The sequence below is a fragment of the Alteromonas halophila genome, assembly GCF_014651815.1.
GTDB lineage: Bacteria > Pseudomonadota > Gammaproteobacteria > Enterobacterales > Alteromonadaceae > Alteromonas > Alteromonas halophila.
The window spans coordinates 173,015-230,685 of record NZ_BMXP01000003.1; the positions used below are offsets into that span (position 1 = coordinate 173,015).

The 57,671-nt window shown below is 51.1% G+C and carries 57 protein-coding genes and 1 tRNA gene (2 of these 58 running past the window's edge); 22 read left to right on the forward strand and 36 right to left on the reverse strand.

From position 1 onward, the window contains the following. Both IE054_RS07875 and IE054_RS07880 read right to left on the reverse strand, forming a co-directional pair. Nucleotides 1-425, reverse strand: partial view of a carbon starvation CstA family protein gene (locus tag IE054_RS07875; RefSeq protein WP_189405085.1) — the start only. 1,240 nt of this gene lie to the left of the window's left edge; 425 of the gene's 1,665 nt are visible here — the first part of the coding sequence; it begins with the start codon at nucleotides 423-425; its stop codon lies off the left edge, out of view. Nucleotides 426-737: 312 nt separating this feature from the next. Next, a complete protein-coding gene (locus IE054_RS07880; protein ID WP_189405087.1) occupies nucleotides 738-1,169 on the reverse strand; it encodes an Rrf2 family transcriptional regulator in 432 nt (143 codons plus the stop codon). 124 nt (nucleotides 1,170-1,293) lie between these two features. Between IE054_RS07880 and IE054_RS07885 the strand changes: the two genes are divergently transcribed. The 11 genes from IE054_RS07885 to IE054_RS07935 all read left to right on the forward strand — a co-directional run bounded on the left by IE054_RS07885 (nucleotide 1,294) and on the right by IE054_RS07935 (nucleotide 8,347). Continuing rightward, nucleotides 1,294-1,515: a hypothetical protein gene (locus tag IE054_RS07885; RefSeq protein ID WP_189405089.1), complete on the forward strand. Its 222-nt coding sequence runs from the start codon at nucleotides 1,294-1,296 to the stop codon at nucleotides 1,513-1,515. A gap of 1 nt (nucleotide 1,516) precedes the next feature. Beyond that, on the forward strand, nucleotides 1,517-2,716 hold the full coding sequence (locus tag IE054_RS07890; protein WP_189405091.1) for an NnrS family protein: 1,200 nt from the start codon (nucleotides 1,517-1,519) through the stop codon (nucleotides 2,714-2,716). A gap of 82 nt (nucleotides 2,717-2,798) precedes the next feature. Next, nucleotides 2,799-3,707: an HPP family protein gene (locus IE054_RS07895; protein ID WP_189405093.1), complete on the forward strand. Its 909-nt coding sequence runs from the start codon at nucleotides 2,799-2,801 to the stop codon at nucleotides 3,705-3,707. Nucleotides 3,708-3,884: 177 nt separating this feature from the next. Then, nucleotides 3,885-4,076: a hypothetical protein gene (locus IE054_RS07900; RefSeq protein WP_189405095.1), complete on the forward strand. Its 192-nt coding sequence runs from the start codon at nucleotides 3,885-3,887 to the stop codon at nucleotides 4,074-4,076. Next, nucleotides 4,063-4,266: a hypothetical protein gene (locus IE054_RS07905; protein ID WP_189405097.1), complete on the forward strand. Its 204-nt coding sequence runs from the start codon at nucleotides 4,063-4,065 to the stop codon at nucleotides 4,264-4,266. Before IE054_RS07900 ends, IE054_RS07905 begins: the two co-directional genes overlap by 14 nt. 38 nt (nucleotides 4,267-4,304) lie before the next feature. Further along, nucleotides 4,305-4,670: a hypothetical protein gene (locus IE054_RS07910; RefSeq protein ID WP_189405099.1), complete on the forward strand. Its 366-nt coding sequence runs from the start codon at nucleotides 4,305-4,307 to the stop codon at nucleotides 4,668-4,670. Nucleotides 4,671-4,785: 115 nt separating this feature from the next. After that, complete coding sequence (locus IE054_RS07915; protein ID WP_189405101.1) at nucleotides 4,786-5,112, forward strand: metalloregulator ArsR/SmtB family transcription factor; 327 nt, start codon at nucleotides 4,786-4,788, stop codon at nucleotides 5,110-5,112. Nucleotides 5,113-5,125: 13 nt separating this feature from the next. Further along, nucleotides 5,126-5,602, forward strand: a complete 477-nt coding sequence (locus IE054_RS07920; RefSeq protein WP_189405103.1) for an arsenate reductase ArsC — start codon at nucleotides 5,126-5,128, stop codon at nucleotides 5,600-5,602. Beyond that, entirely contained in the window at nucleotides 5,599-6,315 is a 717-nt protein-coding gene (gene arsH, locus IE054_RS07925) for an arsenical resistance protein ArsH (RefSeq protein WP_189405105.1), read from the forward strand. The genes IE054_RS07920 and arsH overlap by 4 nt, the downstream gene beginning before the upstream one ends. A 9-nt stretch (nucleotides 6,316-6,324) precedes the next feature. Next, the gene (gene arsB, locus IE054_RS07930; RefSeq protein WP_189405107.1) at nucleotides 6,325-7,341 is read left to right on the forward strand and encodes an ACR3 family arsenite efflux transporter; all 1,017 of its coding nucleotides are present in this window, start codon (nucleotides 6,325-6,327) and stop codon (nucleotides 7,339-7,341) included. 169 nt (nucleotides 7,342-7,510) lie between these two features. After that, nucleotides 7,511-8,347, forward strand: coding sequence for a DUF4198 domain-containing protein (locus IE054_RS07935; RefSeq protein ID WP_189405108.1), 837 nt, complete (start codon nucleotides 7,511-7,513; stop codon nucleotides 8,345-8,347). A 48-nt stretch (nucleotides 8,348-8,395) separates the two neighbouring features. Here IE054_RS07935 and IE054_RS07940 read toward each other — a convergent pair whose 3' ends face one another. From IE054_RS07940 to IE054_RS08040, 21 genes are all read right to left on the reverse strand, one after another. Then, nucleotides 8,396-8,782 (reverse strand): Na+/H+ antiporter subunit G, encoded by a 387-nt coding sequence (locus IE054_RS07940; RefSeq protein ID WP_189405110.1) that lies wholly within the window; start codon nucleotides 8,780-8,782, stop codon nucleotides 8,396-8,398. 8 nt (nucleotides 8,783-8,790) lie between these two features. Next, nucleotides 8,791-9,060, reverse strand: coding sequence for a K+/H+ antiporter subunit F (locus IE054_RS07945; RefSeq protein ID WP_189405112.1), 270 nt, complete (start codon nucleotides 9,058-9,060; stop codon nucleotides 8,791-8,793). Beyond that, nucleotides 9,054-9,554, reverse strand: coding sequence for a Na+/H+ antiporter subunit E (locus IE054_RS07950; RefSeq protein ID WP_189405114.1), 501 nt, complete (start codon nucleotides 9,552-9,554; stop codon nucleotides 9,054-9,056). The genes IE054_RS07945 and IE054_RS07950 overlap by 7 nt, the downstream gene beginning before the upstream one ends. Then, nucleotides 9,551-11,077 (reverse strand): monovalent cation/H+ antiporter subunit D, encoded by a 1,527-nt coding sequence (locus IE054_RS07955; RefSeq protein ID WP_189405116.1) that lies wholly within the window; start codon nucleotides 11,075-11,077, stop codon nucleotides 9,551-9,553. The genes IE054_RS07950 and IE054_RS07955 overlap by 4 nt, the downstream gene beginning before the upstream one ends. Beyond that, nucleotides 11,074-11,442 (reverse strand): Na+/H+ antiporter subunit C, encoded by a 369-nt coding sequence (locus tag IE054_RS07960; protein WP_189405118.1) that lies wholly within the window; start codon nucleotides 11,440-11,442, stop codon nucleotides 11,074-11,076. Before IE054_RS07960 ends, IE054_RS07955 begins: the two co-directional genes overlap by 4 nt. Continuing rightward, nucleotides 11,442-14,237 (reverse strand): monovalent cation/H+ antiporter subunit A, encoded by a 2,796-nt coding sequence (locus IE054_RS07965; protein ID WP_189405120.1) that lies wholly within the window; start codon nucleotides 14,235-14,237, stop codon nucleotides 11,442-11,444. Before IE054_RS07965 ends, IE054_RS07960 begins: the two co-directional genes overlap by 1 nt. Nucleotides 14,238-14,723: 486 nt before the next feature. Further along, complete coding sequence (locus tag IE054_RS07970; RefSeq protein WP_189405122.1) at nucleotides 14,724-17,303, reverse strand: DUF2339 domain-containing protein; 2,580 nt, start codon at nucleotides 17,301-17,303, stop codon at nucleotides 14,724-14,726. Nucleotides 17,304-17,467: 164 nt separating this feature from the next. Then, nucleotides 17,468-18,652, reverse strand: coding sequence for an elongation factor Tu (gene tuf, locus IE054_RS07975; RefSeq protein WP_189405124.1), 1,185 nt, complete (start codon nucleotides 18,650-18,652; stop codon nucleotides 17,468-17,470). 62 nt (nucleotides 18,653-18,714) lie between these two features. Then, on the reverse strand, nucleotides 18,715-20,817 hold the full coding sequence (gene fusA, locus IE054_RS07980) for an elongation factor G (protein WP_189405126.1): 2,103 nt from the start codon (nucleotides 20,815-20,817) through the stop codon (nucleotides 18,715-18,717). Nucleotides 20,818-20,844: 27 nt separating this feature from the next. Then, entirely contained in the window at nucleotides 20,845-21,315 is a 471-nt protein-coding gene (gene rpsG, locus IE054_RS07985) for a 30S ribosomal protein S7 (protein WP_189405134.1), read from the reverse strand. 76 nt (nucleotides 21,316-21,391) lie between these two features. Continuing rightward, on the reverse strand, nucleotides 21,392-21,580 hold the full coding sequence (locus tag IE054_RS07990) for an uS12 family ribosomal protein (RefSeq protein WP_189405769.1): 189 nt from the start codon (nucleotides 21,578-21,580) through the stop codon (nucleotides 21,392-21,394). Between the two features lie 263 nt (nucleotides 21,581-21,843). Next, a complete protein-coding gene (gene rpoC, locus IE054_RS07995; RefSeq protein ID WP_189405136.1) occupies nucleotides 21,844-26,022 on the reverse strand; it encodes a DNA-directed RNA polymerase subunit beta' in 4,179 nt (1,392 codons plus the stop codon). Between the two features lie 82 nt (nucleotides 26,023-26,104). Continuing rightward, nucleotides 26,105-30,136, reverse strand: a complete 4,032-nt coding sequence (gene rpoB, locus IE054_RS08000) for a DNA-directed RNA polymerase subunit beta (RefSeq protein ID WP_189405138.1) — start codon at nucleotides 30,134-30,136, stop codon at nucleotides 26,105-26,107. Between the two features lie 292 nt (nucleotides 30,137-30,428). Beyond that, nucleotides 30,429-30,806 (reverse strand): 50S ribosomal protein L7/L12, encoded by a 378-nt coding sequence (gene rplL, locus IE054_RS08005; RefSeq protein WP_189405140.1) that lies wholly within the window; start codon nucleotides 30,804-30,806, stop codon nucleotides 30,429-30,431. A gap of 56 nt (nucleotides 30,807-30,862) precedes the next feature. Continuing rightward, on the reverse strand, nucleotides 30,863-31,381 hold the full coding sequence (gene rplJ / locus IE054_RS08010; protein ID WP_189405142.1) for a 50S ribosomal protein L10: 519 nt from the start codon (nucleotides 31,379-31,381) through the stop codon (nucleotides 30,863-30,865). A 294-nt stretch (nucleotides 31,382-31,675) separates the two neighbouring features. Further along, nucleotides 31,676-32,371: a 50S ribosomal protein L1 gene (gene rplA / locus IE054_RS08015; protein ID WP_189405144.1), complete on the reverse strand. Its 696-nt coding sequence runs from the start codon at nucleotides 32,369-32,371 to the stop codon at nucleotides 31,676-31,678. A gap of 4 nt (nucleotides 32,372-32,375) precedes the next feature. Next, a complete protein-coding gene (gene rplK, locus IE054_RS08020; protein WP_189405146.1) occupies nucleotides 32,376-32,804 on the reverse strand; it encodes a 50S ribosomal protein L11 in 429 nt (142 codons plus the stop codon). Between the two features lie 222 nt (nucleotides 32,805-33,026). After that, nucleotides 33,027-33,572: a transcription termination/antitermination protein NusG gene (nusG, locus tag IE054_RS08025; protein WP_189405148.1), complete on the reverse strand. Its 546-nt coding sequence runs from the start codon at nucleotides 33,570-33,572 to the stop codon at nucleotides 33,027-33,029. A 3-nt stretch (nucleotides 33,573-33,575) separates the two neighbouring features. Continuing rightward, the gene (gene secE, locus IE054_RS08030; protein WP_189405150.1) at nucleotides 33,576-33,953 is read right to left on the reverse strand and encodes a preprotein translocase subunit SecE; all 378 of its coding nucleotides are present in this window, start codon (nucleotides 33,951-33,953) and stop codon (nucleotides 33,576-33,578) included. A 65-nt stretch (nucleotides 33,954-34,018) separates the two neighbouring features. Next, nucleotides 34,019-34,095, reverse strand: a tRNA-Trp gene (locus IE054_RS08035). A gap of 291 nt (nucleotides 34,096-34,386) precedes the next feature. Next, entirely contained in the window at nucleotides 34,387-34,545 is a 159-nt protein-coding gene (locus tag IE054_RS08040) for a hypothetical protein (protein WP_189405152.1), read from the reverse strand. A gap of 482 nt (nucleotides 34,546-35,027) precedes the next feature. Here IE054_RS08040 and IE054_RS08045 point away from each other — a divergent pair, with 482 nt between their 5' ends. Together IE054_RS08045 and IE054_RS08050 are read left to right on the forward strand one after the other, a co-directional pair. Then, nucleotides 35,028-35,234, forward strand: coding sequence for a Blp family class II bacteriocin (locus IE054_RS08045; protein ID WP_189405154.1), 207 nt, complete (start codon nucleotides 35,028-35,030; stop codon nucleotides 35,232-35,234). Nucleotides 35,235-35,270: 36 nt separating this feature from the next. Further along, nucleotides 35,271-35,444, forward strand: coding sequence for a hypothetical protein (locus IE054_RS08050; RefSeq protein WP_189405155.1), 174 nt, complete (start codon nucleotides 35,271-35,273; stop codon nucleotides 35,442-35,444). Nucleotides 35,445-35,632: 188 nt separating this feature from the next. Here the strand turns inward: IE054_RS08050 and IE054_RS08055 are convergent, their stop codons facing one another. The 4 genes from IE054_RS08055 to IE054_RS08070 form a co-directional block, all read right to left on the reverse strand. Continuing rightward, a complete protein-coding gene (locus IE054_RS08055; RefSeq protein ID WP_189405156.1) occupies nucleotides 35,633-36,799 on the reverse strand; it encodes a tetratricopeptide repeat protein in 1,167 nt (388 codons plus the stop codon). 48 nt (nucleotides 36,800-36,847) lie between these two features. After that, nucleotides 36,848-38,689, reverse strand: a complete 1,842-nt coding sequence (locus IE054_RS08060; protein WP_189405157.1) for an ABC transporter ATP-binding protein — start codon at nucleotides 38,687-38,689, stop codon at nucleotides 36,848-36,850. Between the two features lie 108 nt (nucleotides 38,690-38,797). Continuing rightward, on the reverse strand, nucleotides 38,798-39,412 hold the full coding sequence (locus IE054_RS08065; RefSeq protein WP_189405158.1) for an RraA family protein: 615 nt from the start codon (nucleotides 39,410-39,412) through the stop codon (nucleotides 38,798-38,800). A gap of 57 nt (nucleotides 39,413-39,469) precedes the next feature. Next, nucleotides 39,470-39,877: an MAPEG family protein gene (locus IE054_RS08070; RefSeq protein WP_189405159.1), complete on the reverse strand. Its 408-nt coding sequence runs from the start codon at nucleotides 39,875-39,877 to the stop codon at nucleotides 39,470-39,472. Nucleotides 39,878-40,153: 276 nt separating this feature from the next. Between IE054_RS08070 and IE054_RS08075 the strand changes: the two genes are divergently transcribed. Beyond that, entirely contained in the window at nucleotides 40,154-42,232 is a 2,079-nt protein-coding gene (locus IE054_RS08075; protein ID WP_189405160.1) for a M13 family metallopeptidase, read from the forward strand. Here the strand turns inward: IE054_RS08075 and IE054_RS08080 are convergent, their stop codons facing one another. The 6 genes from IE054_RS08080 to IE054_RS08105 form a co-directional block, all read right to left on the reverse strand. Beyond that, a complete protein-coding gene (locus tag IE054_RS08080) occupies nucleotides 42,233-42,634 on the reverse strand; it encodes an ACT domain-containing protein (protein WP_189405161.1) in 402 nt (133 codons plus the stop codon). Nucleotides 42,635-42,696: 62 nt separating this feature from the next. Further along, on the reverse strand, nucleotides 42,697-44,073 hold the full coding sequence (gene dbpA, locus IE054_RS08085; RefSeq protein WP_229805041.1) for an ATP-dependent RNA helicase DbpA: 1,377 nt from the start codon (nucleotides 44,071-44,073) through the stop codon (nucleotides 42,697-42,699). A 2-nt stretch (nucleotides 44,074-44,075) separates the two neighbouring features. After that, nucleotides 44,076-45,641, reverse strand: a complete 1,566-nt coding sequence (locus IE054_RS08090; RefSeq protein ID WP_189405163.1) for a substrate-binding periplasmic protein — start codon at nucleotides 45,639-45,641, stop codon at nucleotides 44,076-44,078. Then, entirely contained in the window at nucleotides 45,608-46,657 is a 1,050-nt protein-coding gene (gene pyrC, locus IE054_RS08095) for a dihydroorotase (protein ID WP_189405165.1), read from the reverse strand. Before pyrC ends, IE054_RS08090 begins: the two co-directional genes overlap by 34 nt. 86 nt (nucleotides 46,658-46,743) lie before the next feature. Next, the gene (locus tag IE054_RS08100) at nucleotides 46,744-47,307 is read right to left on the reverse strand and encodes a PhnA domain-containing protein (RefSeq protein WP_189405167.1); all 564 of its coding nucleotides are present in this window, start codon (nucleotides 47,305-47,307) and stop codon (nucleotides 46,744-46,746) included. Between the two features lie 71 nt (nucleotides 47,308-47,378). Further along, the gene (locus IE054_RS08105) at nucleotides 47,379-47,915 is read right to left on the reverse strand and encodes a lipocalin family protein (RefSeq protein WP_189405169.1); all 537 of its coding nucleotides are present in this window, start codon (nucleotides 47,913-47,915) and stop codon (nucleotides 47,379-47,381) included. 215 nt (nucleotides 47,916-48,130) lie between these two features. Between IE054_RS08105 and IE054_RS08110 the strand changes: the two genes are divergently transcribed. Beyond that, on the forward strand, nucleotides 48,131-49,081 hold the full coding sequence (locus IE054_RS08110) for an aldo/keto reductase (RefSeq protein WP_189405171.1): 951 nt from the start codon (nucleotides 48,131-48,133) through the stop codon (nucleotides 49,079-49,081). Then, entirely contained in the window at nucleotides 49,082-49,474 is a 393-nt protein-coding gene (gene gloA2, locus IE054_RS08115) for an SMU1112c/YaeR family gloxylase I-like metalloprotein (RefSeq protein ID WP_189405173.1), read from the forward strand. Nucleotides 49,475-49,509: 35 nt separating this feature from the next. Here gloA2 and IE054_RS08120 read toward each other — a convergent pair whose 3' ends face one another. Next, nucleotides 49,510-50,730: an MFS transporter gene (locus IE054_RS08120; RefSeq protein ID WP_189405773.1), complete on the reverse strand. Its 1,221-nt coding sequence runs from the start codon at nucleotides 50,728-50,730 to the stop codon at nucleotides 49,510-49,512. A 276-nt stretch (nucleotides 50,731-51,006) separates the two neighbouring features. On the opposite strand from IE054_RS08120, the gene IE054_RS08125 reads away from it, so the two are divergent. Continuing rightward, the gene (locus tag IE054_RS08125; RefSeq protein WP_189405175.1) at nucleotides 51,007-52,962 is read left to right on the forward strand and encodes an amylosucrase; all 1,956 of its coding nucleotides are present in this window, start codon (nucleotides 51,007-51,009) and stop codon (nucleotides 52,960-52,962) included. A 206-nt stretch (nucleotides 52,963-53,168) separates the two neighbouring features. Then, complete coding sequence (locus tag IE054_RS08130) at nucleotides 53,169-53,369, forward strand: hypothetical protein (protein WP_189405177.1); 201 nt, start codon at nucleotides 53,169-53,171, stop codon at nucleotides 53,367-53,369. Nucleotides 53,370-53,389: 20 nt separating this feature from the next. On the opposite strand, the gene folE is transcribed toward IE054_RS08130, so the two are convergent. Next, complete coding sequence (gene folE, locus IE054_RS08135) at nucleotides 53,390-54,085, reverse strand: GTP cyclohydrolase I FolE (protein WP_189405179.1); 696 nt, start codon at nucleotides 54,083-54,085, stop codon at nucleotides 53,390-53,392. A 163-nt stretch (nucleotides 54,086-54,248) separates the two neighbouring features. On the opposite strand from folE, the gene folM reads away from it, so the two are divergent. The 3 genes from folM to IE054_RS08150 all read left to right on the forward strand — a co-directional run bounded on the left by folM (nucleotide 54,249) and on the right by IE054_RS08150 (nucleotide 57,001). After that, nucleotides 54,249-54,962 (forward strand): dihydromonapterin reductase, encoded by a 714-nt coding sequence (gene folM / locus IE054_RS08140; protein WP_189405181.1) that lies wholly within the window; start codon nucleotides 54,249-54,251, stop codon nucleotides 54,960-54,962. 85 nt (nucleotides 54,963-55,047) lie between these two features. Continuing rightward, a complete protein-coding gene (locus IE054_RS08145) occupies nucleotides 55,048-56,127 on the forward strand; it encodes an agmatine deiminase family protein (RefSeq protein WP_189405183.1) in 1,080 nt (359 codons plus the stop codon). Continuing rightward, the gene (locus tag IE054_RS08150; protein WP_189405185.1) at nucleotides 56,108-57,001 is read left to right on the forward strand and encodes a carbon-nitrogen hydrolase; all 894 of its coding nucleotides are present in this window, start codon (nucleotides 56,108-56,110) and stop codon (nucleotides 56,999-57,001) included. Before IE054_RS08145 ends, IE054_RS08150 begins: the two co-directional genes overlap by 20 nt. A 54-nt stretch (nucleotides 57,002-57,055) precedes the next feature. Here the strand turns inward: IE054_RS08150 and IE054_RS08155 are convergent, their stop codons facing one another. Beyond that, nucleotides 57,056-57,391: a hypothetical protein gene (locus IE054_RS08155; RefSeq protein WP_189405187.1), complete on the reverse strand. Its 336-nt coding sequence runs from the start codon at nucleotides 57,389-57,391 to the stop codon at nucleotides 57,056-57,058. Nucleotides 57,392-57,492: 101 nt separating this feature from the next. On the opposite strand from IE054_RS08155, the gene IE054_RS08160 reads away from it, so the two are divergent. Then, nucleotides 57,493-57,671: the start of a hypothetical protein gene (locus IE054_RS08160; RefSeq protein ID WP_189405189.1), read on the forward strand. The gene runs 457 nt beyond the window's last position; 179 of the gene's 636 nt are visible here — the first part of the coding sequence; its start codon is at nucleotides 57,493-57,495; its stop codon lies beyond the right edge, outside the window.

A 57,671-nucleotide genomic window follows, 5' to 3' on the forward strand; every position in this document is an offset into this window, starting at 1 on the left:
ATCAGTAGTACCAGAAATACCACGATCATAAACAGCGCACGGGAACGCTTACCAATCACGCTTTCTGACAGTGCCCCCATGGATTTCCCTTTGTGCCGGGCACTGGCCCACAGCGCCCCCATGTCGTGCACCCCGGCAAACAGAATGGTACCAAACACCACCCATAACACGGCTGGCACCCAGCCCCAATAGACAGCAATCGCTGGCCCGACAATGGGCGCCGCGCCGGCTACTGAAGTAAAGTGATGTCCCCACAAAACTACCTTGTTAGTCGGTACAAAATCTTTGCCGTCGTTCAGTTCATGGGCAGGCGTTTCGAAGTTTTCATCAAGCTTAAAAATGTGGTTTGCAATAAACTTTGAATAAACAAACCAGCCGATAAGCATTCCGACAATGCCCATCAGCACAATAGCAATTGACTGCATAGTAATAATCCAACAGTAAGTGTCCAGACACAGCTTGCGCTACCCAAGCCAATAAAAATTATACCCTAAATCGCAGACTTTGGGCTCGCTGAGTGATGATAGACCTATTCGCATCGTCCTTAAAAAGAAAAACGTTACTTTCTGGCACGTTAGTACAACGTATCGCACTGATAATGCAGGGACGCATCATCAAGTAAAAGGTGTCAGTCAGTTTTGGAGGAGTTATCTCTTTTCTGCCCATGGATACAGCTTTTTAAGGCATCCCAACATCGATTGCCAGCTTGTTACAACGTTGCCGATACACAAACCGCGCTAACTAATGTCCAGTATTTGTCTCAGAGGGGCTGCGTTCTCTCCAAGCAAATCGTTCAGGGTATATTTCGACAATTCATTCAAAAAAGCTTCTGTGGCCTGCACAAAAATTCCTTTGAGCCGGCATGCCGGCAAGATCAGACAAGCGGGTGACTGACAATCAATGATATTAAGGTTTTTTTCGAGCAACTTCACCATGTCACCAAGGTTTAGTTCATCAGGTTTTCGCGATAGCCGGATCCCCCCGTTTTTCCCGCGCACAGTTTCAATCACTCCCGCTCTTCCAAGATGATGTACGAGCTTGTTTACGTTATTTCTTGATAAGCCGTACATGTCAGATACCTCATCAATGCTAGCTCGCTTGTCGTGGGGTAAAAGCGCAAGATAGATGAGTACGCGAAGGCCATAATCTGTATATCTGGTTAGTTGCAAGATAACACTCCTCAAGTCCATTGTGCGCATTGACGGTTCATGCGCGACACATATTCATATGTTGACTGCATTAAAACATACATCTAATATGCACTTATTGAAAGATGCAAATAGGATGTATGTTATGAGTCACGGCTTTTTACTTCGCGCGTCAAATTTCTCTATGCTGCTGACACTTCTGGCTTTCGCTATCTGTACGACGCTCGCCTACGGCTTTGAATCTAAATTTCCCCTGTTTATCATCGCGATGTTGCATATCGCACAAATCCTTCTTGCAGGTCTGTTTAAGGTGTCCTACGTGACGAGGCTGGTGTCTTTGAAACAGTTGGGACGGCAGGTAAATTAACATGAGTAACACCCCGTCTGAGTTGCAAACACATGCACCAATCTGGAGACAGGCCTTTCGTCCTTTGTTCCTGCTTGGAGCTATTTTCAGCGCAAGCGCGATTATTATTTGGGTACTTCAGCGCTATTTACTGGTGAGTGTCCTGCCGCAGGACAATGCTTTATTCTGGCATATGCATGAAATGCTGTTCGGCTTCGCCGGAGCCATTGTCGTAGGCTTTTTGCTTACGGCTGTACAAAACTGGACGGGACTACGGGCCATGCATGGCAAAGTACTGCAGGTGCTGGTGTGTCTTTGGTTAGCAGCCAGGTTCGGAATGGCGTTTGGCAGTCCTGCGCTTGCTTTTCCTGTCATGATAATGAACGTAGGGTTTTACAGTTTGGCCGCTTTTTTCTTTGCCAGGCTGCTGATAAAAGCCCGCAATAAAAGAAATTATTTTTTTATACCGGCCCTGCTTTTTCTCGGAGCGCTGAGTGGCTTAACGCAGTATGGCGTGGAGGTAGAAAATCTATTCATTCAAATGAGTGCCATGTATGGCGCAGTTCTGCTTATTAGCCAAATGATAATAATTGTAGGCGGGCGTATTATCCCCCTTTTCACAGCGAGCGGAACGCAAACTGAATGCGTCTCACCGGTCAGGTGGCTTAACGTTTGTATCTACCTGGTCTCATGGCTTTCTATTCCACTGCTATTGCTAGGTAACCATGACGAAGCATTCAGACTAGTCGCTGGTCTGACCCTGCTGATTGCCGCCGGCGCTAATGCAGTTCGGGTTGTACACTGGTATCAACATCAAATATGGGCTTTGCCGCTAGTCTGGTCTTTGCATATAGGCTACGGATTTATTCCCGTGGGCCAGGGGCTACTGGCACTTCACTTCTTAGGCTTTGGGGTGACAATGAGCGCCGGCATTCATGCCCTGGCCGGTGGCGCAATGGGGACCATGATCCTGGCAATGATATCGCGTGTAAGCCTGGGGCATACAGGACGCCCCCTATTAGCAAACCGGTTTACTACCGTGTCGCTGGCGTGCATTGCTATCGCCGGTCTGCTGCGGGTATTAACGGCGATTTTTCCTGCCTTTTTTGGTTCTCAGACGCTAATTCTTGTCGCTGCTCTATGGTCATTAGCGTTCCTTCTGTTCATCATAAACTACTGGAAGGTCTTAATCTCGCCGAGAGTCGACAGAAAAATAGGTTAGCCTCTGCAACTTCGATAATAGTGTGTCGCAATGGATGATATGCTTCTTTTTTCAAGATCTGCATACAGGCTTTGTCGACGCCATGTTTCAAGTTGTACTTCGTTTTATTGGCATTCAGAGTAAGGTTGTCGCATCGGAAAAGGCGGTCGCGACGCTAGGTGGCATGATAGCCATTTTCTCTTGCTTCACCATCACCGCTTTATTTACCGATTCAACCGGCGCTGTCGCTATTCTGCCTTCGATGGGCGCTGCTACGGTGTTGCTGTTCGCAGTGCCACACGGCCAGCTCTCCACGCCCTGGGCACTGTTTGCTGGCAACCTGTTCTCTGCCGCTATCGGTGTCACCTGTGCTTATTATGTCGAAGGCATCTACCTGGCTGCGCCACTGGCCGTCTCGGTGTCCATACTGGTTATGCACTTAACACGCTCATTGCATCCTCCGGGTGGCGCAACAGCGCTGGCCGCTGTGATAGGCGGAGACGCAATCGCAGATCTTGGCTACTGGTATATCGTGACACCCACTCTGTTTAACTGCTTTATCCTTTTCGCCATTGCACTTATTTTTAATAACCTGTTTGTATGGAGAAGATATCCACAGAGTCTTATGCAATACCACGAAGCCGGATATCACCCCGATACCCGACGGATAAAAATGCGGCATATTCATGCGGCTATAGCGCGCTCAGAGCTGGTTATTGACGCGAGTGATGAACAAATCAAGCATATCATTGACTTGGCCGACGAAATCTTACATCAAGAACTGATTGCCGGGTCCGAGCTTGAGCTCGGCGCTTATTATACAAACAATAAGCCAGGCCCACGTTGGTCTGTACGCCAGGTAACAGATCAGCGTAAAGACTACGACACAGATCAGTACGTTTTAACCTATCGCGTGATCGAAGGTGAAGGCAAAGGCCAATCACAGACTTGCTCATTTACAGAGTTTGCTAAGTGGGCAAGTTCCAGAATTCATCCAAGAAACCCGGGGTAGCAAGCTTCCAATAAACGCCCACCCAGCAGTTAGGTCAGCACTGTGGCTTGAAACGAGTAAGTAAGCAGACTCTTAAACAGCCGTTAGAATTGCACCTATGGCCAGTATCCGAATAGCTTAGCTTCGTTTACTCTGTGATGGCCTTTACATGAAGGCGTCACTTTCTAAGGACAGAAAATGAAAGAGCTAAATGAAGTTGATGATGTGAGCGGTGGTGATGCATGCACCAACGCGTTTGAGTTAAGTTATGGCGTAATTGGTGGGTCGCTGGGGCTGATTTTCGGTCCCGCCGGTGGTGTTGCGGGATTTAGTGCTGGCTATTCCTTCGGCGCAATCCTGGCAGAGGGCATTTGCTATGACGCAAATTAATGATGTGTTAAGCGATTCAGACATTGGTCAGGTAAGCGGTGCTGGCTGGTGCGAAGCCGGTTTTATGGTAGCCGGTGGATTATTAGGTGGTGGTATCGGCGGCTATCTCAGTGGCGGCTTTGGCGCGGCGGGTGGATTTACGCTGGGTGTAGCGCTGGGACAGGATGTCGGCGATATGATCTGTTCGTAACTCAGAGCCTTCGGGCTCTTTTAATGGAGGACAGCCTGATGGCCAGAGCATACCCGATTTCATCACTTATTGTTCTGCTGACACTTATTGTCATAATCACATTAGAAGTAAACTCGCCGCTCTCATTATTTGACCTTGGTAAAGTAGTAATAGGACTGCTGTTTCTGAAGCTATTGTACGGTGCAAAACTGTGCGTAAGCGAACAGTCAGTTTGCCTGTCGCCTGTTTTTTCAAAATCGGTATGGCTTCGGTTAGCTGATATTTCGTTTGTCAGGCAACGTGGAAAATTCGCTATCGAAATAGGAACAATGTCGGGCGCAATAAACATACTTCACTGTGAGCGGTTTCAGGCAGACAAGTTCATCACGTTGGTTGAAAGTAAACGGGCGGAACAATACGACTAAGAGAAAAGTGGCAGCGCCCCCCTGACCTGAACAGGGCGTTTGTTGCCGATATTGCACTTGTGTTATGCCTCTTCACATGCAAAAATATACATATGTAAAATAAAGCATATGAATTATGACACCTGTTACTTTGTTTAAATGTCTTTCAGATCAACACCGGCTGCAATTGCTCATGCTTATTCATGAAATCGGTGAAGCATGTGTGTGTGATCTGATGGCGGCACTTAATATCGATCAACCCAAAACCTCACGCTGCCTCGCCGATTTGCGTAAATGCGGGCTGGTTAACACCGAGCGTCGTGGCAAATGGGTATTCTATCGTCTTGCCGACGACCTTCCTGACTGGGCCAAATCGATCATCATAACGAGTACCGGCGCCAGTTCGGACCTTATCAAGCCTGCACTGGCGCGCTTACCCGCTGACTTAACCCAATGCTGTTAAAGAGAATGAGCAAATGAAAATTTTATATATCTGCACCCACAACCGCTGCCGCAGTATTTTATCTGAGGCGATAACCAATCATCTTGCACCAGATTTGATTGTCGCCAAAAGTGCGGGCAGCCAGCCTGCCGGTGCCGTGCATCCACTGTCGCTGCATTATCTGGACGAAGCGGGCATTGCAACTGACTCGCTGCACAGTCAGTCCTGGGATGAGCTTGAAGACTTTGCTCCTGACCTGGTTATTACGGTCTGTGATTCAGCGGCCAATGAAGCTTGTCCGGTATGGTTCGGCAATGCTGTGCAAGTACACTGGGGGCTGAGCGATCCGTCGAAAGTACAAGGTAGCGATGAAGAAACCGAACACGCATTTCGCGAGTGCATCAATACCATCAGACAGCGGGTAAAGACGCTCATTCCCCTTGCCGAGCAACAGCTACGGGGACAGCCTTTGCGCGATGCACTCAATGAAAGAGGAATAAGTAAGCTATGATTCAGGACACTGATCTGCCCAATATAGAGTCGGCGCTGCTCGATATCCCTGATCAGAACAAGATTCAGGGTAGCGCTGTGGAACACGCGCCCCGAATTCTTCTGCTATACGGTTCGTTGCGAGAGCGCTCCTTCAGCCGCTTAGTGATTGAAGAGTGTGCGCGTCTGCTTACGCGCTTTGGTGCTGAGGTGGCGATTTTTGACCCTAACGGCCTGCCTCAAACGGATACCGTCAGTGCCGACCATCCCAAAGTCAGTGAACTTCGTGAGCTAATGATGTGGTCGGAAGGCCAGGTATGGTGTTCACCTGAACGCCATGGGTCGATGACCAGTATTTTTAAAAGTCAGATAGACTGGGTACCACTTAACCTGGGTGGCGTACGCCCAACGCAGGGCAAAACACTGGCGGTCATGCAGGTATGCGGTGGCTCCCAGTCGTTTAATGTGGTGAATCAGCTACGAACGCTGGGACGCTGGATGCGTATGGTCACGATTCCCAACCAGTCATCTGTGCCGAAAGCCTTTCTGGAATTTGATGATAACAACCGAATGAAACCCTCATCCTACTACAACCGCATTGTTGATGTGATGGAGGAACTGGTGAAATTCACGTTGCTGCTGCGCGGCAATAAAGATTACTTTGTCGACCGCTACTCTGAGCGTTGTGAAAGCGCAGATGAGGTCAGTGCCCGGGTCAATCAGCGTTCTTTATAGGAGTTAAACATGGGATTATTTGAACGGTATTTATCGGTCTGGGTGGCTCTGGCTATTTTAGCTGGTATGGCCGCCGGCATGCTGGTGCCTGGCGTATTTGAAACCATCGCGGCTTTTGAGTACGCACATGTGAATCTGGTGATTGCAGTACTCATCTGGCTGATGATTTATCCTATCATGGTACAGGTTGATTTCTCTTCCATTAAAGATGTGGGCAAAAAGCCAAAAGGCCTGATCCTCACGCTCGTGATTAACTGGCTGATCAAGCCGTTTTCTATGGCGCTGCTGGGCTGGCTGTTCTTTAAAGGCCTGTTTGCCGACTGGGTCGATCCACAAACGGCATCAGAATATATTGCTGGCATGATCCTGCTTGGCGTCGCGCCCTGCACAGCAATGGTATTTATCTGGAGTCAGCTGACCAAAGGTGATGCGAATTACACGCTGGTACAGGTGTCCATCAATGATGTCATAATGATTTTTGCGTTTGCACCTATCGCAGGACTGCTGCTGGGTGTCACAGATATTACCGTGCCATGGGACACGCTGTTGCTGTCGGTGGTGCTGTATGTGGTTATCCCGCTGGTTGCCGGAGCCCTTACCCGCAACAAGCTCGATAAGGCTGACGATCATTCCAGACTCAACCACTTTTTAGCCGCAATGAAACCCTGGTCCATTGTCGGGTTGCTGGCCACTGTTTTCCTGCTGTTTGGCTTTCAGTCAGAAACCATTATAGAGAAGCCGCAGGCGATCGTGCTCATTGCCATTCCACTGCTCATTCAGACATACGGTATTTTTGCTATCGCTTACCTGCTGGCCAGACAGCTGAAACTGCCGCATAACGTCGCGGCGCCAGCGTGCATGATTGGCACATCGAACTTCTTTGAGCTGGCGGTCGCGGTGGCCATTTCCGTATTCGGGTTGCACTCCGGCGCGGCTCTGGCAACGGTAGTGGGCGTACTGGTAGAGGTGCCGGTAATGTTATCGTTGGTGTGGTTTGCCAATCGTACCCGACACTGGTTTGCTTAGCATGCAACCCTGTCGTTGTTCGACGCGCCCTTAACATGATTAATTAACGACTAAACGCGCCGTGCAGTGCCTCTGAACGGCGCGCTTTGTCAGAGAAGGCGCAACTGCATCCAATTTCACCGGTCAAACGTATCTTTTCCATCGATACGTATGTTTGAAGGAAACAATAATGACGAACAGGGTGAAATTGAAATTTATCGGTCTGTGCTGCCTGCTAACGGCCTTTACCCCGCATTTACACGCACATGACTTCTGGCTGGAGCCCGGTCAGTTCTATTATGAGTCGGCTACGTCTGTGCCGATTCAGTTTAAAGTGGGTCACAATAAGGATGCCGACAACTGGAATCTTACCTGGGATAAAGTTGTTGCCCTACGCAGTTATTCATCAACAGGCGTGACCGATATGGCCGCCAGCATTATTCCAAGATCAGGATTTATGCCCGGCGTTGCTAAACTACAGAAGCGTAAGCCCGGCTCCTATGTAATTGGGTTTGAAAGCTACCATAGCGTAAGTACGCTTGACGCGGAAAAATTTAATGGTTATTTAGAAGAGGAAGGCCTTAAGCAAATTCAGACCCACAGACGTGAAAATGACTTAAGTAATACTCCGGGTACGGAAATATACTCCCGCAAAGCCAAAAGCATTGTACAAATAGGCAATACGCTGTCCGACACCGTTACCCGCCCCATCGGCCACACACTTGAAATTATTCCTCTTCAGCATCCTGCCAGTTTGAAGGAAGACGGCGCGTTACCGGTGCAGGTATTATTTCGCGGTGAGCCCCTGCACAATGCAATGATTGATGCCATGCCACTGGGTGAGGCCAGTCATCAGATACAGACATTGACCACTGACAAAAACGGCAATGCGACCTTTCACTTTACTGAAAGCGGTCCGGTCAAGCTTAACGTGGTCTGGGGGGTTCCAGTAGAAAATAACGACCGCGCCGACTATGAAACGTACTTTTCCAGTCTGACATTTACGGTGAGCCGCACCAGTAGCTGATAACCGGCGAACCTGCCCGTGACACCTAAGTGGCGGCCTGTCGTGCCGCTATTTAGTGTCGTCAGCCTCGTTCTCTGTTTCTGGCGGGCGCTGCGCCCTGGCTGTTATCACCATGTGCTGATTGCGGGTTTTATCCATCATTTTTGCCCGGTGGTGCATGGCCACTTTCGCAAGGATCATAGCTGTAACGGGCGCTGTTATTACTAAAAACAAAGTGATCAGCAATTCATGCAGCGTCAGGTATCCATGAAGGTGCGACATATATATAACCGAGCCGATTAAAATACCGCCAAGCCCTACCGTTGTCGCCTTGGTCGGGCCATGCAGACGGCAATAAATATCCTTCAGACGCAGCAAGCCTATCGAGCCTACCAGCACAAAGGTGCCGCCTATAAGCAGTAACACCGACACTGTCACTTCAACCCAGAAACTCATACCTTACCCTATTCGATTATGTCGCCGCGCAGCATATACTTGCCAAACGCAACGCTGCTGACAAACCCCAGCATGGCAATCAACAACGCAGCCTCGAAATACAGCGAAGTGCCCTGATACATACCGTACAGCATAATTAGCGCAATACTGTTTATATACATGGTGTCCAGCGCCAGGATCCGGTCGACCAGATCCGGACCGATAAGCAGCCGCCACAGATTCAGTACCAGGGCAACGCTTATCATACCGCCAACAATAATCACGACATGCTCTAACATTTGAATATCTCCCTGATCGCTAACTCATACCGCTGTTTAATTAACGATATTATTTCCTGCTCATCGTCCGGCATGCTCAGCACATGCACATACAACCAGTTTTTGTCTTTCGACAATTCGGCACTGAGTGTGCCGGGTGTCATGGTGACGGTGTTGGCCAGTATCGTAATAGGAAAGTCTTCTTCCAGATCCAGCGGTACAGCAATAAAGCCGGGCTTAATACGCCGCATGGGACCGATGACAAGAATAGCAACCTGGACATTGGCCACAATAATATCGCCGGCGACCATCAGTACATACCGAACTGCCCTGAAAGGCCGTTTAACCTTCGGCTGAGGGATTTGAAGTGGTGCGCACAGTAACGGAATAATTATAGCGAACACGGCACCCAGAAGAATATGACCCGGACTGACGCTGACGTTAAGCATTAGCCACACCACCAGCAGCAAAAAGCTGGTTACTGGTTTTGGAATGATGCGTGAAAGCATACTCATGGCTGAGCCCCCGGCAATTGCAGTACACGCACGGCCGTGCTCAAATCATGGAGTTGCTGCGCAGCTTGCCCGGTATAGTCGGTGACAGTGGCACCGAATACCACAATGACTGGTGAGGCCAGCAACAATAACAGGACACCGCTGATCTGCCAGTACGACACCACTGATTCATCGGCTTTGTCACGCTCGCCAGCGTGGCGCCAGAACAGCGTTGTGCCGGCACGTGACAGTGCGACAATGCTAAGCAAACTCGACACTAATATAACCGGCCACACCCAGAATTTATCACTGCCGGTTGCGGCCGACTGCAAGATAACCAGCTTACCAATAAAGCCGGAAAAGGGCGGCAGCCCGGCAATGGCCATTGCCGCGACAAAGAAGAGAAGACCAAGCAGCGCTGGCTGTTCAACTTTTCTGGCAATTACAAACCGGTCTTCCGCTTTCCCCCGCTGCCGGCCAATCATATCGGCAATTAAAAACAAGGCCGCGGATATCAGTGTGCTGTGGATAAGGTAATAAAAGCCGGCGGCGCTGGCTTCGGGCGTACGAATAGCAAACGCCATCAGCAATGTCCCCACAGATATAATAACCAGGTTTGCTGCCAGCCCTCTTAAGTGTGGGCTGGCCAGTGCCCCCACGGTGCCAATAAACACAGTAGCAATGGACAGGGGCCAGATCCATGGCTGGATCACGTCGCTCAGATTTCCCGCCTGGTCACCAAATACCACGGTGTATACACGAAATATGCCGTACACGCCGACCTTGGTCATGATGGCAAACAGCGCGGCTACTGGCGCACTGGCAGCAGCATAGGTGCGCGGCAGCCAGAAGTGCAGCGGCAACATCGCCGCCTTGAGACCAAAGACGACCAGCAATAACATAGCGCCTGCTTCGGCAATGACCTGCTCGCCGGGTGTAAGACTGCTGATTTTAAGCGACATGTCCGCAATATTCAGCGTGCCTGTGGTGCCGTACAGCGTGCCCAGCGCAAACAAAAACAGCGATGAGCCTACGAGATTCAGGATCACGTAGTGCACATTTGCCAGTGTTTTTTGTTTCCCTCCACCATGGATCAGCAGTGCATAGGAGGCGATTAACAGCACTTCAAAAAACACAAACAGGTTAAACAAATCGTGCGTCAAAAACGCACCGGTGATCCCCATAAGCTGAAATTGCATCAGCGGATGAAAATACCGTCCTTCCCGGTCAGTGCCTCCAAAGGCATACAAGGTCGAGGCCAGCCCCAGAAACCCGGTAAGCAATACCAGTATTACCGCCAGTGGATCGGCAAACATAATAATGCCAAAGGGCGCCTGCCAGTCGCCAATGGCATACATGACTGGCCCCTGCTGGCTAACCTGAAACATCAGTAAAAGCGTAGCACCAATGTGCAATAACATGAGCAGCGTTACGCCAATACGACGATTAACATAGCGCTCTATACCCGCAAAAGGCGGTAGCAGAAGCAGCAGGCCACCAAGCAACGGGATTAAAATTGGCAATACGGGAAGATGTGCCATCATTTTGATTTACTCCGGTGCACGTCGCCGCCACGAGGCGTACCCGGCGGCTCTTTGCCGTCGACATAATCATTGCCAAGATCTGCCCGCGCACGCATCGATAAAATGACAATAAAAGCAATCATTGCAAATCCAATCACAATAGCCGTCAGCACCAGAGCCTGAGGAAGAGGATCCGGATAATTCTCTGCTTTTTTGAGTATGGCGGCACCGGTCAGGCTCAATCGTCCGCTTGAGAACAAAAATAAATTTACCGCATAGCCCAGCATGATTAGGCCGACAACAACGGGAAACGTACGGCCACGAAGACACAAAAAGACGCCGCTAAAGGTCATCACCCCCACACACAGGGAATACAACAATTCCATTATTCGTCCCTCACAGTTGGCCGGTGTTCAGTCGTCAGCTTGCCCAGATTCGCCAGAATTAATAAAGTCGCCCCCACCACCGTCAGATAAACACCAAGGTCAAAAATCATGGCACTGGCAAGCTCAATTTCGCCTATCCACGGAATATCAAAGTAATCAAACCACGATGTCAAAAAGGGGCGGTCAAAGACCCAGCTGCCAATACCTGTCAATACCGCCATCAGCACACCCCACGCGATCAGGTTCTGATAATTTACTTTGATGCGTGGCTTAATCCAGTCAACCCCGTGCGCAATGTACTGCTGAATCAGTGCAACAGACGTCACCAGGCCGGCGATAAACCCGCCCCCTGGCAGGTTGTGCCCGCGAATAAAAATGAAGGCCGACACTAGCAGAGCAAGGGGCAACAGACTTTGTGAAATCATCACTAATACGGGCGGATGGGCATCTTCCGACCAGGCAATCCCCTTGTCGTTAGCCGATGGCATAGCCAGTCGAATTCGGGTTAGCAGTTTAAATATTCCCAGTGCAGCAATCCCTAATACCGTGATTTCACCCAGCGTATCGAAGCCACGAAAATCAACCAGGATCACGTTTACGACATTGGTTCCGCCCCCACCGGTTTTACTGTTCGCCAAAAAGAAGTCGGAAATACTGTCCAGCGGGCGGGTGATCATCGCATAATTGATGGTTGCAACTATGCCGCCGAGCAGCGCAGCGATAGCCAGATCTCTGACAATTCGTACTGGTGATGACTCTGCCGGCGTTTTTTGCGGCAAAAAGAACAGCGCCAGCATTAGCAGGATCACCGTTACAATTTCAACTGCCAGTTGCGTTAACGCCAGATCCGGCGCCGCAAAGCGCGCAAAGGCTACCGACACGACAAGACCAACGACTGACACTGTGATAAGCGCAACCATTCGCCGTTTGTGTAAAACCGCGGTGACCACTGCACTGATACACAACAAGACTGCCAGGGTAATTTCAATGCCATTGACGCTTTGATGGGGCACCCGGCCCGCCGCGCTGTTTAGCTGCATAAGCGGTATCGCGGTAACAACAATAACCAGCAGCAACAACACGCCCACGTAGCGCTGCAGCGAGCCATTACTCAACCAGTTATTCAGACGGCTGGCCTGCGCTACCACTCCCTGAATGCCACGTTCAAAAACTAACTTAGCATCGGTTTCTGAGAATTGGGACTGAAAGCGATAGAGCCGCTGACGATATGCATAGACCAGCAGCCCTCCCAGAATTGCCACGACACTCATCAGCAGCGGCAGATTCAGACCATGCCATATCGATAAGCTGTAATCGGGCAAGGGCTGATTTGGCAGCAACGATGTCGATGATATTGCCAGTATGTCACCGACCATAAAGTCAGGGAACATTCCTACCATTAAGCAAAGTACAACCAGCAGCTCGACCGGCACCTTCATATAGCGGGGCGGTTCATGAGGCGTTTTCGGTAAATCATCGGGTTCTTTGTTAAAAAATACGTCGTGAATAAAGCGCAAGGAGTACGCAACTGATAACACGCCGCCAACTGTGGCCAGAACAGGAATCATCCAGGATAACGAGCCCAGCGTAACCTGCTCCAGGGTTTCGGCAAAAAACATTTCTTTTGATAGAAAGCCGTTAAATAACGGGATCCCGGCCATAGATGCGGCCGATACCATGGCCAGTGTGGCGGTGTGCGGCATAAATTGCCAGAGTCCGCTGAGTTTACGCATATCGCGAGTGCCCGCTTCATGATCAATGATCCCCGCGGCCATAAACAGTGACGCCTTGAACACCGCGTGATTCATTATATGAAACAGTGCGGCGATAGCAGATAATTGCGTGTTCATGCCAAGAAGCAGGGTAATCAGGCCTAAGTGACTAATTGTTGAATACGCCAGCAGCCCTTTAAGATCGTGTTTAAACAGCGCAATGTAGGCCCCGATTAAGAAAGTCATCAGACCCGTCATACTCACAACAAAAAACCACAGCTCGGTGCCGGCCAATACCGGATAAAGTAATGCAAGCAGGAAAATACCCGCCTTAACCATGGTTGCAGAATGCAGGTAAGCACTGACCGGCGTAGGGGCTGCCATGGCGTGCGGTAGCCAGAAATGGAACGGAAACTGCGCTGATTTGGTAAAGGCGCCTAACAACACGAGTGTCAGCACCACAGGATACAGCGCATGATCTCTGATGGTATCACCGCTACTTAGCACCTTACTCAGATCATAACTGCCAACAATATCACCAATGAGCAGCATCCCGGCCAGCAGTGCAAGCCCACCGGCTCCGGTGATAGTCAGCGCCATGCGTGCGCCTTTTCTCGACTCAGACTTAAACGACCAGAAACTTATCAGCAAAAATGAACTGATGCTGGTTATTTCCCAGGCCATCCACAACTGTAGCAGGTTGTTGGCCAGCACAATTGAGAGCATGGCCGTCATAAATAAAATCAGGTAGGCATAAAAACGGCCGACCGCCTCGTTTGCGGACAGGTAATAGCGTGCATAAAAGATAATGAGCAACCCTATACCCAGTATGAGCAGAGCGAACAACAACGCCAGCCCGTCAACGCGTAAGGACAGTGTTAATCCCGCGCTGGGCATCCATTGAAAATATTCGGTAACAGTTTTTCCTGCTAAGACCTGTGGAGCGAGCGACACTATCTTCGCCAGCGCTACAGCAGGCGCAAGCATAGTCATCCCTGTACAAATATTTCTGCCTAGCCGCTGTGCCACCAGAGGGACAAGACAGCCTAAGAGCAGCAAAACCGGGATCCAAAATAAGCTCATTAAGTTAACCATTCCTCTCTGGTTTTCATTATTATAAAGGGAGTATAAGAATCTCTTTTTTGGTTCTGCAGGATCATAGCACATCACCTGCTTTGAAATCGTTTGTGTCAGCATCACCGGTTAGGTTACCAGGCAAGTGACGCATGACGGTGTATCACCCTGCCCCGGTTCTGGGCCAGTGCTCCGCTTTACAGTGACTCACAGACACTCTGGTGTGCAGCCGCCTGCAGACAAAATCACTATTAAAACAATAAGCTATTCCCTATACGTATTATCTAATTATATCGGATTAACCCGTAACCTTAATTGCCTGCCTCTTCGCCAGCTATTCCCGGAATGACGGGGCGGCCTAACACTATGCCCGCCCCGCACTTTCTGATGTACTACTCAATAAGCCTGAGCATAGCGCAGTATGGCAGTAAATAACCACTCTCGCTGACTGTGCCGTGCCATGGCTGTCAGACCAGTAAGGCGCCAGGTCAGCTGTTATGAGGAGGTGCCAGTGGCTGACGCCGTGTTCAGTCGCTGGAACAGCCATCCCAGCCCGACCAGCACACCTCCCAGGCAAATAAACGACACGGCGCGTAACAAGCCTTCTAACTGACTCATGTCAATCACAAACACCTTTACCACCACAGCCAGTAATAATACAAACCCCGTGTTTTGCAGTGCAGGGAAGCGTTGCTGACGGGCCACGAGTAACAGTGCGATGGAGATCACCAGCCATACCGCAGAATAACTGTACAGTTCGGCGTCTGAGGTGGGCAGGGTCAGTGCCAGCCCGGTATCCTGAAACAGTAACCGGATAGTCCCGTTTACAAACAGCACCAGCATGCCAAGGCCAATCAAACGTAGTGGTTTAGTAAGCCTGTCGTGTACGCTACTGACAAAGGTCAGGGCACAGAGCATGGCCCCCGGAATAAGCCACAGTAACGCCAGCCAGACAACACTGGCAAAGCGAATGAAGCCGCTACTGCCCCAAAACGGATTATCCACAAGCGTGAGGCCAATATGGGAGACCAGGGTTGCCGCTACCAGCAGCAGTGAATAACACCGGTACAGACGGCCAGAAATCCGGCTGTGCCCAACCCGCCAGGCATAGATCACTGCCAGTACACTCCAGGTGCAGGCTAACATTGTCAGAGTTTGATAATTCAGCGTGTCAGGACCGGCCGTTCCCGATAGCGTCAGCATTGTTGCTGTACTGACAAATAACGCTACCACATGCATGATCGCACCCACAAACCACTGGGATAGTGCGTTCTGGCGACAATAGCGGTGACTTAACCACAGGGCGGCTAACACCAGCGGATAGGTAATATAGATCCAGTGTAACGGCCCCACTTGCGTATCGGGCTCTGTCCATGGCGCGAGCGACAGCCTGAGTAACACCAGTGAAACCGCGGTTTTGATTATCCAGTCCGGGACACGTAAACCGTAGCGCGAGGACAAGATCATCATACTGGCGATCTGAAACACAAATACCAGAGACAGCACACTGCCGGCCAGGTGCGTGCCAGCAATCAGCGCAATACACGCGTGCATCAACAGGGTGGCACACATCGCCTGGTAAGCATGCCGGCTACGCAGTGCAAACACGGCGGCCGCCACGCCGTAAAGAGCAAGCTGAACGCTATACACACCTTTCGCTACTGCTACTCCGGTGTCGTCCAGGCGACCAAGCGCGACACCATAAATCAATGGCACAGCAAGTACTGGTACTGCCGCAATCACCGGTCTGCCCGGAAACTTCAGCGCCAGCAGCGTCCCATAGGCCACCCAGGCCAGTGTTGTCAGCTGTATGAACAACGCATTGCCACTGGCGAGCGACATGACATCGCTCCCCGCTACCGGTGTCAGCAACCAGGTACACAGACCTGTCGCAACAATCCCTGCCAGCAGCGAGATGTCCCAGCGGCCATCACGCATTGTCGCCATTCCTGCTATTACACAGGGCAGCAAAGTACTGAACATATGCTGACTGTCCGACCGTGCCAGTGTGATGGTCAGCATAGTAAGAAGCGTAATGCTAAGTATCAGGCCCAGACGTGACGGCGGTTTCAATGCGTATTTTAGCGGTATTGCCTCTGACTGACGATGAATGAGCCGCCAGCCGAGCGTAGGCGTACATGCAAATAAATACACGATACCGGTAATACCGGCAAGCAAGGTTATATAATTGTCCGGTGTTACCGTCAGAAGCGCTACACAATACCAGACGATATGAAGCACGAAAGCCAGAGTGGTTAATCCAGGATATGCCAGTTTTCGCGCTACATATACCAACGATGCAGAGATCAGATTCAGGTACAGCATCAGTACCAGCATGTTTGCGCTGTCTGACTGAAGCAGCGCTGGTACCAGGTAGGCGCCCGCCAGTCCAATCAGCGCAAGCAACAGCCCCAATCGCAGCGCTAGCAAGGTGGCGCACAGAGAAATGGCTGCCAGCATGATAAACGCGACATCCGCACTGATATACCCATAAAAGGCCTGCGCAACATAACTCATTGCATAACAGGTAACGACACCGCCACTGGCGAGTGCAGCCGCCACATATGGGCTTCGTATATTTAGCGATTGCGCATGATTGTGCACGTACACTGACGCAACGATGAGACTTATGCCAAACAGGCCACCAAGGGTCAGCCTTATATAAGGCGGTAGCAATCCTGCTTCTATGGCATACATTGAAAGGAAGATACCGCCAAGCGCCAGGGTAAGCCCCCCTAACCAAAGCAGTCCGTGTTGTTTTAGCGAGTGGGTAATTTGGGCAAGGAATACCTCTGACGTCGTGGACGTCGTGGCAGGCTCAGTCTTTTGGGCTAATGCGTCCTGCGTTGCCAGGTTAGTGTCCCCCGGAGGCGCATCACGCGCATCCTCAGACTCTGGTGAAGTTTCGCTGCTTTGTTGTTCAGCAGATGGCGAAACCGGTGCCCGGTATGCAGACTTTGTCCCCATGCGCTGCACAAGCAATCTCATCTGTCGTTGCAGTGCGTTTACTTTGGTATGCAGATTAATGTTCCATATCAGCAATACCAGGACGAGAAAAAATATAACGCTTATCACCTGAAGCACTCCCTGCATTTTTTCCAGCATAACACCGAATATTACTAGGGAAGATGCGAATAAGTCTATCGCCGTGTGTCCCGGCTTTTTGGGGCACAAAAAAAGGCCACCGAAGTGACCTTTTTCAACGATCCCGGCCTGCGCCGGGATGACGAACACCGATATTAGTCGATGATCTTAGATACAACACCCGCACCTACTGTACGGCCACCTTCGCGGATTGCGAAGCGCAGACCTTCGTCCATGGCGATGGGTGCAATCAGGTCAACAACAAACTTCAGGTTGTCGCCTGGCATTACCATTTCTACGCCTTCTGGCAGCTCAACCGCGCCAGTTACGTCAGTTGTACGGAAGTAGAACTGTGGACGGTAGCCTTTGAAGAATGGCGTGTGACGGCCACCTTCGTCTTTGCTCAGTACGTAAACTTCTGCTTCGAACTTAGTGTGAGGCGTGATTGAGCCTGGCTTCGCCAGTACCTGACCACGTTCAACTTCGTCACGCTTAGTACCACGCAGCAGAACACCAACGTTCTCACCAGCACGGCCTTCGTCAAGCAGCTTACGGAACATTTCAACGCCGGTACAGGTCGTCTTCGTAGTTTCTTTCATACCTACGATTTCGATTTCTTCACCAACTTTGATGATACCTTGCTCTACACGACCGGTTACAACAGTACCACGGCCTGAGATTGAGAATACGTCTTCGATTGGCAGGATGAACGGCTTATCGATTGCACGCTCTGGCTCTGGGATGTATGAATCCAGGGCTTCGCCCAGCTCAACGATTTTCTTCTCCCACTCGGCATCGCCTTCCAGTGCTTTCAGAGCAGAACCCTGAATGACTGGCAGGTCATCACCTGGGAATTCGTATTCGTTCAGCAGTTCGCGAACTTCCATTTCAACCAGCTCAAGCAGCTCTTCGTCATCAACCATGTCACATTTGTTCATGAACACGATGATGTGAGGGATACCTACCTGACGACCCAGCAGGATGTGCTCACGAGTCTGAGGCATAGGACCATCAGTCGCTGCTACTACCAGGATCGCGCCGTCCATCTGTGCGGCACCAGTGATCATGTTTTTAACGTAGTCAGCGTGTCCAGGACAGTCTACGTGCGCGTAGTGGCGAGTAGGCGTGTCATATTCAACGTGTGACGTAGAGATGGTGATACCACGTGCTTTTTCTTCAGGCGCGTTATCGATCATATCGAATGCCTGAGCAGAGCCACCGTGTGCTTTTGCAAGAACAGTAGTGATTGCTGCAGTCAGCGTAGTTTTACCGTGGTCAACGTGGCCGATTGTACCCACATTCAAATGGGGTTTCGTACGTTCAAACTTTTCTTTTGCCATTTTCTCGTTTCCTAAGTTAAAAGTCCGACCCAATATAGACCGGACCGAACCTTCATTTAGATTTAGATTCGTGCTTCAATAATTGCCTGCGCCACATTGTTAGGCGCCTCAGAGTAATTGAAGAACTCCATGGAATAGGATGCTCTGCCCTGCGTCTGAGAACGCAGATCTGTGGCATAGCCAAACATTTCCGAAAGCGGCACCTTCGCGCGGATAATTTTAATCCCCGCTGCGCCCTCTTCCATGCCATCGATCATGCCACGGCGACGATTCAGGTCACCGACAACATCACCCATCCAGTCTTCTGGAGTCGTAACTTCAACTTTCATCATGGGTTCAAGTAACACCGGATTCGCTTCTGCGGCGCCTTTTTTGAATCCCATTGAGCCGGCGATCTTAAACGCCATTTCAGAAGAGTCAACATCATGGAATGACCCGTCAAACAGGGTGACTTTGACATCCAGTACTGGATAGCCCGCCACAACACCATTTTGCAACTGCTCCTGAATACCTTTGTCAACCGAGGGAATGAATTCCTTAGGAATTGCACCACCTACGATTTCATTGACAAACTCGTAGCCCTTGCCCTCTTCCTGAGGTTCAATACGCAGCCAGACATGGCCAAACTGGCCTTTACCGCCTGACTGTCGGACAAACTTGCCTTCCGCTTCCACTTTTTTGCGGATAGTCTCACGATAGGCCACCTGGGGCTTACCGACGTTACATTCCACTTTAAATTCCCGTTTCATGCGATCGACAATGATGTCGAGGTGAAGTTCACCCATACCGGAAATGATCGTTTGTCCGGTTTCATCATCGGTCTTCACGCGGAACGACGGATCTTCAGCTGCCAGTTTAGACAGGGCAATGCCCATTTTCTCCTGGTCAGCCTGTGACTTTGGCTCTACTGCAATCGAAATCACCGGATCCGGGAATTCCATGCGCTCAAGCGTAATCACATTGTTTGGATCGCACAGGGTATCTCCCGTGGTCACATCCTTCAGCCCGATCGCCGCGGCAATGTCGCCGGCGCGGACTTCTTTTAATTCTGCCCGTTCTTTAGAGTGCATCTGAACGATACGGCCAAAGCGTTCACGCTTACTTTTCACGGGGTTGTACACCGTATCGCCGGTGTTCACCACGCCTGAATAGCAGCGGAAGAACGTCAGCGTGCCGACAAATGGGTCGGTCGCAATTTTAAACGCCAGTGCCGAGAACGGTTCGTCATCACTGGCTTTACGTACCGCTTCGGTTTCTTTGCCATCATCCAGAATACCTGTGATTGGTTTTACTTCTGTCGGTGACGGCAGGTACTGAATCACCGCATCAAGCACGGCCTGCACACCTTTATTTTTAAAGGCACTGCCGCAGGTGGCCAATACGATTTCATTATTCAGGGTACGCGTACGCAGTCCTTCAATAAGCTCAGCCTCTGTCAGCTCTTCCCCTTCCAGATATTTGTCCATCAGGGTTTCATTGGCTTCAGCGGCAGCTTCAATCATCTCTGCCCGGTACTGCTGCGCTTTTTCTTCGTATTCCGCTGGAATGTCTTCGTAGGTAAAGGTCATACCTTTATCTTCGCTATTCCAGTTAATGGCCTTCATCTTGATAAGATCGATGACGCCACGGAAATCTTCTTCGGTTCCAATATTTAACTGGATAGGTACGCAATTAGCACCTAAACGCTTGCGGATCTGGCCCACAACGCGCTCATAATCGGCGCCTGCCCGGTCCATCTTATTGACGAAAACCAGACGAGGCACCTCATATTTATCAGCCTGTCTCCAGACTGTCTCTGATTGAGGCTCTACCCCGGAAGACCCGCAAAACACAACAACCGCGCCATCAAGCACACGCAATGAACGCTCAACCTCAATGGTGAAGTCAACGTGTCCCGGCGTATCAATGATGTTGATACGGTGTTGGTCGAACTGCTGTTGCATACCTGCCCAAAAACAGGTCGTGGCAGCAGACGTGATGGTTATACCACGCTCCTGCTCTTGCTCCATCCAGTCCATGGTGGCGGCACCATCGTGCACTTCACCAATTTTATGAGAAAGTCCTGTATAAAACAGAACACGCTCAGTGGTTGTGGTCTTACCCGCATCCACGTGAGCAACGATACCGATATTACGGTACCGCTCAATCGAGGTCTTACGAGGCATACGTCTCTCTCAGTTAAATAACGTTGATTACCAACGGTAGTGTGCAAACGCTTTGTTTGCTTCGGCCATACGGTGAACGTCTTCACGTTTCTTAACCGCTGAACCTTTGTTTTCTGATGCGTCAAGCATTTCAGCTGCAAGGCGTTGAGACATTGATTTCTCACCACGTTTACGTGCCGCTTCTACCATCCAACGCATACCCAGTGCATTACGACGTACAGGACGTACTTCTACTGGTACCTGATAAGTAGAACCACCTACACGACGAGACTTAACCTCGACAGTAGGACGGATGTTGTCCAGTGCATCTTCGAACACATCCAGGTGTGCCTTGCCGGTTTTTTCAGCAACAATATCAAGCGCACCGTAAACGATATTTTCTGCAACTGATTTCTTGCCGTCGAGCATTACGACATTCATGAATTTCGCAAGCAGTTGTGAACCGTATTTCGGTTCAGGTAGGATTTTTCTTTGACCTACGACTCTTCTTCTAGGCATTCTCTATTCTCCGTTGGAATTCAGGGTATCCCCAAAACTCATTAACTACAGTTTGGCCTTACTAAACGGAGAACCGTTAAGACTTGGGCCGTTTCGCGCCGTACTTAGAACGGGCTTGTTTACGATCGTTTACACCCGCACAGTCAAGTGTGCCGCGATAGCACAACACTCTTTGTGGGCAAGCTTGCAGGGCAGCAACGTTGCTTTTCTCAACGGGCTTTCTGCGCGGCTTACGCACTAAATTAAAAAGTACAAAAACCCGAATAACGCTATTCGGGTCATAACGTAAGCGACCTTTTGTTCGTCGCCCTTTTCGTGCCATCACTGTGCTCGTCAGCGCTGGCGGGGTGTCTGATACAAAAAACCGCGCCCACTTTGTGCCCCCTAAAGGCCATCAAAATCGGGTCGCGGCATAGTAATGATCAAACTGTCACCTGTCAAGGTGTACAAAGCATAACCAGCAAGGTTGTGGGTGCTTTGCGGCAACTTAACCGGCCAATCGGGGACGAATGCCCCCGATTCACATCATTACTCGTCAGACGAGGATGCGCTGTCAGACTCCGCGTTCAGAGCTTCAGTCAATGCCTGTTCTGCTTCAGCAGCAGAAACGGACATTTCCTCAATCTCTTCAATGCGTTTCTGAGCACGGCGTTCGTGGTACGCAAAACCGGTACCCGCCGGGATCAGACGTCCGACAATCACGTTTTCTTTCAGTCCACGCAGGTCATCTTCTTTGCCTTGTACAGCCGCTTCGGTCAGTACGCGCGTTGTTTCCTGGAACGACGCAGCAGAGATGAACGACTCAGTAGACAGAGACGCCTTGGTGATACCCAACAGTTGTGTATCAATTTCGGCTGGCATCTTGCCTTGTTTCTCCAGTTCGCGGTTCGCCACTTTCACCATGGCCACTTCAACCTGCTCACCTTCAAGGAACTGACTGTCACCTGGGTGGGTGATGATACACTTACGCAGCATCTGGCGGATCACCACTTCGATGTGCTTATCGTTAATCTTAACACCCTGCAGACGGTAAACTTCCTGAACCTCGTTCACGATGTAGTTGGATACGGCAGAGATACCACGCAGACGCAGGATGTCATGCGGCGACTCCGGTCCGTCGGCGATAACTTCACCTTTCTCAACTTTCTCACCTTCAAACACGTTCAGCTGACGCCACTTAGGAATCATCTCCTCGTAAGCATCACCCTCTGCTGGTGTAATAACCAGTCGACGCTTGCCTTTGGTTTCTTTACCAAAGCCAATGGTACCGGTGATTTCAGCAAGAATCGCTGGCTCTTTCGGTTTACGTGCTTCAAACAGATCCGCAACCCGTGGCAGACCACCGGTGATATCCCGCGTCTTCGAGCTTTCCTGCGGAATACGCGCCAGTACATCACCCGGCTGCGCCATCTTACCTTCAGACGCTTCGATGGTGGTAAAGCTTGGCAGACGGATTTCCTGCAGACCAATCTCTTCACTTTCCAGGATCAGCTTCGGCTCTTTGGCGTTAACCTTGGCCAGGTCTTTAACAACCACACGGGTCAGACCGGTCAGCTCGTCCTGCTGACTCTCGGTGTTCGAGTCGTCAACGTCAGCAAAGCTGATTTTCGCCTGTTTCTCGGTGATGATCGGGTGACTGTGCGGATCCCATCCGGCAACAATATCACCAGCCTGCACCGGAGAACCATCATCAATGGTCAGGGTGGCACCGTAAGGCACTTTATAGCGCTCTTTCTCACGACCCTGGTCATCAATAACCGTCAGTTCCGTAGAACGTGACACAATCACCACTTTATCGTCGGTGTTGCGTACGTACTTCGCATTGTGCAGTTTCAGGCTACCTGCAGTTTTAACCTGCACGCTGTTTTCAGCAGAGGCCCGCGATGCCGCACCACCAATGTGGAAGGTACGCATGGTAAGCTGTGTACCCGGTTCACCGATTGACTGTGCAGCGATAACACCCACAGACTCGCCTTTACCCACCATATTACCGCGGGCAAGGTCACGACCATAACAGTGTGCACACACACCGAAGTCGTTTTCACAGGTGATGACCGACCGTACCATGACCTGATCAACCGAGTTGGCTTCCAGCATGTCTACCAGAGCTTCGTCCAGCAGTGTGTTGCGGGTAACCAGGACTTCGTCGGTGCCAGGCTTGAGGACGTCTTCAGAAACCACACGACCCAGTACACGTTCACGTAGCGGCTCAACAACATCACCACCTTCAATCAGCGGTGACATAGTCACACCTTCGTAGGTGCCGCAGTCAGAGTTGGTGATAACCAAATCCTGCGCAACATCAACCAGACGACGGGTCAGGTACCCTGAGTTCGCTGTCTTCAGTGCGGTATCGGCCAGACCTTTACGTGCACCGTGGGTTGAGATGAAGTACTGCAGTACGTTCAGACCTTCACGGAAGTTTGCCGTGATAGGCGTTTCGATGATGGAGCCATCTGGCTTGGCCATCAGACCACGCATACCCGCCAGCTGACGGATCTGAGCGGCACTACCCCGGGCGCCGGAGTCGGCCATCATGTATACCGAGTTGAAGGACTGCTGTTCTTCCTCTTCACCGTCTTTGTTGATCACAACGTCGGTTTTGAGGTTGTCCATCATCGCCTTAGCGACTTTCTCGTTGGCGTTTGACCAGATATCGATAACTTTGTTGTAACGCTCACCCGCCGTTACCAGACCGTTCTGGAACTGTTCCTGGATCTCGATAACTTCTTCTTCGGCATCATCAACGATTTTCTTCTTCGCTTCAGGGATAACCATGTCATCGATACCGACCGATGCACCCGCAATCATTGCGTAGTGGAAACCGGAGTACATGATTTGGTCAGCCGCGATTACTGTGTCTTTCAGACCCAGCGAGCGATAGCATTCGTTCAGCAGTTTAGAAATCTGCTTTTTGCCCATTGACTGGTTAATCAGTTCAAAAGGCAGACCTTTTGGCAGGATTAGAGAGAAAATCGCACGGCCAACCGTGGTGTCGGTCAGGGTGACTTTTTCTTCTTTGCTGCCGTCTTCGGCCACATCGTATTCGGTGATACGCACTTTCACCCGTGAATGCAGTTCGGCGTTACCGGTACGGTAGGCTTTCTCTGCTTCGTTGGGGCTGGTGAAGACCATGCCTTCGCCAAGACCGTTTACTTTTTCACGTGTCAGGTAATACAGACCCAGTACAACGTCCTGAGAAGGTACGATGATTGGCTCACCGTTCGCTGGCGACAGGATGTTGTTAGTTGACATCATCAGCGCACGCGCTTCCAGCTGCGCTTCGATTGTCAGCGGTACGTGTACCGCCATCTGGTCACCGTCGAAGTCAGCGTTGTAGGCCGCACACACCAGTGGGTGCAACTGAATTGCTTTACCTTCAATGAGGGTCGGCTCAAACGCCTGAATACCCAGACGGTGAAGTGTCGGTGCACGGTTAAGCAGAACCGGGTGTTCACGGATAACTTCATCCAGTACGTCCCAGACTTCCGGTGCTTCGCGCTCTACCAGCTTTTTAGCCGCTTTGATGGTGGTGGCAAGACCACGACCTTCCAGCTTGCCGTAGATGAATGGCTTGAACAACTCAAGGGCCATCTTCTTAGGCAGACCACACTGATGCAGGCGCAGCGTTGGGCCCACGGTGATAACCGAACGGCCAGAGTAATCAACACGCTTACCCAGCAGGTTCTGACGGAAACGCCCCTGCTTACCTTTGATCATATCAGCCAAAGATTTAAGAGGACGCTTGTTAGAGCCGGTGATTGCGCGGCCACGACGACCGTTATCCAGTAGCGCATCAACTGCTTCCTGCAGCATACGTTTTTCGTTACGTACGATGATATCCGGTGCCGCCAGGTCTAAGAGACGCTTCAGACGGTTGTTACGGTTGATAACACGGCGGTACAGATCGTTCAGATCGGAGGTCGCGAAACGGCCACCGTCCAGCGGTACCAGCGGACGTAAGTCTGGTGGCAGTACTGGCAGAACCGTCATGATCATCCACTCTGGCTTGTTGCCAGACTGTTGGAATGACTCAAGCAGCTTCAGACGCTTGGTAATTTTCTTACGCTTGGTTTCAGAGTTAATGCTTGGCAGCTCTTCACGCATCGCCGCAACATCGGCATCCACGTCCAGCACTTTCAGCAAATCGAAAACGGCTTCAGCACCCATTTTGGCGTCGAACTCGTCACCGTGCTCTTCCAGGGCATCCAGGTACTCTTCTTCCGTCAGCAGCTGGCTACGTTCAAGCGTAGTCAGACCCGGCTCGGTCACGACATACGATTCGAAGTACAGTACGCGCTCAATATCACGCAGTGTCATGTCCAGCATCAGTCCGATGCGAGACGGCAGTGATTTTAAGAACCAGATATGGGCAACTGGGCTGGCCAGTTCGATGTGACCCATACGCTCACGACGTACTTTAGTCAGTGTAACTTCAACACCACACTTCTCACAGATAACACCACGGTGCTTCAGGCGCTTATATTTACCGCACAGACACTCGTAGTCTTTTACCGGACCAAAGATACGGGCACAGAACAGACCGTCACGCTCAGGCTTGAACGTACGATAGTTAATCGTTTCAGGCTTTTTAACCTCACCGAATGACCATGAGCGGATCATGTCCGGTGACGAAAGACCGATTCGGATATTATCGAATTCTTCCGTTTTGTTTTGTTGCTTTAGAAACTTTAATAAGTCTTTCACATTACTCTCCCGGCGGAGTCAGTTTCTCAAACCCGGCATTACTGCCGGGTCATTATCTCAAGTCAGTATCACGACCGACGTGTTAGTTGTTTTCTTCAAGCTCGATGTTGATACCCAGCGAGCGAATTTCTTTCAACAACACGTTGAAGGATTCAGGCATGCCTGGCTCCATTCTGTGGTCGCCATCGACGATGTTCTTGTACATCTTGGTACGGCCATTCACATCATCCGATTTCACAGTCAGCATTTCCTGCAGCGTATACGCCGCACCGTATGCTTCCAGTGCCCACACTTCCATTTCACCGAAGCGCTGGCCACCGAACTGTGCTTTACCACCCAGAGGCTGCTGCGTTACCAGGCTGTAAGAGCCAGTAGAACGCGCGTGCATCTTGTCATCGACAAGGTGGTTAAGTTTCAGCATGTACATGTAACCTACTGTTACAGGGCGCTCAAAGGTACGACCGGTACGACCGTCATACAGCGGGATCTGACCGCTTTCTGGCAGGTCGGCCAGTTTCAGCATTTCTTTGATTTCCGACTCGCGGGCACCATCAAATACAGGTGTCGCTACCGGAACCCCTTTACGCAGGTTATTTGCAAGACGTTTGACTTCATCGTCGCTAAAGCTGTCGAGATCAACTTGCTGATGGTTTTCACCTAACTCGTACACTTCTTTAATAAAGTCACGCAGCTTGGCCATCTCTGCCTGCTCTTTGAGCATGCGGTCAATCTTCACGCCAAGACCGTGCGCAGCCATCCCAAGATGCGTCTCGAGGATCTGACCGATGTTCATCCGTGACGGTACACCCAGTGGGTTCAGAACGATGTCAACCGGCGTACCGTGCTCATCGTAAGGCATGTCTTCAACCGGGATTACCGTTGAGATAACACCTTTGTTACCGTGACGGCCGGCCATCTTGTCACCAGGCTGGATGTGACGTTTCACCGCAAGGTAAACCTTCACGATCTTCAGTACACCCGGTGCCAGATCATCACCTTGAGTGATCTTGCGACGTTTTACTTCGAACTTCTTGTCGAAGTCGGCTTTGATTTCGTCATGCTGCTCAGCAATCTGGTCAAGCTCTAACTGTGCATCTTCGTCTTTCAGTGGAATATCAAACCACTTCTCACGCGGTACACCGTCCAGCTTGGCTTCATCCACACCGTTACGCAGCAGCGCGTTACGGGCACGGGCAAAGATACCATCAGCCAGGATGTTGAATTCATCCGACAGGTCTTTTTTGACCTGACGCAGCTGCATGTCTTCGATTTCCAGCGCACGCTTGTCTTTTTCCACACCATCGCGGGTAAAGACCTGAACGTCGATTACGGTACCGTGTACCGAGTTTGGTACGCGCAGCGACGTATCTTTAACGTCTGACGCTTTCTCACCGAAGATTGCTCTTAACAGTTTCTCTTCTGGTGTCAGTTGCGTTTCACCCTTAGGTGTCACCTTACCAGTCAGAATGTCGCCGCCTTTCACTTCTGCACCAATGTAAACAACGCCTGACTCGTCAAGCTTGCTTAGTGCAGACTCACCCACGTTCGGAATATCAGAAGAAATCTCTTCTGGCCCCAGCTTAGTATCACGGGCGATACAGCTGAGTTCCTGAATGTGGATGGTGGTGAAGCGGTCTTCCTGAGCAACGCGCTCAGAAATAAGGATTGAATCCTCAAAGTTGTAACCATTCCAGGGCATGAACGCGATACGCATGTTCTGGCCCAGTGCCAGGTCACCCAAATCGGTCGACGGGCCATCGGCCAGTACGTCACCGGTCACAATCGGGTCGCCAACGCTACAGGTTGGACGCTGATTGATGCAGGTGTTCTGGTTAGAACGGGTGTACTTGGTCAGGTTATAGATGTCGATACCGGCTTCGCCAGGCAGCATTTCATCTTCATTGACCTTGATAACGATGCGACTTGCGTCGACGTAATCAACGGTACCACCGCGTTTCGCCACAACTGTTACGCCAGAGTCAACCGCAATGGTCTTCTCCATACCGGTACCAACCAGCGGCTTATCAGCGCGGAGCGTCGGTACAGCCTGACGTTGCATGTTGGCACCCATCAGTGCACGGTTGGCGTCATCGTGTTCCAGGAACGGGATAATGCTGGCCGCAATCGACACAATCTGCTGTGGCGATACGTCCATATATTTAATGTCTTCTTTTGGCATCAGCGTGGTTTCACCACGGTGACGACAAGGGATCAGATCATCAACCAGTTCGCCATTTTCCGTCAGTGCCACGTTTGCCTGAGCAATTGGGTACTGACCTTCTTCAATGGCCGACAGGTAATCAATTTCATCACCCACCATGCCATCGCTGATACGACGGAATGGGGTTTCAAGGAAACCAAAGTCATTGGTACGTGCGAAACTCGCCAGCGAGTTGATCAGACCAATGTTTGGTCCTTCCGGCGTTTCAATTGGGCACAGACGACCATAGTGAGTCGGGTGTACGTCTCGTACTTCGAAGCCTGCACGCTCACGGGTCAGACCGCCTGGGCCAAGCGCAGAAATACGACGCTTGTGCGTCACTTCTGACAGTGGGTTGTTCTGATCCATAAACTGCGACAGCTGTGATGAGCCAAAGAACTCTTTCACGGCTGCTGAGATTGGCTTCGCGTTGATCAGATCCTGCGGCATGATGTTATCAAGATCGCCTAAGCTCAGACGTTCTTTAACCGCACGCTCAACACGCACCAGACCGACACGGAACTGGTTTTCAGCCATTTCGCCAACAGAACGGATACGACGGTTACCCAGGTGATCGATGTCATCCACTTCGTCTTTACCGTCACGGATTTGGATAAGCTGTTTCATCACAGCGATGATGTCGTCTTTATCCAGCGTGCCAGAGCCGGTCAGCTCATCACGGCCCAGACGGCGGTTGAACTTCATTCGACCCACCGACGACAGGTCGTAACGTTCGTCTGAGAAGAACAGGTTGTCGAACAACGCTTCGGCTGCATCTTTTGTCGGCGGCTCACCTGGACGCATCATACGGTAGATTTCTACCAACGCTTCCAGACGATTCGTTGTTGAATCGATACGCAGTGTATCAGACAGGTATGAACCGTGATCCAGCTCATTAATGTACAATGTCTGGAATTCTTTAATGCCCGCCTGACTTAAGGCTGCCAGATTTTCCAGGTTTAGTTCATCGTTAGCATTAACAATGACTTCACCGGTGTCTTCGTTCACGTAAGTTGCGGCGAATACACGGCCAATCAGATAGTCCGCCGGCACTTCCAGCTCGGTAATCTTGGCTTTTTCCAGGCTGCGTGTGTGGCGTGCAGAAATACGACGGCCAGTTTCTACCAGCACGTTACCTTCTGCATCCAGAATATCGAACTGAGCGGTTTCACCGCGCAGGCGATCTGCGACCACTTCCATCATCAGACGGTCGTCATCTATGCGTACCTGCACTTTGTCGAAGAACATGTCCAGAATTTCTTCTGTAGACATCTCCAGCGCGCGCAGAATAATTGACGCGGGTAACTTGCGGCGACGGTCGATACGGACAAACAGGTTGTCTTTCGGGTCGAACTCAAAGTCCAGCCACGAACCACGGTAAGGAATTACACGTGCGTTATACAGAACTTTGCCTGAGGAGTGCGTCTTGCCTTTGTCATGATCAAAGAATACACCGGGTGAACGGTGCAACTGAGAAACAATAACCCGCTCTGTGCCATTGATGACGAACGTACCGTTCTCTGTCATCAGTGGGATCTCGCCCATGTACACTTCTTGTTCTTTAATGTCTTTTACGGTACCGGGGGCGGCTTCTTTGTCAAACAGAACCAGACGCAGTTTTACTCTTAGCGGTGCCGAGAAGGTGACGCCACGGATCTGACACTCTTTAACGTCAAAAACTGGCTCACCCAGACGATAGCTAACGAACTGCAGCTCTGAGTTGCCTGAATAACTTTTTATTGGGAATACAGAACGGAATGCAGCTTCCAGACCATACTGAGCGTCGGTATCTACCTCAATGAATTTTTTGAAGGAATCAAGCTGAATTGAAAGAAGGTATGGAATTTCCAATACCTGAGGGCGTTTGCCAAAATCCTTACGGATACGTTTCTTTTCGCTATAAGAGTAAACCATGGGTTCCTCAGCCTGCTGATTTATGACCCAACCTGCCGTTTGTTATGTGTTTTAGACATAGCAAACAACAAACTTCCACGACCCTTTTACCGGGCAATTTCACCAGCATATAACAAAAACGGTACAATTATTAGCTAACTGACTGGTTTTCTGCATATTTGTGGTGATCCGGTAGTGCGCCTGGTGCGATACAATCAAGGGTTAAAAACTGTACACCATACAGCGCAAAAAGGCTGGTGGTCAATACAACCACCAGCCTTGCCGTTTCAGGCAGGTAATCTGAACAAACAGATTACTTGATTTCTACTTCTGCACCAGCTTCTTCAAGCTCTTTCTTCAGTGCTTCAGCGTCATCTTTGCTTACGCCTTCTTTGATAGCTTTAGGAGCAGACTCAACTACTTCTTTCGCTTCTTTCAGGCCAAGACCAGTCGCGCCGCGAACTGCTTTGATGACTGCAACTTTGTTGCCGCCGAATGAAGTCATAACAACGTCGAATTCAGTCTTTTCTTCAGCTGGAGCAGCGTCGCCGCCAGCTGCTGGACCTGCAACTGCAACTGCTGCAGATGCTTCAACGCCGAATTTTTCTTCAGCTGCTTCGATTAGCTCAACCAGTTCCATAACTGGCATTTCAGCAATCGCGTTCAAGATATCTTCTTTGGTTAGAGCCATTTCTCTAAACTCCTGGGTTTAATATGTTAAAAAAATCAATATGCCAAAAACGAAAATTACTTCTCGTCTTTGATCGCCGCCAATACGCGCACAAACTTCGAAGGCACTTCGTTGACTGTTCGAACGAACTTGCCAACAGGTGCTTTGAAGGTTGCAAGTACTTTTGCAAGTGCTTCGTCGCGGGTAGGTAGTGCTGCCACTGCGTCCAGTTTTTCCGGACCAAGCAGACCGTCGCCCAGAGACAGTGCGGTAACTTCTAGCTTCTTATTAGTTTTTCCAAAGTCTTTGAAAAGACGTGCCGCACCACCAGGTGCGTCAATGGAGAAACCGTAAATAAGCGGGCCAGTTAATGCACTGTCCATGTCTTCGAACTTGCTGCCTTCAAACGCACGTTTTGCCAGTGTGTTACGAATTACCTTCAGGTAAACGCCTTGTTCACGAGCTTTGATGCGCAGGTCAGTCAGTTCGGCAACTTCCATCCCACGGTATTCAGCGACGGCAACGGATAGAGCGCGAGATGCAACATCGGAAACCTCTGCTACGATCTCTTTTTTTGCTGCTAAGCCTAATGCCACTGAGTTCACCTCTTTGTATCTGACATTTGAAGCCTTTACTTCGCCTGTCAGGGTTCACAGATTGATACCTAAGACTCTCGCCTTTGGTACCGCTCCACGGTGTTTGTTACCCCAGAGAGTCTGAGTCAAACCACCGTCTGCGCAGGTTTACTATTAAGTTGCATGCTCAATGCTAAAGTTCTCTTACCTCTTTAGCGTGCAACACCTGCGGTCTTGGACGGGAACTGTCATCATAGATAACAGCTCCAACCCATATTCTTTTTACAAGAGAAACCGGCGCACTGCCGGCAGGACTTACAGGCCTACAGAGCCTTTATCAACGGCAACACCGGCACCCATTGTGGTGCTCAAGCTTACCTTCTTGATATACATACCTTTGGCTGAAGAAGGCTTGGCTTTCTTCAGTGCATCCAGCAGCGCTTCCAGGTTTTCCTGGATTTGGTTTGCTTCAAACGCAATTTTACCAATGCTGGCGTGGATGATGCCGTTCTTGTCGTTACGGTAGCGAACCTGACCCGCTTTTGCGTTTTTAACCGCGGTAGCAACATCTGGTGTTACTGTACCGGTTTTAGGGTTAGGCATCAGACCACGTGGGCCCAGGATTTGACCTAGCTGACCAACAACGCGCATCGCGTCCGGGCTGGCTACAACAACGTCAAAGTTCATTTCGCCTTTCTTAACCTGCTCAGCAAGGTCGTCCATGCCAACGATGTCAGCACCGGCTTCTTTCGCGGCATCCGCGTTAGCGCCTTGTGTGAATACCGCTACGCGAACGTCTTTACCCGTGCCGTTTGGCAGTACTGTTGCACCGCGAACGTTCTGGTCAGATTTCTTCGCATCGATACCCAGGTTAACTGAAACGTCAATGCTTTCAGCAAACTTGGCAGTGGCCAGTTCTTTGAGCAGCGCTACCGCTTCATTAATTTCGTACTCTTTTGTCGCGTCTACTTTGTCGCGGATAAGACGAGCGCGTTTCGTTAATTTAGCCATTCGATTAGTCCTCTACGTTCAAGCCCATGGCGCGAGCAGAACCCGCGATAGTGCGAACCGCTGCATCCATATCAGCCGCAGTCAGATCCGGCTCTTTGGTTTTCGCGATTTCTTCTAACTGAGCGCGGGTAACGGTGCCCACTTTCTCAGTGTTAGGACGGCCAGAACCGCTCTTGATGCCCGCTGCTTTTTTCAGCAGGTAAGAAGCTGGAGGCGTTTTAGTTACGAATGTGAAAGAACGATCTTCGTATACCGTGATTTCCACTGGTACCGGAGCGCCTTTTTCCAGGCTATCTGTTTTCGCGTTGAACGCTTTACAGAATTCCATGATGTTCACACCGTGCTGACCCAGTGCAGGACCAACCGGTGGACTTGGGTTTGCAGCACCCGCTGCAACCTGAAGCTTAATTAAGCCACTTACTTTTTTAGCCATTATTAATGCTCTCTCTGTTGGGTCTGACGCCTCGCAAGTATTGAGAATACGTGCTCAATCGGCTCCCCGTTTCCGTTTAAAAGGGCGCGCATTATATAAGGTGATTAAAACCTATGCAACCCATAATTTGCGTGTTTTCTGAACTTGGTCTACGCCGTATCAGAAAACAAAAAAGAGCGCCGTTGCGCTCTTTTACTGCCCCGCTCTGTTGAGCGGAATGTATCAGCCTTTCTCGACCTGACCGAACTCCAGTTCGACAGGGGTTGAGCGGCCAAAAATCAGAACCGATACTTTTACGCGGCTTTTTTCGTAGTCGACTTCTTCGACCACGCCGTTGAAGTCGGCAAATGGTCCATCGATAACACGCACCACTTCGCCTGGTTCAAACAGGGTTTTCGGTTTCGGTTTATCCACCGACTCTTCCAGACGGTTAAGAATGGCATCGGCCTCTTTTTGCGAAATCGGCATTGGGCGTTCCGCAGAACCGCCGATGAAACCCAGCACCCGCGGTACACTTTTCACCAGGTGCCACGAGTCTTCGTTCATTTCCATTTCTACCAGCACGTAGCCTGGGTAGAATTTACGCTCAGATTTACGTTTCTGGCCAGCACGCATTTCAACTACTTCTTCTGTCGGTACCAGTACCTGACCGAAGTAGTCTTCCATGTTGTGCATTTTGATGTATTCAAGCAGGGTCTTTTTTACCCGTGACTCATATTGAGAATAGGCCTGAACCACATACCATCTTTTCTTTTTTTCTTCAGACATCGTTTACGCTCCTATTCCCGTGATAAAACTGACAAGGCGTACCATGATGCCATCGATGCCCCACAGAATAAGTGCCATTACCAGCGTTGCCGCCAGTACAATCAGCGTCGTCTGGTTCGCTTCCTGGCGCGATGGCCATACAACCTTACGCACTTCCATGCGGGACTCTTTGGCGAAGGTCAGAAACGCACTGCCTTTGGTCGTGGTCGCGGCTATTAAACCGGCAATAACGACAACTGCCACGGCGGCCAGTGCGCGATACAGCACAGAGATCTCGCCGTACATTGTGTTGGCCGTTACCAGGCCACCTAGCAGGGCAATAACGACCAGCCACTTCACCATGTCCAACGCATTGGACGGATTTTCCGTTTTTTCGCTCATGTCACGATCCTAGCACTTACTGCGTCTTTATCAGGCTCACGTCTCTGCGTGACCACTATATAATCTGGCAGGGGTGGAGGGACTCGAACCCCCAACCATCGGTTTTGGAGACCGCTGTTCTACCAATTCGAACTACACCCCTGTGGTGTGCGTTAGCGCACAAAATCAACTTACACTGCCCTTGTGATAGTAGCGTTTTTCTTAGGAAAGTGCGGTATCGCAAGGGAGGGACGCGTATTATACTTATCCGCCTTTAAGTTACAAGCGCTTTGTGATGCTGTAAGTGTCGGCGGCCGTTTTGAGGAACAAGGAGAAGCGACTACAGCTCACTTCCCCTTTATATTGCTATTGTGATACACGCTAACCAGGCCATTTCGCCTGAATCGCTGACAGTGTCATCGTCAAAACGTTTTGTCAGGTGTAGTAACACTACTTAGTAGCAATCACGCTTAATGCGTGTGCCCGTTTTTTTGCACTTAGGGGCCTCAGAGCGGGACTCTTTTACCGACTTGTCACCACCGCCTTGTGTCGAAGCGCAGCCGCTTAATCCTAAAAATGCACTCAGCAGCGAGATAGTCACCAGTTTTTTCATTATAAATTTCCTTATTTGGTAAATTGGATAAGCGCCGAGGCACACCTGCCGAAGACACAATGTCGCAACAATGCGTCGGGCTGGATTACACCGGTCAAAAACACGACCCAAGGAAGACTCTTGCACCGTACACTCCTTGTCAGGCGTGCTGACCTTTACAGATTGACAACGAAAATTCCACCCCGCGCGGCGCCAAATATGTTGCAAAGTGTGTAAAACACGATGACTAACGGATTTAGGCAGACAAATACCTGTTTGCTGAATCTTCTTTCAACGCGCTAGTCATCGGGTATTTACCGAAGCGAACCGCCGGTCCCCAGAAACAGCGTCAGCAGTATGGTTGTCGCAAACAATACCGATGCGCCAGCCAGGCCACTCTGTCATACCAACAACTATTCATCAGTACAGTAGCGCTCCCTCTCCTGTTCAGCGAAACTTAGTAGCGCTGAATGGATCAGCGTTTTTTTAAAAGGATATTAACTATGAGAGATTTACAGCTTAACGAACTAATAAATGTAAATGGTGGCTGTGCAGAGCATTGCTGGGGCGATTTTGAGGCCGGCGACCTTGCAGCGGTCACCATCGGCGGGATTGTCGCCGGGAGTGCAGGTGGGCCTGCAGGCGCAGCGGCTGGCGGGGCCGGGGCGGCATTAGCATATTTGTTGGGCGTGGTATGGACAGAAGAATAAGCCTGAATCATCGGGTGCTGAAGGAAGAGCTTAAACATGCCAGTACTTAAAGAAATAGTCTGCCTGACGGTGAGTATAACAACGGGTCTTCTGCTACTTTGTCTGGCGAATAAAGGCAATGCTGACGGCGCCTCTTTAGTCTCACTTTTGATTGTCGGCGCACTAATTGCCGTTACCTACTTGCTTGTCAGAAAAGCACTGAATCGTTAAGCAGTGAGGTCGTGGTGCAGGTAACCTTTTGCAGCCGACTTAAGGGCGAGTGCCTGTTACTTAATGGCGGAATAGTAAGGTAAGTGCGCGTCGCTGCGGCACCGCACTTCTAAGGAGTTACGCCATCATTATTCTGGAATTTCATGGCGTAACTACAATAGCGGTTAAGGACGGTCTCAGCCTATCGATTACCTATCATTAAGCAGCGTGGTCAGCACCAGCAGCTTATCCTCATATTGCTGCTTTTCCTGGTCATCCCAGGTTTTTTGCAAGGCGGTATTCAGTGCGTCCACAGCCTGGTTGTATTGTTTTTTCTCCACATACACGTTGGCCAGCCCATGATAAGGCTCCACCAGATAGGGGGCGACATCTTTTGCCTTTAAATAAAGTGTTTTCGCCAGACTGATATCGTCATTTCTAAGCGCCTCCCGGGCTCGCCATACCCAGTTATAAGGGTTGCTGTCGACCGCATCATCGATGCTTGCCGCAATTTGCCGGGCTTCATCATGCCGGTCATGGCGCTCAAGGTAGGCAATATAGTTTTCGCGCAACATCAGATTGTCATAGCTGTTTTCGATGGCGAAACGGTAAAACTGTCCGGCCGCATCCGGTTGCCCCACCCGGCCAAGCACGACCGCCATCAGGTTAATACTGTCAGCGGCACGCCTATCCAGTTGCCAGGCTTTATCGGCATAAAACAGTGCCAGCCTGTTTGCCTCCTTTACCAGCGACTCTGCTGTCTTATTGCGGTAAAACATGGCCAGCAGCGCGTTTTTGCTCACCATGTCACCGTGTATTTTTCCCGAATAGTAGTCGATATAAATCTTCTTCGGCTTTTTATGTGGTTGGTCGGCCAAGTCTGCTTCACGATCCCGCAAGATGGCTCTGACATGTTTAGCCATCAACATAGTCGAACCTTTTTGCTTGAAAATAGGGTTAGACATGTCTTCCTGAAAGCTGATATTTACCCCCGCTTCCTGCGCCAGTGCAGCGGTAAGCAGCGCGAGCGACAAACAGTTACCGGCATTTTCCTGCATCGCATGCGACGCCGTGAAAGTTTCGCCCCGGAAATCAAAGCCCCAGATACTGCTTTGCAAAAATTCATCGACACGCTGGGCTGGAGTCAACGCCCTGTTTTCAACCGCCGATGACCAGTCATGAAACGCGCGCTTTTGCACCTCTGTCAGCTCAGTAATGTCTTGGATCTGTGTCACTGCCTCCGCATCGGGCGCTGGCACCGTATATTCCGGATACCAGGCGGGTGACGTGGACTGTAATTGCGCCGTGTCTGACGATAATGCTGAACAGCCCCCTAGCGCCAGTACCGCAACTAAGACTGATATCCTTTTCAACATACTGCTACTCCGCTACGTCGTTTCATTACAATGCCATGGCCTCTGGCGTTAGTCTACTCCGATAAAGCCGCCGGTCTGGTGGGCCCACAAGCGCGCATAAATCCCCTCGCGCTCAAGTAACTCGGCATGAGTGCCCGCTTCGACAATTTTGCCCTCGTCCAGCACCAGTAGCCGATCCATCTTCGCAATGGTCGACAGCCGGTGAGCAATTGCCATCACGGTTTTATCCTGCATGACTTTCTCCAGGCAGGCCTGAATGGCTGCTTCCACTTCTGAATCCAGCGCCGATGTGGCTTCGTCCAGAATAAGAATGGGCGCATCTTTAAGCAGCACTCGGGCAATCGCGATACGCTGACGCTGCCCACCGGAGAGCTTAACGCCACGCTCACCAACGTGGGCATCATAGCCGGTGCGCCCTTCGTTGTCGGTCAGTGACAAAATAAACTCATGGGCTTCAGCCTGTTTCGCCGCGGCGATCATGTCCGCTTCGCTGGCATCGGTGCGACCATAAAGAATATTGTCACGCACTGAACGGTGCATGAGTGATGTGTCCTGCGTGACCATGCTGATTTTCTCGCGCAACGTTTCCTGCGGCACGTCTGCGATACGCTGCCCGTCAATGAAAATATCGCCCTGCTGAACATCATAAAACCGCATTAACAGGTTAACCAGCGTCGACTTACCGGCGCCCGAACGCCCGACCAGACCGACCTTTTCACCAGGCTTGATGTTGATATTCAGGTTATCAAACACATTGATTGGCTTGTCATGGGCGCCCCGGTAGGCAAAATGAATAGCGGAAAATTCAATACCGCCACCTTTTACTGACAACGGCGTTGCATCTGACTTATCTTTTACCGTAACAGGCTGCGCCAGCGTGTTAATACCGTCCTGTACGGTGCCTAAGTTTTCAAACAGCGCTGTCACTTCCCACATGATCCAGTGCGACATGCCGTTCAGCCTCAGGCATAAACTTATTGCGACGGCGATATCACCGGGGCTGACAATATTGTCCAGCCACAACCAGACTGACATTGCACCAATTGCAAAGATAAGAATGGCATTAGCCATTTCCACCGCAAACTCCAGTACCGTGACCAGACGCATTTGCGGATACACCGTTTTTAAAAAGCCATCCATACTTTCACGGGCGTAATCAGCTTCCCGGCGGCTGTGCGAGAACAGCTTAACTGTGGTGATATTGGTGTAGCTGTCAACAATTCTTCCAGTCATCATAGACCGCGCATCAGCCTGACGCTGTGACACTTTTTTAAGGCGGGGCACCAACTGACGCAGGATAAACACATACACCCCAAACCAGATAACAAGTGGCATGGCCAGACGCCAGTCTGTGGCAAAGATAAGCACCACCATCGACACAAAATACACGCTGATGTAGACCATCAAATCCAGCAGCTTGGTCACGGTTTCGCGCACAGACAGTGCGGTTTGCATGACTTTGGTAGCAACCCTGCCTGCAAACTCATTGTGGAAGAAGGTCAGGCTCTGACTGAGCAGATAACGGTGCGCCTGCCAGCGGATACGCATGGGATAGTTGCCCATCAGCGACTGACGGCTGAACAGCGAGCGCAGTAAAATAAAACCGGGAATAAACACCAGCACCACTGCACCCATGCCGATGAGTGTCCATTTTTCCTGGGCGATAAAGGTTGACCGGTCTGATTCGGCAAACCAGTCCACCAGTTGCCCCAAAAATCCAAACAGCGCCACTTCAAGCACCGCGACGATGGCGCTGATCAGAGAAACCACGGCGATGATGCGCCACATGCCTTTGGTGTAGTAGCGGCAAAACGCCACCAGCCCTTTAGGTGGCTCGGAAGGCGATTCACTGGGAAACGGCTGCGTCAGCCGTTCGAAAAAAGAAAACATAATACCCCGATAATGTAGCGGCCAAATCTTACGTGCAGGCAAAAAAACACCGACGTTAACTATGGCTGTGTCAGACCGGCGTAATCATAACGGATTGTTTATGCAGCGTCAGTCCTGCCAGCCAAGTGACTTTAACGCACTTTCTACTTTTTCACGGTGCTGCGCCTGCCATTCATCCAGTGACACCGACGCATCATGCTCGGCGCGTTTTTTTGCTATGGCAAGGGCTTCATCCGCCTTTTCTTTAGGCAGCACGGCGATACCTTCTTCATCGGCCACGATGATATCGCCAGGGTTAACGGTCACCCCGCCGCACTGAACCGGCTCATTGAGTGGAGAAATTTTTTTCTTTGCGCCTGGTTTGGGAATGACACCACGGGCATAAACCGGAAACTGCATGTCACGGACTTCCACTACATCCCGGATTGCGCCATCAATCACAAAACCCCTTATGCCGCGCTGCTGCGCTATTGCACAGACATTGCCGCCCGCCAGCGCAAATCGATCATCCGCTTCAACGACAATGACATCGCCCGGGTTCGCCCGGTAAATGGCCGCATGCAGCATCAGATGATCACCTGCTTCACATTTTACCGTGAACGCCGGCCCCGATATTCTGGGGATCGCTCGCCACAGACCGGCAATCTGGTAATCCATAAACTGCTCACGCGGCAGTGCATCGGCATAATCACACGTCGACACTGCGCAGTAACCTTCATTCATTCTCTTTCCTCCGCGTAACGTTGCGCCATTGCACGCCTTGCACTTGACGATGCACAGTTAGCTAACGCCCGCCATCATAGCAAGCCAGTACAGACAAATGACCAGTTGCGCCAGAAAGGCAACACCCCGGATGGCAATGGCCCATACAGCACCAGAGCTGATATGCACCAGTGACTGCACAACCCGGCAGGCGATGAGCGTATAGGCAAGCGGATCGGTGACGGCTTGCTGCTGAAGCGCAATGGCGAGTAACAACGTACCCACTATAATGACACTGCTTTCCACGCAATTGGCATGGGCACGGGTAATCCGCAGACCTCTTTGCCCGACATCACTGCCATCGGCATTAAATTTCACCGAACGGTTTTCTGCTATAACCAGCATCGCACGGCAACCGACCAGCATAAAAATCAGCAGGACGGTCCAGACGATATACATTACCAGTGCCAGACTTGTTGCACTCACTTGTGACCTCATTGCCAGTTTGGGTTTTAGCCAATATATCAGGGTTCCCGCTAAGTTGTTACAACATGTGTAATTTTTGCCGTTTTGCTTTCTATCACGCGTTCTGCGTGCAAATATTAGCTGCGAAAAATCTGTGTCCAGGCCGTATCGGTTTAATCTCTGCCACTTAACGTCTGAGGTGATCGGTGCACGGCAGTTACGGGCACTGCCTGAACGATCCGGACTGATGCGCAACCAGCCTGCTTCCGTCCGCTACGCTTTTTTACAGGAAATACTATGTATAAATCTCTACTTGCGCTCAGTGTTACCCTCGCACTGACGGCATGCAGCCCTCAGTCTGCAACAACGACATCACAATCAGACAGTACTGAACAGGCACAGCAATCTGCCGCTCAAACAATACAACTCGACTCCGGCATTATTCGGGAAAACATGAATCTTAGTGTCGATCCCGGTGACGACTTCTTTGCTTACGTTAATGGCAACTGGATAGACAACACGACGATTCCAGCCGACAAGTCCCGCTATGGCAGCTTCACGATTTTGCGAGATGACGCGCAGGACGATGTCATGGCTATTATTAAAAATTCCGCCGAGGGCGATTTCGAGAAAGGTTCGAACGAGCAAAAAGTGGGTGACTTCTACCAGTCTTATATGGATATGGAAACCCGTAACGCGCTGGGCGTCAAACCGCTTAGCGACGATATGGCCATGATTGAGGCCATTAAAGATCGCAGTGAACTGGCGTCCTATTTTGCGTATGCCAACCGCTACGGCTTTGGCACGCCAATCGCAATTGGTCAGGTGCCCGATTTTAAATCACCGAAAGAATATATGATCTACACCTGGCAGGCCGGACTGGGTTTACCAGAGCGTGACTACTACTTTAAAGACGATGATGCCTCAGAAGAGATCCGCACCGCTTATGTCAGTCATATTGAAAAGATGCTGTCTCTGGCAGGGCTTGAGCAGCCAGCTGAAAAAGCGCAGATGCTGATGGCACTGGAAACCCAAATCGCCAAACTGCATATGAAAAAAGAGCAGACCCGGGACTGGGCATCTAACTACAACAAAGTCGCGATTAGTGAGCTCTCCTCGCTGATGCCTAATTTCGACTGGAATGCGTTTCTTACGCAGGCGGAGCTTCAGGACGTAAGTAACCTTGTCATTCTGCAGACAGATTTCATGAAGCAGCTGGATGGTCTGATTCAGAAGACCAGCCTGGAAGACTGGAAAACGTTTTTGAAATGGGGACTTATTAATGCCTCTGCTACCCGCTTAAGTGAAGACTTTGACAATGCTAACTTCGCGTTTTACCACAAAACGCTGAACGGCGTGGAAGAACCTCGCGAACGCTGGCGCCGTGCCGTTGATGTCGTAAACCAGCACGTCGGTGAGGTCATTGGCAAAGTCTATGTGAAAAAGCATTTCCCGCCGGAAGCGAAAGCACGCATGATGGAAATGGTCGACAACCTGCTGCTGGCTTATAAAGACAGCATTCAGGAGCTGGACTGGATGACCGACGATACCCGCGCACAGGCGCTGGATAAGTTATCCAAGTTCACAGTGAAAATTGGTTACCCGGATAAGTGGAAAGATTATTCGGATTTGACCGTCGCGGCTGATGACCTGTACGGCAACCTCAAACGCTCTGCCGATACGCAGTACGCAGAAATGCTGGAAAAACAGGGCGGCCCTGTCTGGACCCATGAGTGGTCAATGACACCGCAAACCGTAAACGCTTACTATAACCCGACCATGAACGAAATCGTATTCCCGGCTGCCATCCTGCAACCGCCGTTTTTCGACATGGACGCAGAAGACGCAGTTAACTATGGCGGCATTGGCGCCGTTATCGGTCATGAAATCGGTCACGGCTTCGATGACTCCGGCTCAACCTTCGACGGTGACGGCGTGTTGCGTAACTGGTGGACGGATCAGGACCGCGAGGAATTTGAAGCACGTACCGGTGAACTGGTGAGTCAGTACAATGAGTTTGAAGCACTGCCGGGTTTATTCGTCAATGGCGAATACACGCTGGGTGAAAACATTGGCGACCTCGGTGGCATCAGCATTGCGCTGAAAGCGTATCACATGTCGCTGGACGGCGAGGAAGCGCCAGTACTTGATGGCTTTACCGGCGATCAGCGTGTGTTTATTGGTTTTGGTCAGGTTTGGGCAGTGAAGTACCGTAACGAAGCACTGCGCAGCCGTATTCAGACTGACACACACTCACCGGCACACTTCCGTGCCAACGGTTCAGTACGAAACGTGCCTGAGTTTTATAAAGCCTTTGACGTCAGTAAGGATGATGCGCTGTACCTGCCACCCGAAGAGCGTGTAAAGATCTGGTAATCAGGAGGCGCTGAGTGTCGCCAGGGCACTGAGCGCCGCATCGGCCTGCTGCACCGGAACGAACAGGTGGTCGTGATAATAAGCGGCCACCACATTTGCACTTATCCCTGCCTCAGTCAGGGCAGCGGATATTGCTGCAGTCATGCCCACGGCATCCAGGCTGGAATGCACATTACAGGTAATGCAGTTAAATACGCCCGCAGATTGCCATCCCTCTCTGGCAGCGACCGCCAACGGCACAATCAGGGTTACCCCTTCTTTCTCTACAAACAGCCCGCGCACGTCGTCAATCACAGGTAACAAGGCCTGCTTATCAGCCACAGAGACAAAGGTATACTGCTGGTTGTCCAGTACTGGCGATAATCCCCTGAGTAAGGCGGTTAAATCAGTTTCACCCTGCATGTTTCCTCTCAGCCAGATAGTTGTTTATGTGTTTACTGCGCTATCAAACACGGCCAGCGTGGCTATGCCAGCTTCCGGGCCCGTACCTTTTTGCCTTTAATTTTACCTTCCCGAAACTGAGCCATTGCCCGTTTAACGCTTCTGGTTTTTACCGCCACGAAGCTCTGACTGTTGCGCACCGCGATTTTACCGATATCATCCCCGGGAATACCGGCTTCCTGGGTTAACGCTCCCAATATATCGCCGGGCCGCAGCTTCTGCTTTTTACCCGCCCCCAGCATGATCGCGGTATAGTCGGGCATGACAATTCGGTTTTTATGAAAGCGTAATGCTTGCGCGCCTTTTACCGGAATGTCCCGTTTCAGCCGCTCTGCAAGTTGCTCAATGCGTAACAAATCGTCATCGACAATCAGTGAGACTGCCTGTCCGGTTTCACCGGCCCGGGCGGTGCGCCCGACGCGATGCGTGTGGGTGTCCATGTCTTCACTTAAGGTGTAATTGATAACGCAGTCAACACTGCTGATATCCAGTCCCCGGGCCGCGACATCGGTCGCGACCAGTACCTGTAGCGCGCCCAGTTCAAACTGCATCAGTACCGCATTGCGTGCATGCTGCTCCATATCGCCCTGCAGCCCTGCCGCTACAAAGCCCTCCTGCGTTAACGAGGCAACCACCTCGACAACCTGCTGACGGGTGTTACAAAATACCATCGCGGTGCTCGGTTTATAATGGGTGAGTACGGCCTTTAGCGACTGTTCGCGGGTATGGCTAAGAACATGGTAGGCCACTTCGCTGATCGCCGGCGGCGCCGATGATTCCGTGACACTGATCACTTCCGGGTCGAGCTGATAGCGATGGGCCAGTTTTGCCAGTGGCTCGGGGAAGGTCGCTGAAAAAAATAAACTTTGAGCGTCATTCGGCGTGGCTGCAAAAATCGCGTCGACACTGTCGATAAAACCCATATCCAGCATGCGGTCGGCTTCATCAAGCACACGGGTAGTAACCTGACTGAGATCCAGGCGTCGTTTCTCAAGGTGCTCAGCCAGTCTGCCCGGTGTACCTACAACAATATGACACCCGTGTTTAAGCGACTGAATGTCGGGCCCCATTGGCTGACCTCCGCATAAAGTCAGCACCTTAATATTCGGGATATGACTGGCCACCATCCGGCATTGCTCGGCCACCTGTGCCGCCAGCTCGCGCGTCGGGCATAGAATAACGGCCTGCGGACGCCGTAGCGACGGATTAAGCTTGTTTACAATGGGCAGTGCAAAGCACAGCGTTTTACCACTGCCGGTCTGTGCCATACCCTGAATATCCCTGCCGGTAAGAGCGTGCTCCAGACTGGCTTGCTGAATAGGTGACGGCGCAGTGATGCCATTGCGGCTCAGGGCCTCAATGACCGCGCTATCAAGTGGTAAAGAAGAAAAAGACTGCATGGTTATTCCTGTTCACTCCATAGCTGGATCACGCCGTCCTTCATGTGGTGAGATCCGCCAACAACATTATTAAGTTTCTTGCCCCAGGCCTCTGCCCAGCGCGTAAATTCCGGAGCCTGTTTTACTTTTACAGAAGCAGCCTTGAGGCGCTCAACCAGCGCTGGCTCAGTCTGCGCTTTCGAAAGAACGAGATAGGTAGTAATCAGGCGATAAGTCGCCGCTAGACGGATCCCCTCGCAGGCAGCAACAAGCGCCTGGCAGGCACTATCTACCGCCCCTCTGGAACCAAACAAATAATCAACATCGCCCTCCAGTAAAGCGGTTGTAGCCGCTTCCCAGGTATCAAACTCATGCACCTCAAATCCTGCTTCACGCGCTATCTGTTCGCGATAGTCGTTGGTAAGTACAGCGACTGCTCGCTTAACTGGCACGTCCTTAAAGCTGTCAAACCGTTGCCCGCTAAGGCTGTAGAGCCCATGCATATTGCGGGTAATGGGTGTTATCCAGTGATACTGAGATTCACGCTCTGCGGTTCTTGCGACCGAAAATGCCATGACATTCGGCTTGAGTGATTCTTTGGCAATGCGATCCCAGGGGGCAGAAAGAACCGGCGTATCCAGCCCGGCCTCATCCAGTATGGCCCTGACTAATTCAACTGCATACCCTGTGACGTCGCCTTCGCTGTTACGTTCACTGAAAAAGGGGACCTGGTCTGCCATGACCCATAAGTCTTCAGCATTAAGTCGCAACGGCCCGCTAAAACTCACTATCCCTTCACTCTCACTCGCCTCCACTCCCAGCGCAGATAGTCTGGGCAGTGTCGTATTCACCAGGTTGCGAAACTTTTCAGACTGTTTGAACGTTATGGCCGCCTGTGACAGCCGCGCTGCAAGATCAGCCAACGCTGGTGTGCGGGGCAGTACCAGGTAACTGTAGGTCATGTCAAGCTTCATAACCGGGACAAGATCATCACAATTCATCTTTGCGGTTTTGCACCGAATGGACATACCAATATCTGAAAATAAAAGGCCGTCTACACGGCCTTTCTGCACCGCTTCAATGGCCTGCGTCCAGTTATTGACTTCCATCAGGTTTTCCACCCCATGGTCGCGCAACAGGGATGTCCGGTAATCACCACGGCGCACTGCGGCGCTACTGACATTTGAAAAGGAGGGAGAACTGGTGTTTGCAAGCGGGTGACTTTGCTTTACATAAAACGTGACCCGGTTTGCAGATACAGGGGTTATCCAGTAGAAATCTTCTTCTCTTTCAGGTAGCCGGACTACGGCTGAAGCCAGCACCTCTTCCTCTCGCCGAAGGTTTGCCAGCATCCGGGCAAAGGGCACGGCTTCAACACTCGCATCCATGCCAGCCTCAGCCAGAATACCTTTGCTGAGGCTGACCGAGTAGCCAGAAACGTGACTTGCGTTCACTTCGCTGAAGACCGGCATCGGTGACACCATTACCTTCACCGTTGCCGCAGCACTCGTCGCTATTAGCAGGCACGCTGCAAGCAGTGTCCCCGTCAGCCACTTCATGGGGTATCGAAAGCGCTCTGCAGTTTCCATTGCAGGGTATTCCCTGCAAAGAAAGGTACCATATCCGTACCGTCCGCCAGCGTCACTTTCTCCGGTACCTGCCAGGCCGTTCTCTGTAGCGTAATCGTGGTAGTATTGCGTTCAAGTCCGTAAAAGTCGGCGCCATTTTCACTGGCAAACGCTTCCAGCTTATCCAGCACGCCCAGCTCATCGAAAACCTGTGCATACAGTTCAATTGCACTCCATGCACTGTAGCAGCCTGCACAACCACAGGCATTTTCCTTCTTGTGACGCGGATGGGGCGCTGAATCTGTGCCTAAGAAAAATTGCTTATTGCCACTGACCACTACATCACGTAGCGCCTGCTGATGGGTATTGCGCTTTAATACTGGCAAACAATAGTTGTGTGGACGTACCCCGCCCACCAGTAAATCATTGCGGTTAAGCAATAAATGTTGCGGCGTAATAGTAGCGGCGACATTGCTTCCACCGGCTTTAACAAAGTCTGCCGCATCGGCGGTGGTAATGTGTTCAAACACCACCTTAAGGGTTGGAAAAGCGGCCACGATAGGTGCCATATGGGTATCAATAAACGCTTTTTCGCGGTCAAAAATATCAATATGACTGTCTGTCACCTCACCGTGAATAAGCAATAAAACGCCTTCACGCTGCATAGTCTCAAAGACCGGATAAAGCGCCTCAATACCTGACACGGCGGCATCTGAGTTCGTTGTCGCACCGGCAGGATAAAGCTTACAGGCAACAACACCACGCGCTTTAGCGTCGACGATATCCTGTGGCGTTGTCTGATTTGTCAGGTACAGGGTCATCAGCGGCTCAAAGGTACTCCCCTGTGGCCGGGCATCCAGAATGCGCTGGCGATATGCCATCGCCTGATCAGCATTGGTTACCGGCGGCACCAGATTAGGCATGGCAATCGCACGGGCAAAACAACGTGCAGTTGCAGGAACAGTTTCGGGCAGCATATCGTCATCACGAAAGTGCAGGTGCCAGTCATCCGGGGTACGCAAGGTCAGTGTCTGCATAAGCTAATGGTATCCAACTACGTTTGTCATAAAAATACCCGAAGTATACCACTTTACGCTGGTGAAAATGAGCATGTGTAAACTGATCAGACTTTTTTGGTATAGCCGGCAATGATCACAATGTGCGTCCCGTTAACCTTGCCTTCGATATGGTCCGGATTTTGGGTGAGGCTGATGTTTCTTACCATGGTACCGCGCTTCGCGGTAAAGCCCGCACCTTTAACCGGGAGGTCTTTGACCAGGTGCACCGTGTCACCGGCGTTAAGAACCGTACCGTTGCTGTCAGTGGTTGAGGGCATGTCAGCATCAGCAAGGCCGGCCTCTGCCCAGACTCTGACATCGTCTTGCAGATAGGCAATGTCGATGAGATCCTGAGCCCAGGCTTCACTGTTGAGCTGTTGTAACATTCGCCACGCGACGACCTGAACACCCGGCACCGTCGACCAGATGGCATCACTCAGACAGCGCCAGTGATTCATATCCGGTGCCTGATCGCCACTCAGCTGAATCTGGCAGGTTTCACACAAGGCCAGTGTACTGCCGGCATCCTGCACGGGCGAATCAGGGATTGCATACAACGACAGTGGCAACTGACTCTGACATAATTCACACTGCCCTTCGGCGCGCTCACGCACAGCTTGCTCAATCACAACGAATTCCCCTAGCCAAAAAAGCGCGAGTATAGCACAGCAACGCCGCGTGCAGCGCCACTAAGTTGCGATCAGTGAGTCACATAAATCAGGTCGTCAACCGGATATCCCGCACTCTTTGCCTGTGCAAGCAGGGCATTGAGGGTCCGTTCCTGCATCGTGGGTGTTCGCGACAGGATCCACAGGTAATCTCGATTGGGGCCGGTCACCATAGCGTACTGATAATCCTGCTTGTCCAGCGCCATGACCACATAACTGGCGTAAAACGGACCAAAAAAAGAGACTTTAAGGTGCCCCACATCCGCACTGTCTACGAAGAATGCTTTACCCTCTGCTGTCTCCCATTCCCCTTCGCTGTCGTTATATCCCCGGTTTACGACATTAATACCGCCGCCTTCACGCAGCGAGTAAGTGGCCGTGATCTGCGAAAGCCCGCGTTCAAAGCTATGATCAAGGCGGGCAATCTCATACCACTTTCCAAGATACCGGTTCAGGTCGAAGTTGGTCACCGGTTTAATATTATCAGGCGTGCTGGTACAACCCACCAGCATAGCCAGTGCAAACAACCAGACTAATGTCAGCGTAGTGGAAGGTGTTTTTACTCTCATACAATCTCCGGCTCTGGAAAATGGCTACGTTTCACCAGCAGTAAAGCACCATTGCTATTTGCCTGCAGGATCTGCTGTGTGACTTCACACGACAGACTCGCTGAGCGCTGGCTCACCGGTTTGCATTTTTCTCACAAGAGTACCGGGAATACCAGCCTGCGACATGCTACACTGCCGCGCTACGCGATAGTTGTTATAAAGGCAAAGGGGATCACATGCAAAACTATTTTCCAGCTTCCAGCCCGCTTGTTTATGGTTGTATGGGACTAGGAGGAAGCTGGGACGAAAGCCCGCTGTCAGCGTCCCATGTCAGTCAGGCCCGCTCAATCATCGAAACCGCTCTTCAGGCTGGCATTACTGTTTTTGACCATGCGGATATTTATACGCTTGGCAAAGCAGAATCGGTTTTTGGCGAGGTTCTGAAAGCGGACCCTTCGCTCAGAGACGCTATGATCATTCAGTCTAAGTGCGCGATACGCTTCGCCGATGCCCATGGACCTAAACGTTACGATTTCTCTGCCGGCTGGATCAAACATTCAGTTGAGGGCAGTCTTCGCCGCCTGGCCATCGAACAACTGGACATTTTATTTCTGCATCGTCCCGACCCGCTGATGCAACTTGAAGAAGTAGCAGGAACCCTGGCTGACTTGCAGTCTGAAGGCAAGATTAAGCATGTGGGTGTGTCCAACATGCACGGCCATCAGCTTGCTTATTTACAGTCGGCGCTGGCTACCCCAATCATTGCCAATCAGTTAGAGATGAGCCTGGCATTCCGCGACTGGATAGAAGATGGTATTACCACCCACAGTCCGCATAACCGCAACATGGGGTATGCGTCAGGCACCCTCGAATACTGCATGCAGAATAATGTGCAGCTACAGGCGTGGGGCAGCCTTGCCCAGGGACGCTATACCGGCGGGCAGCCAACCTCTGATGCAGACCGGGCAACTCAGCAACGGGTTAAACAACTGGCCGCAGACTATGGGGTCAGCGCAGAAGCGATTGTCCTTGCCTGGTTGCGCAGACACCCTGCCAATATTCAGCCGGTCGTTGGCACCACAACGCCATCACGGCTTACCGCCTGTTGTGAAGCAACCGGTATTTCGCTGTCCCGTGAACACTGGTATGAACTGCTGGAATGTGCCCGCGGTCAGGAAGTACCATAAATGGCATTACTCGACGGCATCCACCATGTGGCAATTATCTGTAGTGATTATGCGCGCAGTAAAGCGTTTTATACCGAGGTGCTGGCGTTGCCCGTTATCGATGAGAACTACCGGGCAGCGCGTAACTCCTATAAATGCGATATTGGTTTACCGGATGGCAGCCAGCTGGAATTATTTTCGTTTGATGGTGCGCCGCCCAGGCCCTCACGGCCAGAGGCGCAGGGCCTGCGTCATCTGGCATTCCGGGTCAGCGATTTAACGGCGGTTATCGATGCCCTGTCGGCAAAAGGCGTGGCGTGTGAACCGGTACGCACTGATCCCTATACGCAGCGGCGTTTTACCTTTTTTGCCGACCCCGACGGCTTGCCTCTGGAGCTTTACGAGCAGCCTTAGCGCCGGGGCCGGGTGGGGTTGTAGCAACGAGATGCTCAGGCGTCTTTGTATTCCTGCGCTTCAATCTCCCGCAGACGTACCGCTGTGGGGTCTGCCAGATAGTTGTACACCAAGCCGGCAAACAGTAATGCGGCAAAGACGGTGGCCACTATAAAGCCATATTTTGCGTCACCGCCCATTGCGTCACTCACCAGCCCCATAATAAGGGGGCCTGCCGCCGCGCCAGCGGCCGTAAAAAACAGGATCACGCCGGCAATGCTGCCGTGCTGATGCTTGGGAAAACAACTTATTCCCTTGGAGTTAAACGTAGGATAGATGACCGACATAAAAATGCCCGACAGCGGGAACAGATACAACGCCAGATGTTTGCCCCCCGCAAGACCCGCAAAAAAGCACACGACAATTGCACCGCTAAACAGCATCAGTACCAAAGCCCAGTTGAAGTGCGCCATCATCCATATACCGACAAAACGACCCGCTGCACGCAACACAAAAAATGCCGTGACCGAATAAATTGCCAGCGTCTGCGCCATACCACTGCTGTAACAGTCGTAGGTAGCACGCAAACTGGTTGCATCGCATACCAGATAGCTTGGCATCCAGACGTAAATGGCACTTTCCGCGGCAACATAAAGAAACGCGCCGACTGAGAATCCCAGTGCATAGGGATTTTTTACCAGCTTCAGACTTTGTAGCAGTGAAACGCTTTCTGCTTCGTCAGCGTGGGTCCGCATATAGCGCGGATAGCGCACCCACAGTGCGATCACTATAAGCAGCGTGCAGACCCCACCGGCAATGACATAAAGCCACTGCCACGCCACCCCTTGATTGATCAGGTATGCGACAATCAGCGGGCCAATGATGGCGCCTACCCCGAAAAAGGCCTCTGCGCCATTCATGGTGGACGTGTGTTGACGGGTAGAGGTGGATATATCGCCAATCAGCGCCAGCGCACCGGTTTTAAATATACCAACAGCAATGCCTGATAAGGTCATTAAACTGACGATAAACACAAAGTCGTTGGCAACCAGAAAGCTATAGCAAGCCAGTCCGAATACCGCCAGACCAAGAATAATGGTTGGCTTTCGGCCCATCTTATCGGCCAGAAAGCCCAGAAACAGGCCCGACATAGCAATACCCAGCATGGGCAGCGAATGCATCAGACTGGCCTGCGCATTGGTTACCGAAAAGGCGACTTTCACTTCCTTGATGATTTCGCCTACCGAGTCTGACGTCATCGCGAACATCATAAACATCAGATAGGTCAGCCACCGGATAATTCTGTTGTTAGTTGTTGTTTCTGTCATAGTTCTGACCCTGTGCCTGTTGCACGAGAATGCGCAACGTCTGTTAATCAAGCCTGCCACTTTGCAGGGTTTGTCCGCACTCCGACAAAAATTGAAATTCTATTTGGCGGAAATCACTTAATCGTTTAAGATAAAATAATTAACAGAAATTAAATATCCTGTAAACCTTTTATGTTGACGTGGCTGCCTTCGGCGCAGCCACCGACAAACGGAACGGAGAGAACCATGGCCTATTCCGCTGACAGTGCACAGTGCCTATCACGCATACTATCAAGTCTGGATTTGAGCGACCTGACTAAGAAGGATGCTCAGTTATTTGAGGCGCGTCTGAGGCAGCATTTTGATGGACTGTTTAAACGATTCGTTGAGGTTTACGGGCATCAGTACGACTGCTACTGGCATTTACAGGAACTTGTCCGCACCCTTAAAGAGGGAACAAAAAACCGTAAGGCCTCACTCAAGAAGCAGGATAAGCAGAAGCAGGCCAATACTCTGTGGTACCGGGACGAGGAGCATGTGGGTATGGCCTGTTATGTCGATCTGATGGGACCCACCCTGAAAGACCTGCACAACAAAATCCCTTATTTTAAGGCGCTGGGCATTACTTACCTGCACCTGATGCCACTGTATGACTCCCCCGAGGGCGACAGCGACGGCGGGTACGCGGTTTCTGATTACCGCAAGGTTAATCCCACACTGGGAACCATGAGCGATCTGAAAAAGCTGGCCGAAGCACTAGAGAAAGCCGGCATTAATCTGATCCTCGACTTTGTGTTCAACCACACCTCTGACGAACACGCATGGGCAAAGGCCGCACTGGCAGGCGACAAAACCTATCAGGACTATTACTACATGTTTGATGACCGCACGCAGCCTGATCAGTACGAACAGACGCTGCGTGAAATCTTTCCGCAAGTGCGGCGCGGCAGCTTTACGTTCAACGACACCCTGAATAAGTGGGTGTGGACCACGTTTAACAGCTTTCAGTGGGACCTGAATTATTCCAACCCGGCCGTATTTAATGCAATCACCTCTGAAATGCTGTTTCTGGCCAATATTGGCTGCGCGGGGCTGCGTCTTGATGCCCTGGCCTTTATCTGGAAAGAAGTCGGCACCAGTTGTGAGAGCCAGCCCAAAGCGCATACCTTAATTCAGGCGTTTAATTGCTGCCTGCAGATTGTTGCACCGGCCGTGGTATTTAAATCAGAAGCGATTGTGCATCCCGACGAAGTTCTGGAGTACGTACATAAAGATGAGTGTCAGCTGTCTTACAACCCGCTGTTAATGGCCCTGCTGTGGAACAGCCTGGCAACACGGAAGACCCGGCTGCTGACTGCTTCTATGCAAAAAAGCTTCGCCATCCCTAAAGACACAACCTGGGTAAACTATGTTCGCAGCCATGATGATATTGGCTGGACGTTCGATGATGGTATGGCCGAGCAACTGGGTATTAACCCCTTTGATCACCGCTTCTTTCTCAATCAGTTTTTTACAGGTCGCTTTGAAGGCAGCTTTGCTAACGGCGTACCGTTTGCTGAGAACCCGTCTAACGGCGATTGCCGGGTATGTGGCTCGCTGGCGTCGCTGTGTGGTCTGGAGCAGGCACTTAGCCAGCAGGATAATGCAGCGATAGACGATGCCATTGCGCGTATCCTGCTACTGTATGGCATTTCCTTCAGTATTGGCGGAATACCGCTTATCTACTCCGGAGATGAGCTGGCCATGCTCAATGACTACCGTTACCAGGATGATCCAAGCAAGCGTCATGATGACCGCTGGGTTCATCGCATTGCGGTCACTGACGCGGACATTGATCACGTGCTCTCAGCCCCGGCGCCCGATGAAACGTTGCAACAGCAGGTACAGCGCCGTGTATTTACTGCCATGCAGTCGATGCTAAACGTGCGCCGTGCGCACCCTGTGTTTGGCATTGCCCAAACCCGAATTCTGCACACCGGCAATGATCACTGTTTTGCGTTTGTGCGTGAACACGAAAATGGTCAGATGCTGCTGGTAACCTGTAACTTCAGCGATACCATTCAGCAATGCGATGGCAGCGTACTAAACGCTGTGCAGCATAACGCCTGTGATGATTTACTCAGTGACGCAACGTTGAACGGGCAGGAGCAATTCATCACCCTTCGCCCCTTGCAGCAGGCCTGGTGGCTGGTGGCGGGTTGATCGGTAGCTGGGCGGGACATCGCTGATACTGACGTGCCATAAGAACTTTTTTGCTTTATTTTACGTTGAGTTACCGGTGAATTAAGTAAACAGAGCGTCATCTTCAGACAGCTTGACTATACTCAATAGCGAACTACAGACAGCGCAATCAGCGCATCGACGTTTAACACCATGGACTGGTGTATTATTAGCATTGAAGGATAGTGATGGACGTTTCTGATCAGCTTGAGTATCTCTGCCCACATTGTGGCAGCCTGAACCAGCTTGTTGGTGTTATTGATATGTACCGCGAGCAAACCGCGTTTTGTCAGCATTGTCGGACGAAACTTGAAATCGTCCCCGCCAATGGGCTGGATAAAATAATAAACCTGATTGTGACGGTGGCAGAAGATACGCCAGTGCGCTGAACAACACACTGGCAAAAGCTTTACCCTTTCTGGGCAGCGAAGAACTCCCGGCGTAGCTCTTTATCCTGCAGAAACTGTCCGCCCAGCGCCGAGGTGCGGGTGTACGAGTTGGTATCCCGAATGCCTCGCGCTTTCACACAATAGTGTGTTGCATTAATCGTCACTGCGACATCGTCTGTACCTGACAAGGTCTGAATTGCCACCATGACCTGCTGGGTCAGGCGCTCCTGAACCTGGGGTCGCTGTGCAAAGAAACCGACCAGCCGGTTAAGCTTGGATAATCCGAGCACCGTTTGCTTAGGAATATATGACACACTGACCGTACCATCGATGGTCACAAAGTGATGCTCACAAGTGCTGGTCAGGCTGATATCAGAAACCTGCACAGGCTGCGACAGCTGCATCTTATTTTCGATCTGCGTAATTTTGGGAAAGTTGCGGTAATCAAGCCCGGAAAACAGCTCGTTCACATACATTTTCGCAATGCGGGCAGGTGTATCCATCAGGCTGTCATCTGCCAGATCAAGTCCTAGCGTAGTAATAATATCACGCATTGAGGCTTCAATTCGGGTACGCTTTTGTTCATCGGACAGCCCGGTATCCACCATTGGCGTTTCAAGGCCACTGGCTTCCAGCGCATTTCTGACCATCATCGCTTCATTTGAAATCGCCTGATCAAGTGCATTGCGTACAAGTACTGCTTCTTTTGCTAACATTGGGTAATTCCCGTAACTTCTACGTATTTTTTGCTCTTATACGCGTAATAACGGCGTATAAGATTAATCCTGTCATGCCCGCTGGCATTAATTAAATTTAAGTAATGCCAGATAACATGCCGACAAGGCGCAAACGCTGACAATTAGCTATCAGGAGTCTGACTTGCCGTACCCTATTTTTATCACCGGTGCCACGCAACGACTGGGTCTGGCCATCGCCCGCGACCTGCTTTCACAGGACACCCCGGTTATTTTCACCTATCGCACCCCTAAACCCAGTGTAGACGAGCTTGTCCATAAAGGCGCCATTGCGGTGAAGGCGGATTTTAGCACTCAGGCGGCTATTGATCGAGCAATCCTTGAGGTTAAGGCAGCTTGCGACGGACTGCGCGCGATCATCCACAATGCGTCTGACTGGGCTCCGGAAACCACCGATGAGTCAGACGGTGCGCGAATAGCCCGCATGATGGCAGTACATGCCAGTGCGCCCTACTGCATAAATAAAGCGCTTGCGTCATACCTTAGCAAGACTGAAGGCATTGCCGATATTATTCACATGACCGATTTAGTGCAGGAGACCGGCAGCGAGAAACACCTTGCCTATGCGGCCAGCAAAGCTGCACTGCATAACCTGACCTTGTCCTTCTCCCGCGCACTGGCGCCGGAAATTAAAGTGAACAGTATCGCGCCATCACTGCTGATGTTTAACGAGGGTGACGATGAAGCATACCGTGAGCGCGCCAGCGCCAAATTTCTTTTACCGCCAGCACCCGGTGCGCACGAAGCTGTGAATGCCGTCAACTTTGTCTTAGGCAGTGACTATATGACAGGCCAGACAATACACTTAAACGGTGGCCGGCCACTGAAGAACTGTTAGCGGTGCTTTTGAACCGTCGTCACTGACAGTTGTCACAGAATACCGCATGGCTATAATCAGCGTTTTTACCGGATGAGTATTACCTATGCACGCGACCCGCGCCCTGTTGCCTGAGTGGACATCCCTTGATGCCATTATGCTGGCCTGGCCCCATATCGAAACCGACTGGTCGCCCTGGCTTGAGGCGGCGCGCAACACTTATGTTAATGTCATTGCTGCGATTAACCGTTATCACGCAGGCGTTATCCTGTTGTGTGCGCCACAGGATATTCAGGATGTGAAAAGCCGTCTGGCCGACAATGCCCGGGTGCTAATCGTACCGGCCTCATACAACGACACCTGGGTACGGGATTACGGCTTTCTTACCTGCGGTGCGCCCAATAGCGATGACACAGAATGCGTACCGGTTGAGTTCAGGTTTAATGGCTGGGGTGAGAAGTTCGATGCCACCCAGGACAATATGGCAAACCAGCGGTATTTCAGCCAGCTGTGTCAGGCGCCGATGCACTCGAGTCCCGTCGTAATGGAAGGCGGCGCATTGGAAATTGATGAAAATGGGCACCTGATCACCACATCGCAATGTCTGTTAAACCCGAAACGTAATGGCGCTATGTCACTGGAACGCTACGCAGCGACGCTTCGTGAAATGCTCGGCTGCAAGCAGGTCACTGTGCTGACTAACGGACATCTGGAGGGCGATGATACCGACGGCCACATTGATACGCTGGTACGCTTTACACCGAATCGGGGGCTGGTCATCCAGGCCGCCGACAACCGGCCGGATGACAGCCATCACCCCGGACTAACGGCATTATGTGAGGAGTGTTCAGCGCACTTCCCGGAGCACCAGCAGTTTCGACTACCGCTGCCACAGATGTACAATGAGGAGGGCGAGCGATTACCCGCCTCGTATGCAAACTTTTTAATCTGCAACCGCGCAGTACTGTTACCCGTGTACGGGCAACCGGAAGACAGCCTCGCCATCGACGTGATCCAGCGTGCTTTTCCTGATCACATCGTAGAGCCGATTGACTGCTCGGTACTGGTCAGGCAATTTGGCAGCCTGCACTGTATTTCAATGCAGGTACCGGTCAACACCCTGAAACCCGAAATCGTAAGCGCATTACAGCAAGGAGTGACATTTTATGACATCCAGCACGATTAAGGTCGGCGTCGTACAGCAGGCTGTCGCAGACAACGACAAAGCGACAAACTGGGAAAACAGTGCCAGACGGGTTGCCGAACTGGCTTCACAGGGGTGCGAGTGTATCCTGTTACAGGAGCTGCACAGCACGCTGTACTTTTGTCAGAACGAAGATACGGATGCCTTTGATCTGGCAGAACCTATTCCGGGTCCGGCCACCGAGTTTTTTGGTGCGCTGGCTGAAAAGCACAACATCGTGCTGGTGACCTCATTATTTGAAAAGCGCGGCTCCGGGCTGTACCACAATACCGCCGTGGTGTTTGACCGCAGCCGTGAAATAGCGGGTAAGTACCGCAAAATGCACATTCCTGATGACCCCGGATTTTACGAAAAATTCTACTTCACACCGGGCGATACTGGCTTTACGCCTATCGACACCAGTATCGGCAAACTGGGCGTGCTGGTGTGCTGGGATCAGTGGTACCCCGAAGCCGCCAGACTGATGGCAATGGCAGGCGCAGACTTACTGTTTTACCCCACTGCCATTGGCTGGGATGTGAATGACAGCGATGAGGAGCAGGCGCGTCAGTTCGGTGCCTGGCAAACCATTCAGCGCGGCCATGCTGTTGCCAACTCGGTACCGGTAATTGTTGCCAACCGCACCGGCTTTGAAGTGTCTCCCACGCCTAACGACCCGGGCATTCAGTTTTGGGGGCAAAGCTTTATTGCCGGTCCTCAGGGCGAAATTCTGGCGCAGGCCGACAGTGACCAGGAACAGAACCTGTGTGTCGAGCTGGACATGACCCGTACTGAAAAGATTAAACGTATCTGGCCGTATTTCCGCGACCGCCGTATCGATGCGTATGATGATCTGACCCGACGCTGGCGGGACTAATTAGGTAGTCAGGCAGCGGGCGGTTGCAAATGGGCATAACCCGGTTGCCTGACCCTACGCTACCGCCAGCCGTCGTGCCCAGTTCCCCTGATTTTCTGCCTCACAGGCTTCTTCTGTATCGAAGGCGATCTGCCTGTCACGGTCTGACAGCCTGACATTGATGGACAGTAACGCTTCATACACACTGTTGCGCATAGCCTGCGTGTCTGCCTGCTCCAGATTTGCCTGCGTATCAAACACACAGATAATTAGCAGCGACTGAGGAAAGCGCCGGTAATTCACCACATGGGTTAGCCAAACAAAGCCGTTGTGAGTTTCCAGCGCGGCCTCACAGGCATCGGTCAGGGCCGAGCTGATGGCATTATCCATTTTTTTATCGGATTTTTTCATTCATTCCCCCTCGCCACATTCAGGGTCGATAAATAGTTCATCATGGTACATCTCATGCTTTATTCCGGTTCATTGTTTCTCAGAAAGGCTCTCATAACGCCATGATCATATCCAATCAGACGAGTTTACTGGATTACCTGAATAACCCTGAGTCAGCGCAAAACACACTCAGTGAACTGGCAAATTCGCCTGGCAAAGCGCAGCTCGCGCAGGAAACCAAAGCTTTAACCGAGCCTGCCAGTGAGGCGGGGATCCAGGACATGCTCGAAAAAATTGAAGC

Bases quoted from the DNA above. Each gene is read 5' to 3' on its own strand.
- IE054_RS08105 (WP_189405169.1), bottom strand. From the start codon at position 47,915: ATGAGAGTAAAAACACCTTCCACTACGCTGACATTAGTCTGGTTGTTT.
- IE054_RS07915 (WP_189405101.1), top strand. From the start codon at position 4,786: ATGACACCTGTTACTTTGTTTAAATGTCTTTCAGATCAACACCGGCTG.
- IE054_RS08125 (WP_189405175.1), top strand. From the start codon at position 51,007: ATGGCCTATTCCGCTGACAGTGCACAGTGCCTATCACGCATACTATCA.
- arsB (WP_189405107.1), top strand. From the start codon at position 6,325: ATGGGATTATTTGAACGGTATTTATCGGTCTGGGTGGCTCTGGCTATT.
- IE054_RS07895 (WP_189405093.1), top strand. From the start codon at position 2,799: ATGTTTCAAGTTGTACTTCGTTTTATTGGCATTCAGAGTAAGGTTGTC.
- IE054_RS07890 (WP_189405091.1), top strand. From the start codon at position 1,517: ATGAGTAACACCCCGTCTGAGTTGCAAACACATGCACCAATCTGGAGA.
- tuf (WP_189405124.1), bottom strand. From the start codon at position 18,652: ATGGCAAAAGAAAAGTTTGAACGTACGAAACCCCATTTGAATGTGGGT.
- nusG (WP_189405148.1), bottom strand. From the start codon at position 33,572: ATGTCTGAAGAAAAAAAGAAAAGATGGTATGTGGTTCAGGCCTATTCT.
- IE054_RS07960 (WP_189405118.1), bottom strand. From the start codon at position 11,442: ATGGAATTGTTGTATTCCCTGTGTGTGGGGGTGATGACCTTTAGCGGC.
- IE054_RS07955 (WP_189405116.1), bottom strand. From the start codon at position 11,077: ATGATGGCACATCTTCCCGTATTGCCAATTTTAATCCCGTTGCTTGGT.
- IE054_RS07940 (WP_189405110.1), bottom strand. From the start codon at position 8,782: ATGAGTTTCTGGGTTGAAGTGACAGTGTCGGTGTTACTGCTTATAGGC.
- folE (WP_189405179.1), bottom strand. From the start codon at position 54,085: ATGTTAGCAAAAGAAGCAGTACTTGTACGCAATGCACTTGATCAGGCG.
- gloA2 (WP_189405173.1), top strand. From the start codon at position 49,082: ATGGCATTACTCGACGGCATCCACCATGTGGCAATTATCTGTAGTGAT.
- fusA (WP_189405126.1), bottom strand. From the start codon at position 20,817: ATGCCTCGTAAGACCTCGATTGAGCGGTACCGTAATATCGGTATCGTT.
- IE054_RS08150 (WP_189405185.1), top strand. From the start codon at position 56,108: ATGACATCCAGCACGATTAAGGTCGGCGTCGTACAGCAGGCTGTCGCA.
- IE054_RS08130 (WP_189405177.1), top strand. From the start codon at position 53,169: ATGGACGTTTCTGATCAGCTTGAGTATCTCTGCCCACATTGTGGCAGC.
- dbpA (WP_229805041.1), bottom strand. From the start codon at position 44,073: ATGCAGTCTTTTTCTTCTTTACCACTTGATAGCGCGGTCATTGAGGCC.
- IE054_RS07885 (WP_189405089.1), top strand. From the start codon at position 1,294: ATGAGTCACGGCTTTTTACTTCGCGCGTCAAATTTCTCTATGCTGCTG.
- pyrC (WP_189405165.1), bottom strand. From the start codon at position 46,657: ATGCAGACACTGACCTTGCGTACCCCGGATGACTGGCACCTGCACTTT.
- rpsG (WP_189405134.1), bottom strand. From the start codon at position 21,315: ATGCCTAGAAGAAGAGTCGTAGGTCAAAGAAAAATCCTACCTGAACCG.
- IE054_RS08090 (WP_189405163.1), bottom strand. From the start codon at position 45,641: ATGGAAACTGCAGAGCGCTTTCGATACCCCATGAAGTGGCTGACGGGG.
- IE054_RS08055 (WP_189405156.1), bottom strand. From the start codon at position 36,799: ATGTTGAAAAGGATATCAGTCTTAGTTGCGGTACTGGCGCTAGGGGGC.
- IE054_RS08050 (WP_189405155.1), top strand. From the start codon at position 35,271: ATGCCAGTACTTAAAGAAATAGTCTGCCTGACGGTGAGTATAACAACG.
- rpoB (WP_189405138.1), bottom strand. From the start codon at position 30,136: ATGGTTTACTCTTATAGCGAAAAGAAACGTATCCGTAAGGATTTTGGC.
- IE054_RS07945 (WP_189405112.1), bottom strand. From the start codon at position 9,060: ATGTTAGAGCATGTCGTGATTATTGTTGGCGGTATGATAAGCGTTGCC.
- IE054_RS07935 (WP_189405108.1), top strand. From the start codon at position 7,511: ATGACGAACAGGGTGAAATTGAAATTTATCGGTCTGTGCTGCCTGCTA.
- secE (WP_189405150.1), bottom strand. From the start codon at position 33,953: ATGAGCGAAAAAACGGAAAATCCGTCCAATGCGTTGGACATGGTGAAG.
- IE054_RS08040 (WP_189405152.1), bottom strand. From the start codon at position 34,545: ATGAAAAAACTGGTGACTATCTCGCTGCTGAGTGCATTTTTAGGATTA.
- IE054_RS08045 (WP_189405154.1), top strand. From the start codon at position 35,028: ATGAGAGATTTACAGCTTAACGAACTAATAAATGTAAATGGTGGCTGT.
- IE054_RS08060 (WP_189405157.1), bottom strand. From the start codon at position 38,689: ATGTTTTCTTTTTTCGAACGGCTGACGCAGCCGTTTCCCAGTGAATCG.
- IE054_RS08075 (WP_189405160.1), top strand. From the start codon at position 40,154: ATGTATAAATCTCTACTTGCGCTCAGTGTTACCCTCGCACTGACGGCA.
- IE054_RS08080 (WP_189405161.1), bottom strand. From the start codon at position 42,634: ATGCAGGGTGAAACTGATTTAACCGCCTTACTCAGGGGATTATCGCCA.
- IE054_RS08065 (WP_189405158.1), bottom strand. From the start codon at position 39,412: ATGAATGAAGGTTACTGCGCAGTGTCGACGTGTGATTATGCCGATGCA.
- rplL (WP_189405140.1), bottom strand. From the start codon at position 30,806: ATGGCTCTAACCAAAGAAGATATCTTGAACGCGATTGCTGAAATGCCA.
- IE054_RS07920 (WP_189405103.1), top strand. From the start codon at position 5,126: ATGAAAATTTTATATATCTGCACCCACAACCGCTGCCGCAGTATTTTA.
- IE054_RS08145 (WP_189405183.1), top strand. From the start codon at position 55,048: ATGCACGCGACCCGCGCCCTGTTGCCTGAGTGGACATCCCTTGATGCC.
- arsH (WP_189405105.1), top strand. From the start codon at position 5,599: ATGATTCAGGACACTGATCTGCCCAATATAGAGTCGGCGCTGCTCGAT.
- IE054_RS08120 (WP_189405773.1), bottom strand. From the start codon at position 50,730: ATGTTTATGATGTTCGCGATGACGTCAGACTCGGTAGGCGAAATCATC.
- IE054_RS07900 (WP_189405095.1), top strand. From the start codon at position 3,885: ATGAAAGAGCTAAATGAAGTTGATGATGTGAGCGGTGGTGATGCATGC.
- IE054_RS07905 (WP_189405097.1), top strand. From the start codon at position 4,063: ATGACGCAAATTAATGATGTGTTAAGCGATTCAGACATTGGTCAGGTA.
- IE054_RS08110 (WP_189405171.1), top strand. From the start codon at position 48,131: ATGCAAAACTATTTTCCAGCTTCCAGCCCGCTTGTTTATGGTTGTATG.
- IE054_RS07965 (WP_189405120.1), bottom strand. From the start codon at position 14,237: ATGAGCTTATTTTGGATCCCGGTTTTGCTGCTCTTAGGCTGTCTTGTC.
- rplK (WP_189405146.1), bottom strand. From the start codon at position 32,804: ATGGCTAAAAAAGTAAGTGGCTTAATTAAGCTTCAGGTTGCAGCGGGT.
- rplA (WP_189405144.1), bottom strand. From the start codon at position 32,371: ATGGCTAAATTAACGAAACGCGCTCGTCTTATCCGCGACAAAGTAGAC.
- IE054_RS07910 (WP_189405099.1), top strand. From the start codon at position 4,305: ATGGCCAGAGCATACCCGATTTCATCACTTATTGTTCTGCTGACACTT.
- IE054_RS07950 (WP_189405114.1), bottom strand. From the start codon at position 9,554: ATGAGTATGCTTTCACGCATCATTCCAAAACCAGTAACCAGCTTTTTG.
- IE054_RS08155 (WP_189405187.1), bottom strand. From the start codon at position 57,391: ATGAAAAAATCCGATAAAAAAATGGATAATGCCATCAGCTCGGCCCTG.